Origin of the sequence: Autumnicola lenta (assembly GCF_031846515.1) — a bacterium.
In the GTDB taxonomy this organism is placed as follows: domain Bacteria; phylum Bacteroidota; class Bacteroidia; order Flavobacteriales; family Flavobacteriaceae; genus Autumnicola; species Autumnicola lenta.
In genome coordinates this window covers 1-57,364 of the sequence record NZ_JAVRHO010000023.1, presented here as the reverse complement: position 1 = coordinate 57,364, position 57,364 = coordinate 1, and the positions used below count along the sequence as shown (strand labels likewise).

Annotated in this window: 53 protein-coding genes; 41 read left to right on the top strand and 12 right to left on the bottom strand. The window is 38.8% G+C overall.

Annotated features, from left to right (window positions below):
* The first annotated feature begins 84 nt into the window (after window positions 1-84).
* From RM545_RS14580 to tsaB, 26 genes are all read left to right on the top strand, one after another.
* Window positions 85-1,413: a cytochrome P450 gene (locus tag RM545_RS14580; protein WP_311496023.1), complete on the top strand. Its 1,329-nt coding sequence runs from the start codon at window positions 85-87 to the stop codon at window positions 1,411-1,413.
* Window positions 1,414-1,415: 2 nt separating this feature from the next.
* The gene (queG, locus tag RM545_RS14575) at window positions 1,416-2,339 is read left to right on the top strand and encodes a tRNA epoxyqueuosine(34) reductase QueG (RefSeq protein WP_311496022.1); all 924 of its coding nucleotides are present in this window, start codon (window positions 1,416-1,418) and stop codon (window positions 2,337-2,339) included.
* Between the two features lie 219 nt (window positions 2,340-2,558).
* Entirely contained in the window at window positions 2,559-3,050 is a 492-nt protein-coding gene (locus RM545_RS14570) for an RNA polymerase sigma factor (RefSeq protein WP_311496021.1), read from the top strand.
* Window positions 3,034-3,642 (top strand): hypothetical protein, encoded by a 609-nt coding sequence (locus tag RM545_RS14565; RefSeq protein WP_311496020.1) that lies wholly within the window; start codon window positions 3,034-3,036, stop codon window positions 3,640-3,642. Before RM545_RS14570 ends, RM545_RS14565 begins: the two co-directional genes overlap by 17 nt.
* A gap of 102 nt (window positions 3,643-3,744) precedes the next feature.
* Window positions 3,745-6,030, top strand: coding sequence for an NADP-dependent malic enzyme (locus RM545_RS14560; RefSeq protein WP_311496019.1), 2,286 nt, complete (start codon window positions 3,745-3,747; stop codon window positions 6,028-6,030).
* A 78-nt stretch (window positions 6,031-6,108) separates the two neighbouring features.
* Window positions 6,109-6,690, top strand: coding sequence for a Holliday junction branch migration protein RuvA (gene ruvA, locus RM545_RS14555; RefSeq protein ID WP_311496018.1), 582 nt, complete (start codon window positions 6,109-6,111; stop codon window positions 6,688-6,690).
* Between the two features lie 20 nt (window positions 6,691-6,710).
* On the top strand, window positions 6,711-13,868 hold the full coding sequence (gene sov / locus RM545_RS14550) for a T9SS outer membrane translocon Sov/SprA (protein WP_489752651.1): 7,158 nt from the start codon (window positions 6,711-6,713) through the stop codon (window positions 13,866-13,868).
* Between the two features lie 62 nt (window positions 13,869-13,930).
* Complete coding sequence (gene gcvH / locus RM545_RS14545) at window positions 13,931-14,311, top strand: glycine cleavage system protein GcvH (RefSeq protein WP_311496016.1); 381 nt, start codon at window positions 13,931-13,933, stop codon at window positions 14,309-14,311.
* A complete protein-coding gene (locus RM545_RS14540; protein WP_311496015.1) occupies window positions 14,301-14,696 on the top strand; it encodes a VanZ family protein in 396 nt (131 codons plus the stop codon). The genes gcvH and RM545_RS14540 overlap by 11 nt, the downstream gene beginning before the upstream one ends.
* A 194-nt stretch (window positions 14,697-14,890) precedes the next feature.
* A complete protein-coding gene (locus RM545_RS14535) occupies window positions 14,891-15,613 on the top strand; it encodes an energy transducer TonB (protein WP_311496014.1) in 723 nt (240 codons plus the stop codon).
* Between the two features lie 120 nt (window positions 15,614-15,733).
* A complete protein-coding gene (locus tag RM545_RS14530; RefSeq protein ID WP_311496013.1) occupies window positions 15,734-17,875 on the top strand; it encodes an energy transducer TonB in 2,142 nt (713 codons plus the stop codon).
* An 87-nt stretch (window positions 17,876-17,962) separates the two neighbouring features.
* Window positions 17,963-18,865 (top strand): heme o synthase, encoded by a 903-nt coding sequence (cyoE, locus tag RM545_RS14525; RefSeq protein WP_311496012.1) that lies wholly within the window; start codon window positions 17,963-17,965, stop codon window positions 18,863-18,865.
* Window positions 18,856-19,437, top strand: coding sequence for a cytochrome c oxidase subunit 3 (locus RM545_RS14520; protein ID WP_311496011.1), 582 nt, complete (start codon window positions 18,856-18,858; stop codon window positions 19,435-19,437). Before cyoE ends, RM545_RS14520 begins: the two co-directional genes overlap by 10 nt.
* Window positions 19,438-19,482: 45 nt before the next feature.
* Entirely contained in the window at window positions 19,483-20,463 is a 981-nt protein-coding gene (locus RM545_RS14515) for a cytochrome c oxidase subunit 3 (RefSeq protein ID WP_311496010.1), read from the top strand.
* 20 nt (window positions 20,464-20,483) lie between these two features.
* Window positions 20,484-20,846, top strand: a complete 363-nt coding sequence (locus RM545_RS14510; RefSeq protein ID WP_311496009.1) for a cytochrome C oxidase subunit IV family protein — start codon at window positions 20,484-20,486, stop codon at window positions 20,844-20,846.
* Between the two features lie 78 nt (window positions 20,847-20,924).
* Window positions 20,925-21,575, top strand: a complete 651-nt coding sequence (locus tag RM545_RS14505) for a hypothetical protein (RefSeq protein ID WP_311496008.1) — start codon at window positions 20,925-20,927, stop codon at window positions 21,573-21,575.
* Window positions 21,576-21,617: 42 nt separating this feature from the next.
* Complete coding sequence (locus RM545_RS14500; protein ID WP_311496007.1) at window positions 21,618-22,349, top strand: SCO family protein; 732 nt, start codon at window positions 21,618-21,620, stop codon at window positions 22,347-22,349.
* Window positions 22,346-22,885 (top strand): DUF420 domain-containing protein, encoded by a 540-nt coding sequence (locus RM545_RS14495; RefSeq protein WP_311496006.1) that lies wholly within the window; start codon window positions 22,346-22,348, stop codon window positions 22,883-22,885. The genes RM545_RS14500 and RM545_RS14495 overlap by 4 nt, the downstream gene beginning before the upstream one ends.
* Window positions 22,886-22,958: 73 nt before the next feature.
* A complete protein-coding gene (locus tag RM545_RS14490; RefSeq protein WP_311496005.1) occupies window positions 22,959-23,183 on the top strand; it encodes a hypothetical protein in 225 nt (74 codons plus the stop codon).
* 261 nt (window positions 23,184-23,444) lie between these two features.
* Window positions 23,445-24,146, top strand: a complete 702-nt coding sequence (locus RM545_RS14485; protein WP_311496004.1) for an ABC transporter ATP-binding protein — start codon at window positions 23,445-23,447, stop codon at window positions 24,144-24,146.
* Window positions 24,139-25,386, top strand: coding sequence for an ABC transporter permease (locus tag RM545_RS14480; protein WP_311496003.1), 1,248 nt, complete (start codon window positions 24,139-24,141; stop codon window positions 25,384-25,386). Before RM545_RS14485 ends, RM545_RS14480 begins: the two co-directional genes overlap by 8 nt.
* 1 nt (window position 25,387) lies before the next feature.
* Window positions 25,388-26,653: an ABC transporter permease gene (locus tag RM545_RS14475; RefSeq protein WP_311496002.1), complete on the top strand. Its 1,266-nt coding sequence runs from the start codon at window positions 25,388-25,390 to the stop codon at window positions 26,651-26,653.
* Between the two features lie 24 nt (window positions 26,654-26,677).
* The gene (locus RM545_RS14470; RefSeq protein ID WP_311496001.1) at window positions 26,678-27,796 is read left to right on the top strand and encodes an efflux RND transporter periplasmic adaptor subunit; all 1,119 of its coding nucleotides are present in this window, start codon (window positions 26,678-26,680) and stop codon (window positions 27,794-27,796) included.
* 59 nt (window positions 27,797-27,855) lie between these two features.
* Window positions 27,856-29,292, top strand: a complete 1,437-nt coding sequence (locus RM545_RS14465) for a TolC family protein (RefSeq protein WP_311496000.1) — start codon at window positions 27,856-27,858, stop codon at window positions 29,290-29,292.
* Window positions 29,293-29,295: 3 nt separating this feature from the next.
* Complete coding sequence (locus tag RM545_RS14460; protein ID WP_311495999.1) at window positions 29,296-30,567, top strand: efflux RND transporter periplasmic adaptor subunit; 1,272 nt, start codon at window positions 29,296-29,298, stop codon at window positions 30,565-30,567.
* Between the two features lie 12 nt (window positions 30,568-30,579).
* The gene (gene tsaB / locus RM545_RS14455) at window positions 30,580-31,239 is read left to right on the top strand and encodes a tRNA (adenosine(37)-N6)-threonylcarbamoyltransferase complex dimerization subunit type 1 TsaB (RefSeq protein WP_311495998.1); all 660 of its coding nucleotides are present in this window, start codon (window positions 30,580-30,582) and stop codon (window positions 31,237-31,239) included.
* A 23-nt stretch (window positions 31,240-31,262) separates the two neighbouring features.
* Here the strand turns inward: tsaB and RM545_RS14450 are convergent, their stop codons facing one another.
* Together RM545_RS14450 and RM545_RS14445 are read right to left on the bottom strand one after the other, a co-directional pair.
* On the bottom strand, window positions 31,263-32,138 hold the full coding sequence (locus RM545_RS14450) for a mechanosensitive ion channel family protein (protein ID WP_311495997.1): 876 nt from the start codon (window positions 32,136-32,138) through the stop codon (window positions 31,263-31,265).
* A 292-nt stretch (window positions 32,139-32,430) separates the two neighbouring features.
* Window positions 32,431-32,631 carry a dodecin family protein gene (locus RM545_RS14445; protein WP_311495996.1) on the bottom strand — a complete coding sequence of 67 codons (201 nt, stop codon included), beginning with the start codon at window positions 32,629-32,631 and terminating at the stop codon, window positions 32,431-32,433.
* A gap of 141 nt (window positions 32,632-32,772) precedes the next feature.
* Between RM545_RS14445 and RM545_RS14440 the strand changes: the two genes are divergently transcribed.
* A complete protein-coding gene (locus RM545_RS14440; protein WP_311495995.1) occupies window positions 32,773-35,040 on the top strand; it encodes an inorganic phosphate transporter in 2,268 nt (755 codons plus the stop codon).
* A gap of 19 nt (window positions 35,041-35,059) precedes the next feature.
* Here RM545_RS14440 and RM545_RS14435 read toward each other — a convergent pair whose 3' ends face one another.
* The gene (locus RM545_RS14435) at window positions 35,060-35,977 is read right to left on the bottom strand and encodes a NifU family protein (RefSeq protein WP_311495994.1); all 918 of its coding nucleotides are present in this window, start codon (window positions 35,975-35,977) and stop codon (window positions 35,060-35,062) included.
* A 130-nt stretch (window positions 35,978-36,107) separates the two neighbouring features.
* Between RM545_RS14435 and RM545_RS14430 the strand changes: the two genes are divergently transcribed.
* Window positions 36,108-37,094, top strand: a complete 987-nt coding sequence (locus RM545_RS14430; protein ID WP_311495993.1) for a PorP/SprF family type IX secretion system membrane protein — start codon at window positions 36,108-36,110, stop codon at window positions 37,092-37,094.
* Here RM545_RS14430 and murI read toward each other — a convergent pair.
* From murI to RM545_RS14390, 8 genes are all read right to left on the bottom strand, one after another.
* Window positions 37,091-37,879 carry a glutamate racemase gene (gene murI / locus RM545_RS14425; RefSeq protein ID WP_311495992.1) on the bottom strand — a complete coding sequence of 263 codons (789 nt, stop codon included), beginning with the start codon at window positions 37,877-37,879 and terminating at the stop codon, window positions 37,091-37,093. The genes RM545_RS14430 and murI overlap by 4 nt on opposite strands.
* 66 nt (window positions 37,880-37,945) lie before the next feature.
* Window positions 37,946-38,455, bottom strand: coding sequence for an OmpH/Skp family outer membrane protein (locus tag RM545_RS14420; RefSeq protein ID WP_311495991.1), 510 nt, complete (start codon window positions 38,453-38,455; stop codon window positions 37,946-37,948).
* A gap of 39 nt (window positions 38,456-38,494) precedes the next feature.
* Window positions 38,495-39,301: an OmpH/Skp family outer membrane protein gene (locus tag RM545_RS14415; protein WP_311495990.1), complete on the bottom strand. Its 807-nt coding sequence runs from the start codon at window positions 39,299-39,301 to the stop codon at window positions 38,495-38,497.
* Between the two features lie 31 nt (window positions 39,302-39,332).
* Window positions 39,333-42,038, bottom strand: coding sequence for a BamA/OMP85 family outer membrane protein (locus RM545_RS14410; RefSeq protein ID WP_311495989.1), 2,706 nt, complete (start codon window positions 42,036-42,038; stop codon window positions 39,333-39,335).
* The gene (gene uppS / locus RM545_RS14405) at window positions 41,971-42,711 is read right to left on the bottom strand and encodes an undecaprenyl pyrophosphate synthase (protein WP_311495988.1); all 741 of its coding nucleotides are present in this window, start codon (window positions 42,709-42,711) and stop codon (window positions 41,971-41,973) included. The genes RM545_RS14410 and uppS overlap by 68 nt, the downstream gene beginning before the upstream one ends.
* Window position 42,712: 1 nt before the next feature.
* Window positions 42,713-43,414 carry a type IX secretion system protein PorG gene (porG, locus tag RM545_RS14400; protein WP_311495987.1) on the bottom strand — a complete coding sequence of 234 codons (702 nt, stop codon included), beginning with the start codon at window positions 43,412-43,414 and terminating at the stop codon, window positions 42,713-42,715.
* A gap of 100 nt (window positions 43,415-43,514) precedes the next feature.
* Entirely contained in the window at window positions 43,515-44,399 is an 885-nt protein-coding gene (locus tag RM545_RS14395; RefSeq protein WP_311495986.1) for an NAD kinase, read from the bottom strand.
* Window positions 44,400-44,447: 48 nt separating this feature from the next.
* Complete coding sequence (locus RM545_RS14390; protein WP_311495985.1) at window positions 44,448-45,104, bottom strand: CBS domain-containing protein; 657 nt, start codon at window positions 45,102-45,104, stop codon at window positions 44,448-44,450.
* An 88-nt stretch (window positions 45,105-45,192) separates the two neighbouring features.
* On the opposite strand from RM545_RS14390, the gene RM545_RS14385 reads away from it, so the two are divergent.
* From RM545_RS14385 to RM545_RS14325, 13 genes are all read left to right on the top strand, one after another.
* Window positions 45,193-45,906, top strand: coding sequence for a pyridoxine 5'-phosphate synthase (locus RM545_RS14385; protein WP_311495984.1), 714 nt, complete (start codon window positions 45,193-45,195; stop codon window positions 45,904-45,906).
* A gap of 1 nt (window position 45,907) precedes the next feature.
* The gene (locus tag RM545_RS14380; RefSeq protein ID WP_311495983.1) at window positions 45,908-46,669 is read left to right on the top strand and encodes an alpha/beta fold hydrolase; all 762 of its coding nucleotides are present in this window, start codon (window positions 45,908-45,910) and stop codon (window positions 46,667-46,669) included.
* A 121-nt stretch (window positions 46,670-46,790) separates the two neighbouring features.
* Entirely contained in the window at window positions 46,791-48,047 is a 1,257-nt protein-coding gene (locus RM545_RS14375) for an OmpP1/FadL family transporter (RefSeq protein WP_311495982.1), read from the top strand.
* Window positions 48,048-48,057: 10 nt separating this feature from the next.
* A complete protein-coding gene (locus RM545_RS14370) occupies window positions 48,058-49,632 on the top strand; it encodes an SGNH/GDSL hydrolase family protein (protein WP_311495981.1) in 1,575 nt (524 codons plus the stop codon).
* Between the two features lie 80 nt (window positions 49,633-49,712).
* A complete protein-coding gene (locus RM545_RS14365; RefSeq protein WP_311495980.1) occupies window positions 49,713-50,054 on the top strand; it encodes a phage holin family protein in 342 nt (113 codons plus the stop codon).
* Between the two features lie 86 nt (window positions 50,055-50,140).
* The gene (gene tig / locus RM545_RS14360; RefSeq protein WP_311495979.1) at window positions 50,141-51,463 is read left to right on the top strand and encodes a trigger factor; all 1,323 of its coding nucleotides are present in this window, start codon (window positions 50,141-50,143) and stop codon (window positions 51,461-51,463) included.
* A gap of 170 nt (window positions 51,464-51,633) precedes the next feature.
* The gene (gene clpP / locus RM545_RS14355) at window positions 51,634-52,314 is read left to right on the top strand and encodes an ATP-dependent Clp endopeptidase proteolytic subunit ClpP (protein ID WP_311495978.1); all 681 of its coding nucleotides are present in this window, start codon (window positions 51,634-51,636) and stop codon (window positions 52,312-52,314) included.
* 66 nt (window positions 52,315-52,380) lie between these two features.
* On the top strand, window positions 52,381-53,613 hold the full coding sequence (gene clpX / locus RM545_RS14350) for an ATP-dependent Clp protease ATP-binding subunit ClpX (RefSeq protein ID WP_311495977.1): 1,233 nt from the start codon (window positions 52,381-52,383) through the stop codon (window positions 53,611-53,613).
* 116 nt (window positions 53,614-53,729) lie between these two features.
* The gene (locus RM545_RS14345; protein WP_311495976.1) at window positions 53,730-54,059 is read left to right on the top strand and encodes an ArsR/SmtB family transcription factor; all 330 of its coding nucleotides are present in this window, start codon (window positions 53,730-53,732) and stop codon (window positions 54,057-54,059) included.
* Window positions 54,060-54,108: 49 nt separating this feature from the next.
* Window positions 54,109-54,579 (top strand): DUF6428 family protein, encoded by a 471-nt coding sequence (locus RM545_RS14340; RefSeq protein WP_311495975.1) that lies wholly within the window; start codon window positions 54,109-54,111, stop codon window positions 54,577-54,579.
* 25 nt (window positions 54,580-54,604) lie between these two features.
* Window positions 54,605-55,237: a low molecular weight phosphatase family protein gene (locus RM545_RS14335; protein WP_311495974.1), complete on the top strand. Its 633-nt coding sequence runs from the start codon at window positions 54,605-54,607 to the stop codon at window positions 55,235-55,237.
* A gap of 10 nt (window positions 55,238-55,247) precedes the next feature.
* On the top strand, window positions 55,248-56,282 hold the full coding sequence (arsB, locus tag RM545_RS14330; protein WP_311495973.1) for an ACR3 family arsenite efflux transporter: 1,035 nt from the start codon (window positions 55,248-55,250) through the stop codon (window positions 56,280-56,282).
* Between the two features lie 48 nt (window positions 56,283-56,330).
* On the top strand, window positions 56,331-56,546 hold the full coding sequence (locus RM545_RS14325) for a VF530 family protein (RefSeq protein WP_311495972.1): 216 nt from the start codon (window positions 56,331-56,333) through the stop codon (window positions 56,544-56,546).
* A gap of 1 nt (window position 56,547) precedes the next feature.
* On the opposite strand, the gene RM545_RS14320 is transcribed toward RM545_RS14325, so the two are convergent.
* On the bottom strand, window positions 56,548-57,364 hold an 817-nt coding region (locus RM545_RS14320), incomplete at its 5' end, for a sulfotransferase domain-containing protein (protein ID WP_311495971.1).

The window sequence follows — 57,364 nt, the reverse complement described above, 5'->3', positions numbered from 1 at the left end:
AAAAACAATGTTTAACTGACAAATTTGAATCCCTAAGCCGCAACTTGCGTTATTTGAGACTTTAATTCTGAAACACCTTCAAAAATGGCAAATATCGATATACCTACAGTTTCCTCCTTCCGGTTCCTGAAAAATGCCAATCTTATTCTTCGGAATCCGCTGCCGTTTCATCGGGAGAATTTCGAAAAGCTTGGGGATATTTTCCAGGTGGATCTGGGCTTTAGGAAAAATGTTATTTTTTGCAGGGATGCCAATTTTGCTGAATATGTACTGAAAAAGAACCACAAGAATTATCATAAATCAACCATCCAGACAGAAGATATGGCCAAATATCTTGGTCACGGACTTCTAACCACAGACGGCGAACAGTGGAGGAAGCAAAGGCGAATGGTCCAGCCTGCTTTTCATAAAAAACAGCTTGCCCAATTGTTGGACAGCGTAGATGCGGCCATCAAAACTGAAATTGATCGGGTGGAAACTGGAAAAGTCATGGATATTTTTCCAATTTTTAATGACCTGGCTTTCCAAACGGTGGTGAAATCCCTTTTTAGCAGTGCGGCAGGGCAGGAGGAAATTAACAGATTACAGTATATTACAGAGGCTGCTCAAAAAATGTTGGTCAAAGAATTGCGGCAACCTTTTAAAGGCTGGTGGTTTAAACTGAGTGGTAAAATTAAGCACCACCTGGAACTCACGCAGGAAGCCAGGGAAATTCTAAAGAAAATAGTTGCTGAGCGCAGGCAAAGCGGCCAAAGGCAGGACGATCTGTTGGATATGTTGCTGGATGCCCGCTATGAAGATGGCGAAGCAATGAGTGAAAAGCAGCTAATAGATGAAATCCTGATCCTGTTTACAGCAGGTCACGAAACCACTTCAAACGCGCTGACTTTTACGGCCAAGTTGCTCGCAAACCATCCTGAAGTTCAGGATAAAATCGCTGCTGAAGTAAAAGAAGCAAGGGCAAATTCAGAAAATCATTTTGAATTTCTGAAAAATTGCACCTACACTTCCCAGGTCGTTGAAGAATCCATGCGGCTGTATCCGCCGGTTTATTTTATAGATCGGGTCAATCTGGAAGATGATGAGTTTAACGGAATTCATATTCCGAAGAATTCCAGTTTGTTATTTTCTTTATATGAAATCCACAGAGATGAGGAGCACTGGAAAAATCCTGAGAAATTTGATCCCGATAGATTTGAAGGAGGTGGAAATAAACATGAGCCGTATTATTTTCCGTTTGGTGCGGGGCCAAGAAAATGTATTGGCAACAATTTTGCAATGTACGAGATGATTATGACGGTTGCAGAATTGGTTTCGCGTTTTAAAATTTCGGCTCCTTCAGCAGAAATTGAAATTCAGCCGTTAATCACCTTAAAGCCGAAAAATGCCATTTTGGAGTTCACACCGAGATAAAAATGAGTAACAAGACAAAATATTCAGAAATGATTAAAGCCGAAGCCAAACGTCTCGGTTTCCTGTCTTGCGGTATTTCTAAAGCAGAATTTCTTGAAAAAGAAGCTCCCAGGCTGGAAAATTTTCTTCAGAATAACATGCACGGGGAGATGCGGTGGCTGGAAAATCATTTTGATAAGCGGCTGGATCCTACAAAACTCGTGGAGGGGTCGAAAAGTGTGATTTCCGTGTTGCTAAATTACTATCCGCACGATTTTCAGAAGGAGAACACTTATAAAATTAGCAAATATGCTTACGGTCAGGATTATCATTTTGTGATAAAAGACAAACTGAAGCAGTTGCTTCATTATATGCAGGACGAAATTGGTGAAATTGAAGGCCGGGCTTTTGTAGATTCTGCACCGGTCCTGGATAAAGCCTGGGCAGCCAAAAGCGGACTCGGCTGGATTGGAAAACATTCAAATCTCCTTTCGAAACAAACCGGCTCCTTCTATTTTATTGCCGAATTAATTGTGGACCTGGAGTTGGATTATGATGCTCCCGTCACCGATCACTGCGGAAGCTGTACCGCCTGCATCGACGCCTGCCCGACAGATGCTATTGTGGAACCTTATAAAGTTGATGGCAGTAAATGCATTTCTTACTTCACGATTGAACTGAAGGACGAATTGCCAAATTCTTACAAGGATAAATTTGACGACTGGATGTTTGGGTGCGATGTGTGCCAGGATGTGTGCCCGTGGAACCGGTTTTCTAAACCTCATAACGAGCCACTTTTTAATCCGCATCCACAACTACTGGAAAACGATAAAAAGGACTGGGAGGAGATCACCAAAGATACTTTCAATGAAATTTTCAGGAAATCTGCCGTAAAAAGAACAAAATTTGAAGGTTTAAAGCGCAATATGAAGTTTCTTCAGAAGTAATTCAGTTTTTTCGGCTAAAACATCTAATAGAGACCAGTCAGGTTTTAAAAACCTGACAGGTCTTTTACCTCCAGAAAGAACCTATCCCAAAAATTGGCAATTATCGACCTTTTAATGTCGGTTTGGCTTTGATTCATGCTTCAGTTCTTCAAAATTTAAGTTTTTTTACCAGTCCTGTAATAAATCAGGTATTTCATCACTAAACAGGTAAAGACAATTTTGAGCAAGGATTTCTACACCCAATTTATTCTGCCGTATGCAGGCATTATCATCAAAATCTGCAGGGCATATACCGATACCGAGGAGGATTTTCAGGATTATTACCAGGAGGTTTGCCTTCAAGTATGGAATAGCCGAAACAGTTTTAGAGAAGAATCTAAATGGTCTACCTGGATTTACAGGATTTCCCTGAATGTTTGTATGAGTTTATTGAGAAAAAGCAAAAAGAAGCAGGTTCGAGTTTCAGATTATATTGAGGTTCAGAATGTGCCAGATGAGGAGAATGCTTTTCAGGATGAATCTTTAAAACTACTATACAAGGCAATCCGTCAACTTTCAGAATTAGATCGCGCTATAATTTTGCTTTACCTGGAAGAAAATTCTTATAAAGAAATCGCAGACATTATTGGAACCACACCAAATAATATTGGGGTGAGAATTACACGGATTAAAAAACAACTAAAAAATTTACTTGATGGAAAGATCTATTGAAAATATATGGAAAAAAGGATTTGAAGCTGAAGAGAAACTTTCAGTTCCGGTAGTGTCGAATCTTTACGAACGCAAATCTACCTTGCTTATTGAACAGATAAAAAGGACGACCAGAAAAGACAATTTCAGCTTAATTCCGGTTGGAGTGGTGATTTTTTTTATTCTGGTTTTCATGGGGAAAGTTGTATTAGGTTTTTATGTGGCTGCTCTAATTACAGCACTCTATTTTTTAAACAAAAAGAAGCTGAAAGAATTGGAAACGCTTGATGTTAAAAACAGTACATATGATTATCTCCTTGATTATAGAAACCAGGTTAAAAGTATAGTGAAATTTTCTACATGGCTCATGGGTGTTGGTTTTCCTTTAGTGGCTATTCCTGCTTACTGGATATTTTTTAGAGGAAGCGAAATAATGAGCAATTTTGAACAACTTGACTTAGCTTTGGAACTTTTAATTGTTGCCGGAATGGCTGTATTGCTTTTCATACTAGGAATTTTAGCTTATCGGATAAGTACAGCAGTTATCTACGGAAAATTGCTGGTTAGATTAGAAAGTACCATTGAAGATATGGAGGAATTGATGAAGGCATAAAGAGATGCTACATTTTTTCAGGTGGAGGTATTAATAAGCTTTTGCTTCAGTTTTCTAAAGAAACCTTGTTATATTTGTTAGTAAGGCAAAAAAAAGAATTTTATGAGTAATAAAGCAAGGAAGAGACGGGAAGCATTGGTTTATCATGCTAAACCTAAACCGGGGAAAATAGAAGTTGTTCCAACCAAGAAATATGCTACACAACGAGATCTGTCCCTGGCTTATTCCCCCGGTGTTGCAGAGCCTTGTTTGGAGATTGAAAAAGATAAAGATAACGCCTATAAATATACAGCTAAAGGGAATCTGGTAGCGGTAATTTCTAACGGAACGGCAGTTCTTGGCCTTGGTGATATAGGTCCTGAAGCTTCCAAACCAGTTATGGAAGGGAAAGGACTCTTATTTAAAATCTTTGCAGATATAGACGTTTTTGATATCGAAGTGGATACCAAAGATGTAGATAAGTTTATTGAAACAGTCAAAAATATCGCTCCTACTTTCGGAGGAATTAACCTTGAAGATATTAAAGCTCCCGAGGCTTTTGAAATTGAAAAACGCCTAAAGGCAGAGCTGGATATTCCCGTAATGCACGATGATCAGCACGGGACCGCTATAATTTCTGCAGCAGCATTGTTAAATGCTCTGGAACTGACGAAAAAGAAAATCGATAAAGTAAAAATAGTAGTGAGCGGTGCCGGTGCGGCTGCTGTTTCCTGTACCAAACTTTACAAAGCTTTTGGTGCAAAAGCTGAAAACATTGTAATGCTGGATAGCAAAGGAGTGATTAGAAAAGATCGTCCGGGGCTTTCAGAAGAAAAACTGGAATTTGCTACCGACAGGAAAATCGACACTCTAGATGAAGCTATGAAGAATGCCGACGTCTTTATAGGACTTTCCATTGCCGATATTGTTTCTCCGGAAATGCTCACCAGCATGGCTAAAAAGCCAATTGTTTTTGCTATGGCAAATCCAAATCCTGAAATTGATTATCAATTGGCTATGGATACACGTAAAGACATCATCATGGCTACGGGCAGAAGTGACCATCCTAACCAGGTTAATAATGTACTTGGTTTCCCATTCATCTTTAGAGGAGCACTGGATGTCCGTGCAACCAAGATCAATGAAGAAATGAAAATGGCCGCGGTCAAAGCCCTTGCAGAGCTCACAAAAGAAGCTGTGCCAGAGCAGGTGAATATTGCATATGGTGAAACCCGCCTGAATTTTGGTCCTGAATATATTATTCCGAAGCCATTTGATCCAAGATTAATTGCAAAAGTACCGCCGGCAGTGGCAAAAGCTGCTATGGAAAGTGGTGTTGCAAAAGAACCTATCCACGACTGGCAGAAATATGAAGATGAGCTGCTGGAGCGCATGGGTAACGACAATAAAGTTACCCGCCTCTTAATGAACCGTGCCAAAACAAATCCGAAACGGATTGTTTATGCCGAAGCAGATCACCTTGATGTACTTAAAGCTGCTCAAATCGCAAATGATGAAGGAATAGCAATTCCTATCCTTCTCGGGCGCAAAGAAGTGATCCAGGAACTCATGGCAGAAATTGATTTTGATGGCGATGTAGAAATCATCGATCCGAAGGCTGACGAGCAGGAAGAGAAGCGTAACGCTTATGCCCACGTATACTGGAAAACCAGGAATAGGAACGGCGTAACGCTATATGACGCTCAAAAGCTAATGAGGGAGCGAAATTATTTTGCCGCAATGATGGTGAACGAAGGTGATGCAGACGCACTACTTTCCGGTTATTCCAGAGCTTATCCTGCAGTGGTAAAGCCTATGTTGGAGCTTATAGGTATGGCAAAAGGAGTGACAAGGGTTGCAGCAACCAATCTTATGAATACTGCACGTGGTCCTCTTTTTATTAGTGATACTTCTATAAATATTGATCCTACGGCGAAAGATCTTGCAAAAATTGCCCAGATGACGGCGAAAACAGTTCAGCTTTTTGGAATGGAACCAGTTATAGCTATGATTTCTTATGCCAATTTTGGCTCCTCCAATGATCCGCGGGCGAAGAAAGTAAAAGAAGCCGTTTCCTACCTTCATCGTTTTCATCCGGAATTAAAAGTGGATGGGGAGTTGCAGAGTGATTTTGCGCTTAATAAGGAAATGCTGCAGAGCAAATTTCCATTTTCTAAACTGGCGGGTAAAAAGGTGAACACCTTGATTTATCCCAATCTGGATTCGGCTAACAGTGCTTATAAGCTTATAAAAGAACTTAATAATGTAGACTCTATAGGTCCTATTATGATGGGGATGAAAAAACCGGTTCATATCCTGCAGCTGGGCGCAAGTGTAGAAGAGATGGTTAACATGTCTGCCGTTGCGGTGGTAGATGCGCAGGAGAAATCAAAGAAGCCGAAAAAGTAGTTTTCGCCATAGTTTTGAGCAGATTTTAGCCTTAGCTTAATTTTACTACATTTGAGCCCTACATTTTTCTGTTAAATTATGATTCATCATTTAAAGGGGCAGCTCATTGAGAAGAACCCGACTTTTGTTGTTATTGAATGTGGGGGCGTTGGATATTTTGTTCATATTTCCCTCCACACCTTTTCACTCATTTCTGCTTCTGAAGCCATTAGCCTCTATACCCATTTACAGGTAAAAGAAGATTCACATACCCTTTTCGGTTTTAAGGAGAAGTCTGAAAGAGAAATTTTCAGACTTCTTATATCAGTTTCAGGAGTTGGAGCAAGTACCGCACGTACTATGCTTTCTTCCCTGGAGCCTAATCAGATAAAAGAAGCAATTGCATCTGGGGACGCGGCAACTATTCAAAGTATAAAAGGAATAGGATCCAAAACTGCACAAAGGGTAATTTTAGACCTTAAAGATAAGATCCTGAAAGTTTTTGGTGCCGACGAAGTTTTTGTCTCCTCAAACAATACTATTAAAGAGGAAGCGTTATCAGCTTTAGAAACTCTTGGCTTTGCCAGGAAACAGGCTGAAAAAGTTATTGACAAAATCTTAAAGGAAACTCCAGATCCAAGCGTGGAGTCCCTGATAAAGCAGGCGCTTAAAAATCTATAATTAGTTTGAGGAACAATTACTTGAAATTGTCAACATCGGGACGGTTTACGTTAGTGTTGCTACTAGTAATTACGTTTAAACTCTCGGCACAGGAAGAAGAAACGCAACAGGACACCACCGGTACAGGTTATGTTCTCGGGGAAATATCTTTGCCTGATCCCGATAGTATTGTCACAAAGTATGAATACGATCCTGTTTTAGACCGCTACATTTATCGCCAAAGTCTTGGTGAAATAAATTTATCCCTTCCTCTTGTTTTAACTCCTGAAGAATACGAAGAACTCGTGCTGCAGGAGGAAATGCGCAATTATTTTAAACTGAAGAACGACGCGCTCTCAGGAAATAAGGAAGGAGCAGAAGAAATTCAGCGTGATCTGCTTCCGGATTTTTATGTAAACAATAACTTTTTTGAAAGTGTCTTTGGCGGGACCGAAATTAATATTGTTCCGCAGGGTACAGTAGAGATGGATCTTGGTTTGCTTTACACCAAACAGGACAATCCGGCATTTTCACCCAGGAACAGGAGTAATTTAACCTTTGATTTCGATCAGCGTATCAGTCTGAGCCTCATGGGGCAAGTGGGAAAAAGATTAGGCGTGATTGCAAATTATGACACAGAATCTACTTTTGATTTTCAGAACCAGCTAAAGTTGGAATATACGCCTACAGAGGACGATATTGTGAGAAAAATAGAGGTGGGTAATGTGAATATGCCACTAAATTCGGCGCTTATTCAGGGTGCGCAGAGCCTGTTCGGGTTTAAGACGGAACTTCAGTTTGGGAAAACAAGAATTACAGGAGTTTTTTCAGAACAAAAGTCAGAGCGACGTACAGTAAACGTTGAAGGAGGTGCAACAGTAGAGGATTTTGATCGGTTTATCCTGGATTATGACCAGGATCGCCATTTCTTCCTCGCGCACTACTTTCGGGATCATTACAATGAGGCTTTAGCGAATTACCCTTTTATAAACTCAAACATCCAGGTAAAAAGAATCCAGGTATGGATTACCAACAGGACCAATAATGTCCAAAATTTGCAGGACACCAGGAATATTGTTGGGATTCAGGATCTGGGGGAGACTAATGTCCCCGGGAATATCGGACTTCCAAGTGTGCCGGCTGGATTTTTTAATCAGCCGCCGGGAGCTTTTCCAGATAATGCGAACAACGATTTTAATCCCTTCGGAATAAATGCCGCGCCACAATCTGTTTTAACCCCTGCAATAAGAGATGTTTCTACAGTAGAAAGAGGTTTTGGCGGAGTGCAGGTGTCTGAAGGCACAGATTATGTTAAACTGGAAAATGCACGGCAGTTAAATCCTTCCGAATTTACTTTAAATACTCAGCTCGGGTATATTTCTCTTAATCAACGGTTAAGCAATGATGAAGTTTTGGCGGTGGCTTTTCAATTTACCGTTAATGGTGAAGTATACCAGGTAGGGGAGTTTGCAAACGACGGTGTTAATGCCACGGGTGATATAAGCATAAACGATGATCCTGAGGCTAATCCCCGCTCAAATAGAAATCTGGTTGTGAAAATGCTGAAAAGCACTATTACAAATGTAAATGAGCCGGTTTGGGACCTTATGATGAAAAATATTTATAGTCTTGGTGCCTATCAGTTGGAGCGACAGGATTTCCGGATGAATATTTTGTATACAGATCCACAACCTCTGAACTACATCAAGCCTGCCGAAAATGCTTCTGTACCTTTGCCCGAAGATGTCGAAGAAACGCCTTTACTCAGGGTGTTCAGGATGGACAAACTGAACAACAATAATGATCCCATAAACGGCGGAGACGGCTTTTTTGATTATGTTCCGGGAATTACTATTGATCCGGTAAACGGCAATATCATTTTTACTACCGTTGAACCTTTTGGAGAGTATCTTTTTGAGAAACTGGATTTGAATCCCAATGATGGTCAGGAAATTTACAATCAGCCTTCGACCTGGAATGAAAACCAGGAAAAATATGTTTTCCGTTCGTTATATCGAACGACGAAAACCCAGGCGGAACAGGAGGATGCGGATAAGAATAAATTTCAGCTAAGCGGAAGGTATAAATCTGCAGAAGTTGAAGGTATACCAATTGGCTTTAACCTGCCCCAGGGTTCGGTTACTGTTACTGCGGGCGGGCGGCTCCTTCAGGAGGGAGTGGACTACGTGGTGAATTATGAACTGGGAAGAGTGCAAATCCTGGATGAAGCTTTGCTTGCTTCAGATATACCAATTCAGGTCAATACAGAGAACAACGCCTTGTTTGGTCAGCAGACAAAACGCTTTACCGGAATTAATGTGGAGCACCTTTTCAACGAAAACTTCTTAGTCGGCGGTACTTTTCTTAATTTGAAGGAGCGACCCCTTACACAAAAAGCTAATTATAGTTATGAGCCTATAAATAATTCAATTTTCGGGCTTAATCTTAATTATTCTACTGAAGTTCCCTTTCTCACAAGACTGGTCAATAAATTGCCAAATATCGACACAGATGTAAAATCGAACCTCTCCATACGTGGTGAATTTGCATATCTTCTTCCGGGAGCACCTAATGCCAGTGATTTTGATGGCAGGGTGACAAGTTATGTGGACGATTTTGAGGCTGCGCAAACTTCCATAGATATAAATAGTCCCCTTTCCTGGGAGCTGTCAAGTGTACCGCTGGGGTTTGGGGGAGAATTAGCGAACGGAGACCTGGCTTATGGCTACAGAAGAGCAAAAATGTCCTGGTATACAATAGATCCTATATTTTATAGTAATGGGAGGCCAGATGGGATATCAGATTCAGACCTTTCAAATTTTAGGACCCGCCGTGTGGCACTGAGTGAAATTTTTCCAAATACAGATGTGGTACAGGGACAGCCGCAGGTGCTTTACACCATGGATGTTTCCTACAATCCAGCAGAGCGTGGGCCTTATAATTTCAATCCGGCTGCTGCAGGAACCAATACTTTGCCAAATCCGGAAGACAATTTTGGTGGTATAATGCGGGGGATAAATACCACAAATTTTGAACAGTCCAATGTTGAGTTCATTGAATTCTGGGTAATGGATCCTTATATATATCCTGAAAACCAGGGTGCCTCCGGAGGAGATATTGTTTTTAACCTGGGGAATATTTCTGAAGATGTTTTAAAGGATGGGCGCAAACAATATGAAAATGGGCTTCCCACCGATGGTGGTTCCATGAACGCGGTGACTACAGATTTTGGTCTTGTTCCTGCAGATCAATCCCTGGTATATGCTTTTGATTCTGAAGGAGAGGCGCGGATTAATCAGGATGCCGGTTATGACGGTCTTCTGGATGCGGAAGAGGCGTTATTTTTTCCTCAATTTGCTGAATTGCCAGATCCTTCACAAGATAATTTTGAATATTTCCTGAATACCTCTGGCGATATCGTTAACAGGTATAGTAATTATAATGGCTCACAGGGAAATTCTCCTACAGATGTGGGTGCTACTAACCGCGGTAATACGACCCTGCCAACTACAGAGGATATTAACCGGGATAATACAATGAATACTATTAACAGTTATTTTGAGTATGAAGTTCCTTTTTTTCCGGGGATGAATATTGATAACAACCAGTTTATAACCGACGTTCGCGAGTTAACCACCACCCTTAGAAACGGTCAGGAGCTGCCGGTAAGATGGATTCAATTTAAAGTTCCAATATATGAGCCTACCAATTCCCGTGGCGGAATTGGCGATTTTCGGTCGATCCGTTTTATGCGAATGTTCCTGAAAGGTTTTGAAGAACAAGTGCATTTGCGTTTTGGGACTATGGACCTGGTGAGGGGAGATTACAGGAGATATACTCAAAGCCTGAATACTGAAAGTCCGTTACCGGCAAACTCAGGAACACTATTTGAAGTTGCAGCCGTAAACATTGAAGAAAACGAAAACAGGCAACCGATTCCTTACGTTCTGCCTCCGGGGGTTATTCGGGAAGAATTATTTGAGAGTAATACCAATATAAGGCAGAACGAGCAATCACTTTCGATAAGGGTCTGTGATCTGGAGCCCCAGGATGCAAGGGCAGTATATAAAAATTTTCAGATAGACATGCGTCAATACGAAAATCTGGAAATGTTTTTACATGCCGAATCCCTGGTTAACAGAACACCTTTAAAAGATGACCAGTTGGTTGCTTTTATAAGAATGGGAACAGATTTTAAAGAGAACTACTACCAGATAGAAATTCCTTTATCCCCCACAGCATTTGGCGCTGCTACCGCACAGGAAATCTGGCCGGAAGCAAACAGGCTTAACCTCTCCCTGGACTTGCTTCAGAAGGTGAAAACTGCCGTTTTAGGTGATCCGTCTTTAAATTCTTCAGAAGTAAATTTTTTTACTGAAAATTTGCAGCTTATAGATGAACAAGCCGGGTATGACACAGGGAGGCTTAGAATAGGAGTAAAAGGAAATCCGAGTTTTGGAAATATCAGGATACTCATGCTGGGGGTTAAGAATGGAACAAGAAGGGACGGAGTGCAGGATCTTTGTGGGGAAGTCTGGTTTAATGAGTTGCGTCTTTCAGGTCTTAAAAATGAAGGAGGCTGGGCAGGAATCGTGAATATGGATACGAACCTTGCAGATTTTGCCACTTTATCTGCAACCGGGAGAAGAAGTACTGTTGGCTTCGGTTCTATTGAGCAGGGACCCAACCAACGCAGCCGCGAAGATTTACAGCAATACGATGTGGTGAGTAATGTAAACGTGGGGCAATTGCTGCCTGTGCAGTGGGGAGTGAGAATTCCATTTAATTATAGCAGGGGAGAAGAACTAATAACGCCTAAGTACGATCAGGAATTTTTAGACATAGAGTTAGACACACGGCTGGACGCCATTGTAGACCCTGTGGAAAGGGAGCGGATAAAGGAACAGTCGCAATCATATACCAGGAGGCAAAGTATAAATGTTATTGGGTTGAGAAAGGAAAGGATGGGAAAGGCGAAACCAATGCCTTACGATGTCGAAAATTTTGCCTTTTCTACTTCCTATAATGAAATTAACCACAGAGATTTTGAAATTGAAGAGGCTTTAGATCAAAATGTACGTGTGGGATCTACTTATGAATTTAACTTTGCCCCGAAAGTGATTGAGCCTTTTAAAAATGTTTCGGTTCTGGACAGTAGTGAATATTTTACTCCTTTAAAGGATTTTAACCTGAATGCTTTACCAACTAATATTAATGCCAGTGCTAACATCTTAAGGCAATATAATGAGCAGAAGTTCAGGTCATTGGATCTTTCAGAAAATGATATTGGTATTCCAACCTTGTATCAGCGGAACTATCTGTTCGACTGGCAGTACGGAATCAATTACAACCTCACTAAATCCCTTAGCTTTAATTTTAATGCTTCCAATAACCGGATTGTAAGAAACTACATAGATGAAGATGGTTTTGCAAATAATGCTATTGGCCTGTGGGATGATTTTTTCAATATTGGCGAGCCCAATCTGCATTATCAAAGTTTACAGGTAAATTACGATTTGCCCCTGGATAAGATCCCTGTTCTTAGATTTATAAAGGCAACGTATTCTTACACAGGAGATTTTCAGTGGCAACGCGGCTCTAAAATATATGAAGATCTGGAAGGAATTCCGGATATTGGGAACAGCATTCAAAATTCAAATTCGCATCAAATTAATGCAAGCCTTAATATGCAAAATCTTTATGATTATGTAGGTTTGGTAGAAAAGAAGAAGATGCCTCAGCGGCGCAGTATTAGGGAAAGGAGTGCTGGAGTTCCAACACCAGACGCTGCAAGTAATCCATTGCGGGAAAAACCAGAGGCTCAGGCTCAGGAAACTGCTTCAGGGAATAAGCTATATAATTCCTTTATAACTATTGCAACCGCTGTAAAGACTATTCAGGTAAATTATAGAGAGAACAGAGGGATTTTCATGCCGGGATATACAGAGAGTATTGGTTTTATGGGAACTATAAAGCCAACAACAGGATTTACTTTTGGCCTTCAAAATGATATAAGAACTATTGCTGCAAGAAACGGATGGCTAACTTTGTTTCAAAATTTTAATCAGCAGTATTCCGCAGTAGAAAATGAGCAGCTGGATATTCAGTCTTCCGTAAGACTACTGCCAGATCTTACTATAGACATTAGTGCGCGAAGAACTTATGCTGAAACTTATACCGAAAATTACAAGATAGATCCCAATTCCAGGCAGTACCAGTCGCTAACTCCCTACACTTATGGAAACTTCAGTATTTCCACCTTGTTGATTAAAACTGCATTTAATCAGAGTTCTGAGCAATCTTCAGAAACCTTTGAAACCTTTAGACGAAACAGACTTGAAGTAGCACAAAGGCTGGCACTTGAGCAGGGCCTGGATCCGAATGAAACCGATGAAGAGGGTTTTCCTCTAGGTTTGGGAAAAACAAATCAAGCCGTACTTTTACCGGCATTTATAGCAGCTTATTCTGGAAATGATGTAGGGGATATTAAACTGGGAGCATTTAGAAATGTGCCCCTGCCTAACTGGGATGTGAAATATACCGGTTTTATGAGGTTGAAATGGTTCAAGGACAAATTCAGACGATTTTCAATGAGCCATGGGTATAAGAGTGATTACACTATTAATCAATTTCAGACTAATCTGGATTACGATCCTTCTAATAGAGAAGAAACAAATCAGGCGGGAGATTTTAAGAATCCGGTGTTATTTTCAAATATCGTTTTATCAGAACTCTTTACTCCACTGTTGCGGATAGATCTGGAAACTGAGAATGCAATTCAAATTTTGGCGGAGATCAGGAAAGACAGGGCGCTTTCTTTAAGTTTTGATAATAACCTGTTGACGGAATTTAAAGGAAACGAATATACTTTAGGACTTGGATACCGCATTAGGGATTTAAAAATCGCAACTAAAATTGCAGGGAGAAATCGTATCCTGAGCAGTGACCTTAACTTCAAAGGTGATCTAACGCTAAGGCAAAACAAGACCATTATCAGGTATCTTGATCTGGAGGATAGCCAGGTAGTTGCAGGGCAGGATATCTGGGCTATAGGTTTTACTGCAGATTATGCGCTAAGCCGAAACCTCACAGCTCTTTTTTATTATGAACACAACTTCTCTGAGTATGCAGTCTCTACAGCCTTTCCACAAACAACGATACGATCTGGTATAACTTTAAGATATAATTTCGGAAATTAAGAGTTTGGCGGTTTGAACAATTGTTTTAAAAAAGTAACTTTGCCGCACTTAAAATTAATCTTATGAATATTCCACAAGAATTAAAGTACACCAAAGATCACGAATGGGTGAAGATAGATGGAGACATCGCAACGGTGGGGATCACAGAATTTGCCCAGGGTGAGCTTGGGGATATTGTTTATGTTGAGGTTGAGACGGTAGATGAAACCCTGGAGCGGGAAGAGGTTTTTGGAACAGTAGAAGCCGTAAAAACCGTTTCGGACTTATTTGCGCCATTATCAGGAAAAATAATAGAATTTAATGAAAGTCTAGAAGATGAGCCCGAAAAGGTGAACAACGATCCTTTTGGTGATGGATGGATGGTAAAGATTCAACTTGCCAATCCGTCTGAAGTGGATGATTTATTAACTGCTGAAGCATATAAAGATATAGTTGGTAACTAAAATTGCTGCAATAGCTGCCCTTCTTTATACGATATTACTAACTTATTTATCTCTGGTTCAGCTGGGGAAGATAAGTGTAGGTACCTTTAGTCCCACAGATAAGATGATGCATGCCGGGGCGTACCTGCTGCTGGTAGGGGTTTGGATGGTTTTCTTTATTCTTAAATCCCGCAGAGATGAAGACTACAAAATTAATTTATTAAAAATTTCTGCTTTAAGTATACTGTTTGGTATGTTAATTGAAGTTTTACAGGGAACTCTCACCAGATACAGGGATCCCGATTGGTATGATATATTAGCCAACACTACTGGTGTTTTACTTGCTGTTTTTCTCTTTTTGGTGCTTGAAAAGTTTTTAAAAAGATTGAAGAGTAAGATGATTTGAAATAGGCGGTTTATGTATAGCAGCAAGGCTGCTCCTCTGCCTTTTTGTTTTTTTCTGGAGGATTGTAGGGTGCAAATGAGAATTTGTAATATATTAATCCTGAATAGAATGCTATTAAAGTTGTATATTCTTGCAGATTAGTTCAGTTTTTTAGAAAAAATATTTATTTTAGCAACTCTTATTAATTAATAACCATGGAACCTAAGAAAAATCCGAAAGCAGATTTAACTAGAAGGAGCGTACTCTTTCTTCAATTAGGGCTGATATTAGTTCTTTTTATTACCTGGCAGGCCATAGAATGGAAAACGTATGACAGGGAAGATATTGATGTAGGTCAGGTAAATATGGACGCCTTAGATGATGAGGAAGTGCCAATTACTGAAATTATGAACACACCACCACCACCGCCACCGCCACCGCCGGCACCCGAAATTATAGAGGTTGTGGAGGATGAGGAAGAAGTAGAAGAGGATGAAATCCAATCTACTGAAACCAACCTTGATGAAATCGTAGAAGTAGAGGAGGTTGTGGAAGCTCCTGTTGAAGAGGAAGTAGCAGACGTTCCTTTTGCAGTTATTGAAGACGTGCCAATTTTCCCAGGTTGTGAAAATTTAAGTAACAATAATGAGCGTAAGCAATGTATGAGTGAGAAAATCAGTCAGCACGTTAACCGCAACTTTAATAAGGACTTAGGTGGAGAACTTGGACTTTCGGGTATTAACCGTGTAATTGTTCAGTTTAAGATAGATAAGAGCGGGAAAATTACAGAGGTACGTTCCCGTGCTCCTCACCCAAGGTTAGAGCAGGAAGCAGCCAGGGTAATTAATAAATTGCCAAGCATGCAGCCCGGTAAGCAACGGGGAAAAGCTGTTGGAGTAATGTATTCCTTACCAATTGTTTTCCAGGTGCAGGACTAATTTCCGATATATAAAATTTTTGAAGATCCCGGCCTTTGCCGGGATTTTTTATTTTAAAAAGTCAGACTCTTGGAAAAAATGTATATTTCGCGTGTGTAATCAAATTTCCCCCTCAAATTTATGAAGTATACGCTACTTCTTTCGGTTCTACTTTTAACAAGCTTTACCTACAGTCAGGAGAAACTTAATAATTCTGAAATTCCTCCGGTTTTTCCCGAGTGCGAAGCGGTGGATTTTCAGCAACGTTCCGCTTGTTTTCGGGAGACTTTAAAAAATTTCATAGTCGAAAACTTAAAAATTCCTCAGGTTGTTGAGGAAAATAACTTTGAGGGTACTGTGGTAGTGCTCTTTGAAGTTACCAGAGAAGGAGGCTTTGAAGTAATCTATGTAGATGCTGCGTATGATGAACTTAAAGATGAGGTCGTCAGAACATTTGAGACGCTTCCGCAGATAAAACCCGCAACTTATAATGGGAAGCCTACCTATATACAGTTTCGAATGGCTGTAAAAATCCCTTTGCGGCTAAATGAGGAAGTTAATGTTGTAAGACGTGGTGCTACTGAAATTAAAGTTGAGCAGGATGATACGGGTGAGGAATATTATTCAGAAGTTCAGGCGGGTAATGTGACAACTGAGTATGACCTTATACAGCCCGAAGAATTCACCAGGCCTCATTTGGAAAGTAAATTAAATATTCCTTTTTCACATGAAATGTATAGTAGGTTTGATGCCGAACTAAATAGAATTGGAACTAACACCCACACGTCTACTAAACCTTTTTTATATTCTGAAGTAGCAAAGTATTATGATTTTAAAGCAGAACAGGAAAAAATTTTACAGGATAGGTCAACCTGGTTAGGTAGAAAGATCTGGAATGAACACCTTGTTCAGTTTCAAACTGAAGATTACTGGTTTACTATAGATTTTGGATTGGATCTTCAATTAGGGAAAGATTTTCAGCAGAAAGATTATGAGTTTACTTATAATAATACCAGAATGGCCATTCTTAATGGTGGATTGGGCGATAACTTGAATTTTTATGCAGTCGCTTACGAGAATCAGGGACGTTTTGCGGAATATTATAATGATTACGCTGAGTCTATAAGGCCAGATGGTGGCGACCCGGCAATTGTTCCCGGGCGGGGCATTGCAAAACCATTTATGGACGGGGGTTATGATTATCCTGTTGCAGAAGGTTACCTTTCCTATTCTCCCGGTAAATATTTCAACATCCAGTTAGGCCACGGGAAAAATTTTATTGGGGATGGATATCGCTCTTTGTTAATGAGCGATATTGCTTCTCCATATCCATACCTTAAGCTTAGTACTACTTTCTGGAAGTTAAAATATACCAATACCTGGATGTCACTAAGGGATGTCAGGCCGGAAGTCACGGCAGATGGTTCCTTCAGAACAAAATTTATGGCTAACCATTATCTAAGTCTCAATCTAACCAAGAGGCTCAATATTGGCCTTTTTGAATCTGTCATCTGGCAGAATGATAATAACCGGGGTTTTGATGTAAACTACCTTAATCCCGTGATCTTCTACCGCGCTATAGAATTTGCTACCGGCGCGCGTGGGGGAAATGCCCTTTTAGGGTTGACGGCAAAGTACAAATGGACAGACAAGATTAATACCTATGGCCAGTGGGTTATAGATGAATTTTCTACGGGAGATATTTTTGGAGGATCCCAAAGCTGGAAAAATAAGCTTGGTTATCAATTAGGCATAAAATATTTTGATGCATTTAATATTCCTGATCTGCTTCTGCAGGCTGAATATAATCAGGTGCGGCCTTATACTTATTCCCATAACTCTGAGGTGGTGCTTAATTATGGACATAACAATCAGTCTATGGCGCATTTGTGGGGGGCTAACTTCCGGGAAATCCTAGCTATTGCCCGCTATAAAAATGAGAGACTGTACGGCCATGCAAAGTTAATCTACGGTAAAAGAGGTTTTGATTTTAAGAATGGGATAGATAACGCTGCTTATGGAGGCGATATATATAGAAATTACAATGAGAGACCTTTTGATGATGGAGTGGAGATTGGCCAGGGAAATACAACCACTTCCTTCTTTACAGAAGTTGAGGGAGGTTATATTATTAACCCTGCGACTAATTTGAAGTTGTATGGAAAATTTATTTACAGAAATTTTGATACACAGTTAAAAACACCTGCTCATTCTGATAATTCTACCACCTGGATCAACTTTGGATTAAGAACAGATATCTTCAATTGGTACTATGATTATTAGGTAAGGTGGGGTCTTAAAATTAACAATTTTCGCCCCTTGTTAAAACCTAATTAAGGAGTATCTTTGCGGCAATTTAAAGAGGGCTTTTTGAGCGACACGCAAACACATACTTTCTCTACTTCAGTCTTATCCGATTTTAAGGAAATAACCAAGATGCGACTGGCGATCAGCGTGGTATTTTCCTCTGTGGCCGGATACTTTCTGGGAGCAGAAACCATAGACTTTATTACTGTACTTTTGCTCGCAGTAGGTGGGTATTTCATGGTTGGAGCATCTAATGCGTACAACCAGATTATTGAGCGCGATCTGGATGCTTTAATGGATCGTACCAAAAACAGACCTGTTCCTGCAGGGCGCATGTCGGTTTCTACAGCTTTTACCATAGCCAGTGTCTTTACTATCCTGGGATTAATTGTCTTATATGTGATTAATCCAAGAACAGCAATGTTCGGTGCTATTAGTATTTTTCTCTACGTAAGTGTTTATACCCCATTAAAAACTAAAACTCCTCTTTCGGTTTTCGTGGGAGCATTTCCCGGGGCTATTCCTTTTATGTTGGGCTGGGTTGCTGCTACTGGAAGTTTTAGTATAGAGCCCGGGACCTTGTTTATGATTCAGTTTTTTTGGCAGTTTCCACATTTTTGGGCGATAGGCTGGTGGCTCTATGAGGATTATAAAAAAGGTGGATTCTTTATGCTTCCGACAGGTAAGAGAGATAAAGGTACGGCTATGCAGGTGGTGCTTTATACAATCTGGACCGTTTTAGTTTCTTTAATTCCTGCTTTTGGGGTAACGGGAAGACTATATCTTACTCCGGTCGCAGCGGTGATTATCTTCCTGCTCGGAATGGGAATGCTTTACTACGCTTTAAGATTGTATAAAGAAAGAACTGCAGAAGCAGCTAAGAAATTGATGTTTGCCAGTGTGTCTTACATTACTTTACTGCAGATAATATACGTTTTGGATAAATTTATACGACAATGGATTTAACAGAAGGATCAGAAAAGATCAAACACGACAGGGCCAAGAAAATGATGCTCTGGTTTGGAATAATAAGCATGATTATGACCTTCGCCGGTCTTACCAGTGCTTATGTGGTAAGCAAAACGCGGCCGGATTGGCTCACAGAGTTTGAGTTACCTAACTCTTTTTTCTGGAGCACAATTGTTATAATCTTTAGTAGCGTGACGTTTGTGCTGGCAAAAAAGAACATTGCTGCAGAGAATCGTAAAAATGGAGCGGCTTTATTAATAGGGACACTGGTGTTGGCAATCCTTTTTGTTGTATTGCAATTCCGGGGGTTTTCTGAAATTTTTGAGCAGGGATATTACTTTACAGGAAGTGAGAGTTCAGTCACCACATCCTTTATATATATCGTTGTTCTGGCCCATCTGGTCCACCTCGCGGCGGGCTTTATTGTTCTTTTAGTGGTAATTTATAATCATTTTAAACAACGCTACCAAAAGGGACAAATGCTTGGTATTGAGTTGGGTGCGACTTTCTGGCATTTCGTAGATTTTCTATGGATTTACCTGTTTTTGTTTTTATATTTCTTTAAATAATAAAATTGCGTATTTTTGCGCATCACTTAAATTTAAATTTATTTTATGGAAGCTTCTGTTGTGAGAACAGGCACCGAAGGTAAAACTTGGGGCGGTGGCAACCAGCCATTAGACGCTAGTTACGGAAAGATGATGATGTGGTTTTTCATCACTTCCGATGCCCTCACCTTTTCGGGTTTTTTGGCGGCCTACGGTTTTTCCCGTTTTAAATATGCCGATATTTGGCCTATTGCAGATGAGGTGTTTAACCACTTTCCATTTCTTCATGGCGTAGATGCTCCTATGTATTACGTGGCCTTAATGACTTTTATTCTTATTTTTTCTTCTGTGACTATGGTTTTGGCTGTAGATGCAGGGCACCAGTTAAAGAAAGCTAAGGTTACTTTTTATATGTTTTTGACCATCATTGGAGGTATTATTTTCCTTGGCTCTCAGGCCTGGGAGTGGTCGAACTTTATTAGCGGTGAATATGGTGCTGTTACTACTACCGGAGGAAATATTCTTCAGTTTGTAGATAATGAAGGTCATAGAGTGGCTTTAAGTGATTTTGCAGAGAAAAGATCTTCAGATAGGATAATGCATGAAGAAAATGAAGGTATTTGGTTTGAATCTGGCGTGGCACTTCCTTCTTATTCTATTGATGAGGTGATGACTGGCTTTGCTGCAAATGAAGATCTTTATGTAAGGACAGGGGTTTTGAATGAAGAGGGAGAAAAGACCATTCTATCCAGAGAGGAATCCTTGCAAAAACTTGAAACCGAAGGCTTGGGCGTGGTTGAAGGTGCTAACCTCACCCAAAATGAATATGGGCCTCCACTTTTTGCCGATTTCTTTTTCTTTATAACTGGATTTCACGGATTCCACGTGCTTTCTGGTGTTATAATTAACATAATTATCTTCTTTAATGTTATCGTAGGAACTTACGAGCGCCGTGGTAGTTATGAAATGGTAGAAAAAGTTGGTCTTTACTGGCACTTCGTAGATTTAGTTTGGGTATTTGTATTTACCTTCTTTTACCTGGTTTAATTCTGAAGAAATAAAACATTATGGCACACGATACTGCACATCATCACGAATCGAATACCAAAAGAATTTGGTCTGTTTTTATAATTTTATCTGTAGTGACAATTGTAGAAGTTGTTCTGGGTATCATTAAACCTGAATTCTTAACAGATACGGATCTGGTAAACATGTCACTGCTCAACTGGATTTTTATCCTTCTTACCCTCTATAAAGCTTACCTTATAGGGTGGGCTTTTATGCACCTTGAAGCAGAAAATAAGTGGTTACGCCGGGTTATCGTTTGGACAGCTATTTTTCTTATCCTTTATCTGGTATTTATTCTTCTTAATGAAGGGTTTTATATTTATGAAGTCTATAAGGAAGGATATGTATCCTGGGATTTTTAGAAAGTTAAATACATAGGAAAAGACGGTTTTATAAACCGTCTTTTTTATTTTTGCACTCCTTTTGTCTTATAGTTCAGTATGAAAAAGATTTTTATAGTAGGAGTGCTTTTTGCTTTGCCAATAGTAGCCTACCTTTTCTTTTCTTCAGGTAAAAATAATTTTGCCCGATTACCGGTTTTGACGCCAGAGGTACAGAACATTTCTAATTTTGAAAGTTTAACTGGAAATAAGGTTTCTCTGGAGAACAAGATTACCATTCTCGCTTTTTTTGGGAGTGATCTTCAAAACACAAGGGGAAACACTTTTAATCTAGATCAGGAAATTCTGGATAAATATTATGAATTCGAAGATTTTCAATTCGTGATTCTTCTTCCGGAAGAAAGTCGGGAGGAGGCTGCTGAATTTACACAGGAATTTGCAGCTATAAGCCAATCGGAAAGATGGAAATTTGTTTTTGCATCCCCGGAAAAGATTCAGGAGGTCTTTAATAGTCTTGATTCTCCTTACCGTCTGAATGATGATAGTTATTCGCCTTACGTTTTTATCGTAGATAAAAAGGCTGCCCTCCGTGGACGAAAGGAAAATGAGGATGATGAAGTTTTGTATGGTTATGACTCCAGGTCTGTAGCTGAATTGAGCAACAAAATGAATGATGACGTAAAAATTATACTTGCAGAGTACAGGCTGGAACTTAAAAAGTATAAAAATCAAGTGGAGTTTGAAGAATAAATAAGAAGAAGGGATTCATCTTTAAAAAAGAAACTTTATTAAATGAAGAATTATTCTTACATAGGCATATCATTGGTTGTCCTGATTTTCGGGATCATTTTCGTGCCCAAAATCATAGACCGGGTTAGTGATAAAGAGACAGTTTCTTCGGACCGGCTAAGTAAGAAAGTAGACGGTTCAGAAAAAAAGTCCGGGGAGGAATTATCCTTTATTTTCATTAATGGAAAAAAAAGAAAGGCACCGGAATTTGAGTTAATTAATCAGAATGGTGATACTATTTCCAATGAAGATTACAGAGGTAAGGTCTACGTCGCAGAATTCTTCTTCACAACCTGTCCTACAATTTGCCCTGTGATGAATAAAAATTTAATTGAAGTTCAACAGGAATTTGGAGAGAATGAATTTGGAATAGCTTCTTTTACTATAGATCCCGATCATGATAATCCGCAGGTGCTTAAAGCATATGCTGAAAATTATGAAATAACAGATCCAGATTGGCATTTTCTAACCGGGGATAAAGAAAAGATCTATAACCTGGCCAATGGTGGATTTAATATTTATGCCGGAGTAGATGAAGCTGTTCCTGGTGGTTTTGCCCATTCAGGTCTTTTTGCACTGGTAGATCAGGAAGGTTATATAAGATCGAGAATTGACAAATTTGGCAATCCACTTATTTACTACAGAGGTTCTGTTGAAAGAAATAAATCGATTACGGAGGGTGAAGAAAAACCCCAAATAGAAATTCTTATTGAAGATATAAAGAAACTATTGTGAGAAGAACGCTTTCAAGACAGGATAAGGTTGCTGTTCCCGTAATTATCGGGCTATCGATCCTGGTGCCATTACTGGTGCTGGTACTTATGTTCTTACCTGAACGTTTTAACTTTTTTGGAATACAATCAGGTAGTTTTCCTCTTTTTCATGCTGTTTTGAATGGCTCCACAGCAGTTCTGTTGATGATGGGTTATTTTTTCATCAGCATACGGGAATATAAGCTTCATCGTAACGTAATGATTGTAGCTTTCTTTCTTTCTGCTATCTTTTTGGTGAGCTATGTCTTATCAAAAATTAGTAATGACCCTGTTCCATACGGCGGAGATGGTTTTCTTAGAATATTGTATTTTTTTATTCTTATAAGTCATATCGCATTATCGGCAATTATCGTCCCACTGGTACTATTTACCATGTATCGTGGTCTTACGGGGGAATATAAAAAGCATGCAAGGATTGCGCGGTGGACCTTTCCTATATGGTTTTATGTTGCGGTCACCGGAGTGTTGGTTTATATTTTTATGTTGCCCTACTACTAGTATCTATTGTTGATAATTGCTTTTTTAGAGGTGAAGTTGTAATTTTATTATTTACATATTGATGCGAGACACAATGAGGTATAGACGATTTTTAATTATTGCGATTTTGATGCTTTTGCCTTTTATTGCTGAAGCTCAATGTTCTATGTGCCGGGCGGTGCTGGAAAGTGAGGCAGATCAAAGTGCAGCAGAGGGAATTAACAATGGTATTGTTTATCTTATGGTATTTCCATATCTTCTAATAGGTGGAATAGGGTATTATATTTATCGCTCCAGAAAAAAGGATAAATCTTTATAATTTATAGGTTAAATCTTATTTGCTTCCTCCTTGTATTCTCTCCCTTACAGATGTCGTTAAACTGCAGCACTTTATAGCAGTATTTGATTCGGTTCTTTTTGAGGTTTTTTATAGGTCATCAGGAGTAGTGAAAATCTGAATTTTCATGTAGTGTCTAATTCTCGAGATTTTTCGTGCTTGCACTGTAACTTTTCAAGATATAAATAGTCTTATATCGTAAAGCCGGTCATGACCTGCTTTTAATTTTCATTTCTCGGTATTATGATTGAAATTAAAGACTTGCATAAATCCTACAAAATGGGGAGCAATTCTCTTCATGTATTAAAGGGTATTAACTTTAGTGTGCAGGAAGGAGAACTTGTTTCTATTATGGGGTCTTCAGGTTCAGGAAAATCTACGCTACTTAATATCCTGGGAATGCTTGATGAGGCAGATAGCGGCTCCTATACACTAGATGGTCTGCCTATTAAAAATCTAAATGAAAAAATAGCCGCCCGCTACCGGAACAAATTTTTAGGTTTTATTTTTCAGTCATTCAATCTTATTTCCTACAAAAGTGCTTTAGACAATGTAGCGCTCCCACTTTATTATCAGGGCGTAAAACGCAGTGAACGGATAGATATAGCGATGGCTTATCTGGAGAAAGTAGGTCTTGCTAAATGGTCCGGACATTTACCAAACGAACTTTCGGGAGGTCAAAAACAGCGCGTGGCTATTGCCCGGGCGTTGGCATCCAATCCAAAAGTATTACTTGCCGATGAACCTACCGGAGCATTGGATACTAAAACTTCCTATGAGGTAATGGACCTTATCCAGGGGATAAATGATGAGGGTAGGACAATACTTGTGGTAACACATGAACATGATATTGCTCAAATGACCAAGCGTATTGTGAATTTGAAGGATGGTTTAATTATAGACGATACCAGGGTAGACCAGATAAGAGCGCTGAGCAATGTTTGATATAGAACGATGGCAGGAGATTTTTGAAACGATCAGTAAAAATAAGCTGAGGACGTTTCTTACCGGTATATCTGTAGCTTCCGGGATTTTTATTCTCGTCGTTTTATTGGGTATAGGACAGGGAATGCAAAACGGGATCTCCAGTGAATTTAAGGGCGATGCTGAAAATATCCTTTACATCTGGACCGGGGTAACTACAAAGGAACATAAGGGTCTTAATCCAGGCCGGAATATAATCATGCGAAATGAGGATTTTAACTATACTGTTGCGGCACATGAAGATGAGCTGGAATATAAATCTTCTATTTACAGAATTTGGAATGGAATTGTAAATTTTGGTAATGAATCTGGCTCCTATAGAGTTGAAGGTGTTATGCCCGATTATCAGTTTCTGGAAAATGAGGCCATGTTACAGGGAAGATACATTAATGAACAGGACCTTAAAAATTTCGAAAAATATGTGGTAATTGGGAGGAAGGTAAGAGATGATCTCTTTAAAGATGGTAAGGATCCAATCGGGGAATATGTTCAGATTTCAGGAATTAATTTTAAAGTCATAGGTGTTTTTTCAGATCCGGCAGGGGAGCGGGAAGAGTCCCGGGTTTTTCTCCCGCTTGGTACGGCACAACGTGTGTTTGGCGGTTATGATGAAATAAGGAATTTGTCCTTTACCCTGAAAGAGGAAAAAAACTTTGAAGCAGCCCTTGCTTCATCAGAACGTTTTTCAGCAGAACTTGAAGCTTATTTAAAGGAGAAGCATACTATTGCTCCCGATGATAACAGTGCGGTGAGTATAAATAATTCCCTAGAGAATGCTAAACGATTTTATGATCTTATGGATATGATTCGGTTTTTCTTTTGGGGAGTAGGAATTTGTACAATTATAGCCGGGATAGTAGGGGTGAGCAACATTATGCTTATTATCGTAAAAGAAAGAACAAAAGAAATTGGGGTAAGGAAAGCTCTTGGAGCTCAACCACTTTCCATTATTGGTATGGTTTTACACGAATCTATTTTTGTTACGACTATTGCAGGTTTTGCGGGATTGATTTTTAGCCTGGCACTATTGGAATTTGTGGGGCCTCTTATCGAAACCCAATATATCTCAAACCCTTCGGTAAATTTTAATGTAGCTATTTCTACCGTTTTTATTTTGATAGTTGCTGGTGCCCTCGCAGGATTTTTTCCTGCCAGACGTGCTGCTAAAATCAAACCAATTGTTGCCTTAAGAGACGAATAATATGTTTAGCAGGGATAAATGGAGTGAAATAATCGAAGCTTTAAGTTCTAACTGGTTTAGGACGTTACTAACTGCTTTTGGAGTTTTATGGGGAATATTTATTCTGGTAATTCTTCTGGCTGCAGGCAGAGGGCTGGAAAATGGAGTGAAACAGGGTTTTGGTGGTATTGCAACCAACAGTATGTTTATGTGGACCAGGACAACTTCCAAATCTTATAAAGGTATGCCTAAAGGGAGAAGGTATGATTTTAAACTGGATGATGTCACCTCATTAAAGCAGAATATTCCGCAGCTAAGGTTTGTATCACCGCGCAATCAATTGGGCGGTTTTGGAGGAGCTAATAATGTGGTAAGGGGTTTAAATGCAGGGGCTTATAATGTTTACGGCGATTATCCTGAAATTATTCAACAGGAGCCCATGGACATCACTTCCGGGAGATTTATAAACTATAATGATATTAATAGTAATAGAAAAGTTGCTGTTATTGGAGAAGGGGTGAAAAAAGGATTGTATGAAATTGGGGAAGAAGTTATCGGCACTTATATAAAAGTTAGTGGAGTAAACTTCATGGTTGTTGGCACCTATAAGAAAAAAGGAAATGGGGGAGGTAATGCCGAAGAAGGACAGAAAGAAATATTTGTTCCTTTTACTGCATTTTCACAGGCGTTTAATATGGGGGAAACTGTTGGCTGGATGGCATTAACTGCAGAAGATGGTTCTTCTATTACAAATCTCAAGTCAAAGGTTTTTGACCTTATGAAGGAAAGGCATTCTCTGCATCCTGAAGAAGAACAGGCAATAGGAAATTTTGATCTTTATGAAGAATTCAGCAAAGTGAATGGATTATTTATAGCTTTAAAAGGAGTCGCATATTTTGTGGGAATCCTGGTATTACTTTCAGGGGTAATTGGAATAAGCAACATAATGCTAATTGTGGTGAAAGAGCGAACCAACGAGATAGGAGTAAGACGTGCCCTTGGTGCGACTCCATGGTCTATAAGAGGGCAAATTTTAATGGAATCCATTTTTCTCACTGTAATTTCAGGTATGGCAGGGATTGCAATGGCAACAGGGATAATAGTGCTGGTAAATTTAAAAATGGAAGGTATGGATACTTCAGAAATGATGTTTGCCAATCCCAGCGTAGATTTAGGAGTAATTTTCACTGCGCTTACAATTTTAATAATTTCAGGTTTACTCGCAGGTTTAATTCCGGCTCAGAATGCCATAAAAATTCATCCGGTTGATGCATTAAGAACAGAATAAAATAAGAAATAACACAATCAAGAAATGAAAAAAGTTTTCACCATCATCATTTTAGTACTAATAGCAGTAACTTTCTTCGGCGCTCTTTATTACTTGTATCAGAAAAATCAGGAAGATCCTGTGACCTATGAAACAGAGCAACCTTCAGAACAAACCATTATTAAGAAAACAGTGGCTACAGGAAGTATTGTGCCTAAGGAGGAAGTGCTTATTAAACCAAATATCTCAGGTATAATAGACGAAATTTATATAGAAGCTGGAGAGAAGATAAAATCTGGTGATCTTATTGCAAGAATAAGGGTTATTCCCAATGTTTCTTCTTTACAGAGTGCTAAAGATGGCGTGGCTACTGCAAGAATAAACTTTGATAACGAACAGCAAAACTATAATCGTCAAAAGGCTTTATATGATAAAGGAGTGATTTCGGCTAATGACTTTCAAGAGGCGGAAGTAGCTTATAAAAGAGCGCAGCAGTCATATAAATCTGCGCAGCAAAATTTTGAAATTATTCAAACAGGTACAACCAGTGGAATTGGAACTGCTGCCAATACATTAATTCGCTCAACAATAGACGGGATGGTGCTGGATGTCCCTGTAAAAACAGGAAACCAGGTTATCGAAAGTAACAACTTTAACGATGGTACTACCATTGCTACTTTGGCAGATGTGAACAAAATGATCTTTGAAGGAAAAGTTGACGAGAGTGAAGTCGGAAAAATTAAGGAAGATCTTCCACTTCAAATAAGCGTGGGTGCGATAGAAAATAAAACTTTTAACGCGATTCTGGATTACATTGCGCCTAAAGGTGTTGAAGAGAACGGTGCTATTCAATTTGATATTAAGGGAACGCTGGAAAAAGCAGATACTACATTTATACGTGCAGGCTTAAGCGCAAATGCATCTATTATTCTTGCGAAAGTGGACAATGTTTTGGCTATAAAGGAAGCGCTTGTGCAATTTGATACAGAAACACAACAACCTTATGTTGAGGTGGCAACCGGGGATCAGCAGTTTGAGCGTAAGGATTTGGAACTTGGAGTAAGTGATGGGATATATGTGGAGGTGAAGAGCGGAATTACTAAAGATTCAAAAATAAAAGTATGGAATCAGCTGAAGCCAGCTGAATCTTTCACATCTAATTAGTCCTAATTAGAATGTAACATCTTCTAACTATTACAGACATATCTTTCACAACCATAATTATGAATAAATTTAGCTTTTTAGCCATCTTGTTTTTTACAGGTCTTTTGGCTAACGCCCAGGAAAAAGAGTGGACCTTACAGGAGTGTGTAAACCGTGCCCTGGAAAATAATATCTCAATTAAACAGTCGCAACTGGATCTTGAAGTAGCCGATATTGAGAGGCTGGACGCGCTTGGTAACTTTATTCCCAGCGTAAATGCTTCAGCAAGTAATTCCTGGAATACAGGTTTAACAACAAATGTTACTACAGGAGTCCTTCAAACCCAAACCACCAGGAACTTTTCAGCAGGAGTTACTGCCGGTCTTACATTATTTGATGGACTTCGTAATTTTAAGCAATTACAGAGGGCCAGAATATCCAGACTTGCAGCGGAATATTCCCTGGAACAGATGGAAAATGACATTACACTTTTTGTTGTTGATTCTTATCTTCAGGTTTTATTCAATAAACAAAATCTGGAAGTACTGAGATCCCAAAATTTAGTCACTCAGGAACAGATGGAGAGAACGCAGGAACTTGTAGATGCAGGAAGCCTTCCGGAAGGGGATCTGTTGGAAATTATGGCCTCTAATGCCGATGAAAGGCAGCGCATTATTATTGCTAAAAACAATGTGAAGATTTCGCTTATTAATCTTGCCCAGATTCTTTTAATAAAGGATTATGACAGCTTTGATATTGTGGAGAGAGATTACGATATATTGGGTGCCGAGGTTCTTGAAAATTCTGTAAGTAGTATTATTGAAAAAGCTAAAGCAGAGAGAACGGAAATAAAAATAGCTGAAACAAATATGGAGCTGGCAGAAATGGATGTGGAAATGGCCCGTGCGGCATATTTGCCCAGTCTTGGAGCTTTTTTTAACTATAACACCAGGGAATCTGGTGCCGGAAGAATTATTGGTTTTGAAACTGATCCCGATGAGCCAACCCGGCAGATTGGAGTCGTTGAAAATACCAATGAAATAGTGGTTACTCCAAATACTGTGAGTACACTTGGCAATCCTTTGCCATTTTTTGAACAGTTACAAAGGAATGATGGAGTGAGTTACGGTGTGCAGCTAAATATTCCAATTTTCAATGGCTGGGCTACACGTAACCAGGTTAAGAGAAGTGAAATTAACGTGCAAAGAGCAGAATATCAGCTCGAACAAGCAGCACTGGATCTTGAAGCAGATGTTTACCAGGCTTATGTGGATGCAGAAGGAGCATATGAAGCTTACGAAGCAGCGATTGTTGCCGCAAATGCTCAGGAGTTGGCGTATGAGTATGCAAATCAGCGTTTTGAAGTAGGTTTAACCAATGCCTTTGACTTTAGCCAGGCAAAAGTTAGATATGAAAACGCTCAAAGGGAGGTTTTACGGGCGAAATTCGATTATATTTTTAATATTAAAGTTATAGAATTGTATTTTGGAATGCCTGTGACTGAATTAAAATTTTAAGAAATGAAAAAGAAAACTATTTATATAATTATTGGGGTTGTTATAGTTCTTATTGTATTGCTTATTGTTGGAAAGAAAGAAGGATGGTACGGCAAAAGTGGTAATTATAAGCAAGTAGAAGTGTCTGAAGTACATCCTATTAGTCTGACCGAAACAGTTTCAGCAACAGGGAAAATTCAGCCAGAGGTGGAGGTTAAATTATCATCAGAAGTTTCAGGAGAAATTATAGAGTTGCCGGTAGTTGAAGGACAAATGGTCGAAAAAGGTGATCTTCTTGTACGGGTAAATCCTGATATTTACCAATCCAGCGTACAGCGGGCAGAGGCTGGTCTTCAGAATATGAGAGCGAATTACGCCCAGACCGAGGCAAGTTTAAAACAAGCAACTGCAAATTATGAAAGAAACAAACAGCTTTTTGAGAAAGGGGTGATTTCTAAGGCAGAATGGGATCAGATCGTTTCTAATTATGAAGTGGCTGAAGCGAGCAAAGAATCGGCGTTTTACAATATGCAGAGTTCGGCAGCTTCTGTTACTGAAGCAAGAGATAATCTTAGCAGAACAAATATCTACGCTCCTATGACGGGTACAATTTCTAAACTCGATGCGGAACTTGGAGAAAGGGTAGTAGGGACTCAACAAATGGCAGGAACTGAAATTATGAGAGTAGCTGATCTTTCAAACATGGAAGTTGAAGTTGACGTAAATGAGAATGATATAGTAAAAGTTTCTGTTGGTGATTCCACCATTGTAGAAGTTGATGCATACCTTGGGAAAGAATTTGGGGGATTGGTTACGGAAATATCGAATTCTGCCGATTCCGAATTGACCTCAGATCAGGTAACGAATTTTAAAGTAAAAGTGCGCATCCTCGAGGAATCATATCAGGAGCTAATTGAAGGGAAACCAGAGAACTTTTCTCCTTTTCGTCCGGGAATGACCGCAACTGTCGATATCATTACCAACAGTCGAAATAGTGTTTTGGGTGTTCCTATAAGTGCAATTGTTATTAAAAGTGATACTATATCAAGTAAAACAGGATCTCAGAATGCAGCCGCTTCAGGGGAGCGTTTTGAGGCAGTGTTTTTAAAAGAAGGGGATGAAGCCCGGCTTCAGGTAGTTAAGACCGGAATACAGGATGATTCACAGATCGAAATCACTGAAGGGCTTACAGAGGGGGACGTAGTTATTACAGGTCCATACAATACGGTGACCAAAGGCCTTGAGGCCGGCGATAAAATTGAAGTTGCGGGAGATATAAATCCTTCTCAGGAATAAAAAAAGAAAACATTGGCAATTATACTCTGTATTGAAACCGCCACAACAAACTGCTCTGTAGCTATAGCTAAAGAAGGAGTGGTTTTGGCATTAAAGGAAGATAATAGTGATAAGTACTCGCATGCAGAAAAGTTGCATGTTTTTATCGAGGAAATTCTTAAAGAAAACGGGTTAGAGAACAAAGACCTTGATGCTGTGGCTATTAGTAAAGGACCAGGCTCATATACTGGTTTAAGAATAGGTGTATCTGCTGCTAAAGGGCTATGCTTTTCCCTTGACATTCCGCTTATTTCTGTTCCTACTTTAACTTCGCTTGCACATCAGGTTAAAACAAACGAAGGGTTAATTATTCCTTTGTTAGATGCCAGAAGAATGGAAGTTTATTCTGCAGTTTTTAACAAAAATTATGAGCAGATAAGGGAAACAAAGGCAGAAATATTAGATGAGGATTCTTACCGGTCATACCTCGAAACCCAGAAGATATATTTTATTGGTAACGGAGTGGAAAAATTTCAGAAGATATGTGCTCATCCTAATGCGGTTTTTATAGATGGCAAATTACCCTCGGCTAGGGAAATTACTTCTTTAGCAAATTATAAATTCAAAATAATCGACATGGAAGATGTCGCTTATTTTGAACCTTACTACTTAAAAGACTTTATAGCCGGTTAATAGAATGACATTATTTTCTATTTCTATGATTCTATCGTGGGTTTAGATTCTTTTTCAACAGTTCCGTTCATTTTTGTCTGATCGTAAATGTAAACATCACGTTGCGGGTAAGGTATAGTCATTCCGGCTGCTTCCAATCGTATTTTACCTTCTTCTATCATATACCAGTGAATATCCCAAAAAACGCTGTTAGGGGCAAAGTATCTAACCAAGAGATTAACAGAATTATCTCCAAGTTCTCCTACTAAAATTTGCGGAGCCGGATCTTCAACGATATCTTTTTGTTCGTTTACCAGGTTTTGAAGAACTTCTTTAGCTTTCTTTATATCATTGTCATAGGAAATTCCGAAGGTTAAATTTTCCCTTCTTGTTTCATTATGACTATAGTTGGTAATATTATCATTGCTAAGCTCGCCATTGGGAATCACTACCCTTTGATTTCCAAAAGTATTAAGTTTAGTATAGAAAAGAGAAATTTCTACCACACTTCCCGAAACACCCTGAGCCTCAATCCAGTCCCCAAGTTTAAATGGTTTCAGCATTATAATAAGTACTCCACCTGCAAAATTGGATAAAGAACCCTGTAAGGCAAGACCAATAGCCAGTCCGGCGGCACCTATAGCAGCAACAAGGGAAGTGGTTTCAATTCCCAACTGAGAAATGACTACTACAAACAATAAGATTTTCAGCCCCCAATTTATAAGGCTTACAATAAAATTTTCGAGAGCAGGATCGTATCCTCTGGAATCAGCTATTTTTCGAATGTATTTTACAATAATCCGAATAATCCACAATCCAATTAGCAGCATAAAGATTGCCGCTAATAGGTCTGGTAAAAAATCTATGAATTTTTGGGTGTATTCTTTAGCATACATTTCCCAATCCTGAATTTGCTCCATTATTTAAAATTTTGTGCAAATTTATATTTTACCCAAAGAAAAAGGAATTTTAAGTGTTTAATTTTTGTTAAAACGTTTCATCACATAAGCAGAATTCTCGACACACGTTAAATTTTGGTATTTATTTTGAGAAAATTTAAAAGTGCCGATCTCCGGCATTCAATCCTGGACACTTTCGGTTTTTATTTTCTTTAAAGTTGCGATTTAAGAACTGGAGAGATCTTTTATAAAACTTTATCAAAAAAAACTCCCTATGAGTGGGAGTTTGGTTTCTAAAAAATTTCTGGACTATCTAGTCGACTTCAAAAGTGATTTTTACATTTACCCGATAATCTATAAGGTTCTCGCCTTCTACATCTGCCGTCTGCTCTTTAATATAGACGGACTTGATGTTTTTTATAGATTTTGCTGCGTGCTTAACAGCATTTTTAGCGGCATCTTCCCAGCTTTTATTGGAATTTGCCATTACTTCTATTACTTTTAAAACAGCCATAATAATTAATTTTAGTGGTTAATAAATTGCTTATTCTTAAGATACGAAATAGGTAGGCGCATATTGTTAAACTTTTAATAACCTTTGCAGGTGAGCTTTTTAATAAAAAAGCTTCACATTTGCTGGTTGAAATTCAGTTATATGGAGGATGTTTATATTGTGATGTTAGTAGTTCTGCTAGCTCTGGCTGTTACAGATTTAGTGGTTGGAGTAAGTAACGATGCCATAAATTTTCTGAATTCTGCAATAGGTTCCAAGGCAGTTTCCATGAGAACAATACTCATAGTTGCAAGTCTTGGAGTTGCCGTTGGTGCTATTTTTTCCAGTGGGTTAATGGAAGTCGCCAGAAAAGGAATTTTCATGCCTGGACAATTTTATTTTGAAGAGATAATGATCATCTTTATGGCAGTGATGATTACAGATGTTCTACTTCTGGATTTTTTCAATTCTTTAGGCCTTCCAACTTCAACTACTGTTTCTATTGTGTTTGAATTATTAGGCGCTGCAGTTTGTATGGCAGTTATAAAAATTTATGCAGATACAGGTGATCTTAGTGAATTGACCTCTTATATAAATACCTCCAAAGCGACAGAAATTATTTTTGGAATATTCCTGGCTGTTTTTATTGCTTTTATAGTGGGTGCAGTTATACAATATGTTTCACGACTAATTTTTTCCTTTCAATATGAGAAGAAGATAAAATATGTAGGAGCGCTCTTTGGGGGAGTATCTTTAACAGCAATTCTGTTTTTTATTCTTATTAAAGGATTAAAAAGTGTTTCTTTTATTTCTGATGGTACTTTGGAATTCGTTAATTCCAATACAGTTACTATCATAGTTGGGGGATTTGTTTTTTTTACGCTGCTCTCACAATTTATAATGAGTGTTTTAAAACTGAATATTCTCAGAATTATTATTGTAATAGGCACTTTTGCGCTTGCGCTTGCTTTTGCAGGAAATGACCTGGTAAATTTTATTGGAGTGCCTATAGCAGCATGGCAATCATTTGAGATATGGCAATCTGCATATCAGTCCTCAGGAGTTTTACCTTCAGAATTGCTAATGACGGGCCTATCTGGAGAAGTTGCCACTCCTGAATTTCTTTTAGTCCTCGCCGGAGCGGTTATGGTCATTACAATCTGGTTTTCCAAAAAAGCGAGGTCGGTGGTAGATACCGGTGTAAATCTGGCGAGACAGGGAGATGGAGTTGAGCGTTTCGAGCCTAATTTTCTCTCTCGTAGTATTGTGAGATATTCGGTGCTTTTTGGAAATGCAGTTTCTGTAGTTCTTCCATCGCCTCTAAAAAGGCGAATAGATGATAAATTTAATAAACCTACATCTTCTCATATTAGAAGTAAAAGAATAAATGCTCCTGCATTTGATATGGTGAGGGCCTCTGTAAACCTGGTTGTAGCGAGTGTCTTAATATCTATAGGGACCAGTCTAAAATTACCATTATCGACCACATACGTAACTTTTATGGTTGCAATGGGTACTTCTTTATCAGATCGTGCATGGGATCGTGAAAGTGCTGTATATCGTGTGGCTGGAGTTTTAAACGTTATCGGAGGCTGGTTTGTGACTGCCCTGGTTGCTTTTACTGCAGCAGCAATCTTCGCTGCTATTATATTTTATGGCGGAACTATTGCTCTTGCTTTGTTGATTATTATTGCTGCTGCCCTGGTGGTTCGGAGCACTATTTTACATTCAAAAAAATCTAAAGAAGAAGAAAATAAAAAGCGTTACAACCGTGCAGATATAATTACTATAAATGAAATAACTTCAGAAACTTCAGAGAATATCTCGAGTGTTATTGGCGGAGTCAATAAAATGTACACTAAAACAGTTGATAATCTCGGGTATCATGATTTGGGTAAACTTAAAAAGAACAATAAAGCAATTAAAAAACTGGAGAAGGAAGTTGATGAGTTAAAAGGTAATATATTCTATTTCATAAAATCTCTGGATGAAGATTCTGTAGAGGCAAGTAAATTTTACATTTTAATCCTGGACTATTTGCAGGATATGGTGCAGTCTATAAGTTTTATTACACGTAATAGTTATAATCATGTTCATAATAACCATAAAAACTTAAAATTTAATCAAATAAGAGATCTGAAAAAGATTGATGAAAAAATGCAGGTGCTTTTCGATGATATCAAGAACCTTTTTGATAATCACGAATTTGGAGATATAGAGCGGATTCTTTCAGAAAAGCAGGAGCTTCTGGATTCTGTTTCTGACCTAATTCAAAAACAGATAGATAGAATTCGGACGTCCGAAACAAGTCCTAAAAATTCAAAGTTATACTTCGGACTGTTGCTTGAAACAAAAGATCTTGTAAGTTCTACGATGAGTTTGTTACAGCTTTTTCAGGAGTTTTATAAAGAAGCTAAAAGCACGTTGTAATCCCTCAAAAGCCATAACGTTATCCGTTAATGGCTTCTACAGTATCTACTTTATCTCTGAGCATGTCCCTGAGCATGGTTTCTATCCCGTTCTTTAAAGTCATCGTGGAAGAGGGACAACCACTACAGGCTCCCTGTAAAATTACTTTTACTGTCTTTGTATCTGCGTCATAAGATTCAAACAGTATATTTCCTCCATCACTAGCTACTGCAGGTTTAATATATTCGTCCAGGATGGCTATCACCTGTTTGGCAGTATCATCTAAGCCATTTACGTCTACTTTTGTTGCTTCAGAATTGTATTTTTCTTCTTTTTGCTTAGCCGAAGCAGCTTCAGCAGTGATCACCTCATTTCCTTCCTGAAGAAAACCAGTTATAAATTCCCTTATTTCTACGGTAATATCGTTCCATTCAGCAACTTCATATTTATTAATTGAGACGTAGTTTTCATCAATAAAAATTTCCTTTACAAAAGGAAAATGAAAAAGCTTTTGCGCTAAAGGTGCGTCTTTTGCGTCGTCTATATTTTTAAACTCGGTCGCATTAATAACCAGCTTTTTATTGGCCACAAATTTCATGACAGCAGGGTTCGGGGTGCTTTCGGCATAAATGGTAACTGGAATATTTTTTGGATTTTCCTCTTTCGCTTTAACTATGGGGCTTCCGGAATTCAGGTAGTCTTCAATTTGTTCAGCTACTTCCTCTTCTACATCTTTCCAGTCGACAATATCATATTTCTCGAGAGCAACAAAATTTTGGGCAATATATACAGTTTTTACGAAAGGTAGATAAAACAATTGCTGGGCCAGAGGTGAGGCAGAGGCTTCATCTATGTTCTTAAATTCGAAGCTTTCATGCTGTGTGAGAAACTTATTTGTCTCAAATTTCACAATTCCCGGCTTATTGGTATGCTGAATATTTATTTTGAAGTTGTCCATATTAAATTTTATTACAAAAGTACTAAAGAAAAGTCATGTAATCTATATATTTACTGCACTTATGGGGACTCACAATTTATTACAACACCGGCTGTTAGTCTGGTTTTTCTCTTCTAATAGAGGGGGCAGAATGGGAAAACTTATACTTATTTTATTTTTATTTACTCTTCAAGTAAAGGCTCAGGAGGTCATTCCGACCTACTCAGATTATCTCACCGACAACCTTTTTTTATTACATCCTTCTATGGCTGGTGCAGCAAATATGAACCAGATAAGATTAACGGCGAGGCAACAATGGTTTGACGTAGAGGATGCGCCCAGCTTACAAACTTTAAGTATTAATGGTAGAGTTGGAGAAAAAGTTGGGCTTGGAGGAATATTGTTTAATGATTCTAATGGTAATTTTTCTAAGAGTGGGGCGTATGCAACTTTTGCTTATCACTTAATGTTCTCAAGAAGTAATGCAGATCTTAATCAATTATCTTTTGGAGTAAGCGCGGGAATTATTCAGCACAGGCTTGATCAAAGCGGTTTTACAGAGTTCGATCCTGCTCTTGAAGGGAATGAGTCGGATATTTATGCTAATATGGATTTTGGAGTTTCTTATTACTATAGAGACTTTTATAGTCATTTTGCTGCAAAGAATATATTATCTATTAAAAGGGATTTGTTCTATTCAGATGCAGTTCCAAGCAATCAAAGAAAATATTTTGTTTCAGCAGGATATGTTTTTGAAGATGTTACAGATTCATTTAGCCTGGAGCCTTCCGTTCTATTTCAGTTGCGGGAAGCCACCAATGAAAAGGCTATAGACCTTAACCTTAAGGCATACAGAGAGGTTGATTTTGGTCAGGTTTGGGGTGGTGTGTCTTATAGAAATACTTTTGAAGGTGCCGAATACTCCGGGGAGGGAGAAGAATTGAGAAGTCAGTATTTAAGCTATATTACACCTTTTGTGGGTGTGAATTACAGGAATTTTCTGGTAGGCTATACTTTTACTTATCAACTAAATTCTCTGGTATTAAGCAACAATGGCTTTCATCAGATTACCCTTGGATATAACTTCGGTAAAAGCAGGAAACGTTATGACTGCAAATGTCCGGCGGTAAACTATTAAAAGTCGAAATAAGAAACAGAAAATCCATTTTCTTCAGCATTAATCAGGTCGGCCAAAATCACGGGATTTTTGTTGCTTAAAAATTCCGGCCTTGCGAATGAAGTAGAGGTGTTTAAGAGGTCGTGTTGTGTTAAAACACTCTTTGTTTGCCTGGCAACAGCTTCACCGGAATCAATGATTTGGACATCCTCAGGAAGGATTTTTTTTAAAGTAGGGATGAGGTAAGGATAATGACTACAGCCTAAGACCAGGTAATCGATTTTTTGAAGCAACATAGGTTGCAGGAGCTGCTTTAATAAGCTTTCCATTTCGGGAGAATCTTTTTTTCCACTTTCAATAAGTTCTACTAAACCGTTACCTTCTACTTCGATTACCTTGATGTTCTGAGTATGTAATTCTGAAGTTTTAGAGAAAAGGGCGCTACTAAGGGTTCCTTTAGTAGCGAGAATCCCTATTGCCTTAGTTTGAGATTTGAGGGCAGCCGGTTTAATGGCAGGCTCTATGCCTATAAATGGAATAGAATAGAGGTATCTTAATTCATTTATGGCATTAGTGGTGGCCGTATTACAGGCTACTACTATTATTTTACAGCCCATGGAGAGCAGCTTATCGGTGTTTTTTTTGCTGAGTTCTACAATATCTTTTACAGATTTTTCTCCATATGGAGCATTCCTGCTATCTGCGAGGTAAATGGTCTTTTCGAACGGCATTAAACTGTGGATTTCTTTCCAGATGGAAGTGCCGCCTACTCCAGAATCAAAAATGCCAATAGGTTTAGAGCTCATGAGTACAAAAATAAAAACTGCGCAGGATTACTGCGCAGTTTTTCAATTTATTATTAAAGAAAGGAATTACATTCCCAACTCCTTTTTTACGTCTGGCATAAGATTGTATCCGTCAGCAAGTATAACTCCTGTTCCTGTAGTGGAGTCAAGGACATAATCGTAACCTTTAGCTCGGGCTACCTTTTGAATAGCAACACGTGCTTTTTCTATTACCGGAGCGATGAGTTCATTCTGTTTTTTTTGCAGCTCCTGTCTTGCTTTTTGGCTATGTTCCTGGATTCTCCTTTGAGTCATCTGCATTTCTTGAGAACGCTTTTGATTCTCTTCGTCAGTTACTGTTTCAACTTCAGCCTGGTAGCGTTGCATAGTACTTTGAGCCTCTGTCAACATATCATTAATTTCAGCATCGTAAGTTTTTTCCAGCTTTTCCAGTTGTGTCATTGCACTGCTATAGGCTGGCATTGTTTCTACCAGTTCCTGGGTTGCAATGTGAGCAACTTTTGATTGTGCATTCGTGAAAGCTGTAGCTCCTAGGGTCAATGCTAAAGCTATAAAAAGTGTTCTGAATTGTTTCATTTTAATCGTTATTAGTGTTAAAGTATTTAAAGTTTAAAGTTAATTAATTGTATCTTTTTGTTGCCTCAATTCTCGTATTGAATCCATTCGACGCTGACGTTCTTCAATTATTCTGGCGCGTCTTTCTTCAAGTTCCTTTTGTTTGGCAGCTTTTATAGAATCTCTCTGTCGCTGTCTCTCAGCCAGAATAGCTTCTCTTGCATTCTGTTTATTCTCATTCATTTCTGCCTTTTCAGCAATTTTATTATCCTGTTCTACAGTTCTTTCTTCTGCTGTTTCCAGTTCCCGGCGATCCTGCCGTGAATCAACCTGCCTTCTGTTTGCCGCCCGGTTTATACTTCTAAGAACCTGGTCGCTAATGTCATGCTCCTCTGCGGCATATAACATTCCGGTATCTGCAGTCCTGTCAAAAACCATGTCTAAGTTTCTGTTTTCTGAAATTTCTCTAACAGCTGTAAAAACCTGATCCTGAATTGGTCGTACAAGTTGTTTTTTCTGTATTAAATAATCTCCATTAGGACCAAATCTTTTTTGCTGATAATCCAGTGCCTGCTCTTCCTGATATGCTATTTCTTCTTCTCTTTCTTCTATCAATTCCCTCGTAAGAAGAGCTCTTTCATTATTGAGCCGGGATTTCATTTCGTCAATTTCCCGTTTCTTTTCTTCAATTTCAGATTTCCATTCCTGAACCTTTGCGTCTAGTTGAGACGAAGCTTCCTGATATTGAGGAACATTTTGCAGAATATATTCCATGTCAACATAACCAATCCGGAAGGTTTTTTGTGCCTGCAAACTTAACCCGGAAAAAATAGTTAATAATGTCAAACCGAAAATTCTCCCTTTCATATTTTGGAATATAGAAAATACCGTGCCAAATTTAAAACTGCTGGTTAAGAATAAAATGAGTCTCCCAACCATGCGGTCCCTGTTCGCCCACAACCTGGTCAAATCCATACCCGAAATCAATTCCCAATAAACCAAACATCGGCATAAAAATCCGGATACCGGCTCCCGCGGATCTGTTTAACTGGAACGGGTTGAAATCCCGAAAATTGTCATAAGAAGCACCTCCTTCAAGGAAAGTCAGGGCGTATATAGATGCCGATTGTTTCAAAGTGATAGGGAAACGCATCTCCAATGAATATTTATTGTAAATCGTTGCGCCGTCATCTGTTGCTCCCGTGGCGCGATCTAAAGGAACGACAGACTGGTTCGCATAACCTCTTAATTGTATGGTTTCTCTTCCGTCAAGACTATAAGCTCCTAATCCGTCACCGCCCAGGTAGAAACGCTCGAAGGGTGGAATTCCTCTTTCATTATTATAAGCTCCAAGGAAACCATATTCAGCATTTGTTCGTAAAACAAGATTTTTATTGGTTCCAAAATTGGCTAAAGTCGTATACCACGTACCGTTAAATTTAACCTTGTAAAATTCCAGCCACTTAAATTTTTCCTGGTCTACTTTTCTTTGGTCTGGAATCGCATTTTCTGGTGCCACTCTCTGCCCGTTAGCGCCAATAAAATTACCCTCGCCATCTTTTAATTGAAATTCCTCCTGCTCGCCAAGATTTGCATAATCTACTCCATTCCATAGAGAATATGGAGGGGTGAATTTTGCTGTTAATCTAAACTGTGATCCCCCAACCGGAAATACGGGGTTGGTGTAGGTGTTATCCCTTGTTAATCCAAATGTGTAAGTGAGGTTGTTCGAATATCCATCACCAAATGTAAAGAGGCCGGTGTTATAATTGTTAAGGTCGTATCTCTGGAAACCTACCGCATGAGAAACGGTCATGAATCTGTCTGGAACACTTAATCGTTTTGCTAATCCAACACTCACGCCAAGAATATCAAAACTTCTGGTTTTGTCTGCCCTTCTGCTTAGGTAATCAAACAAAAATTGTCGTGTGTAACTGAAAGAAGTAGAAAAACTCACTGGCTTTACACCTCCCAACCACGGCTCACGAAAGGAAAGACTATATGTTTGATAAAAAGTACTCGCCTGGGCTCTAAGGGAGAGGCTTTGCCCGTCACCCATTGGTACAGGTTTATAAGCTTCTTTATCGAAGATGCTTCCAAGAGAGAAATTGTTAAAGGAAAGACCTAACGTTCCAATGAAACCTCCACCACCATAACCTCCCTGTAATTCGATTTGGCTGGCTCCTGATTCTACAACAGAATATTCCAGATCCAAAGTTCCTGTATTGGGATTAGGATCTATGAGATTAGGACTTAATTGTTCAGCATCAAAGAAACCAAGTTGTCCCAATTCACGTAGCGTACCCATTATGTTGGCTTTGCTATATTTTTGTCCCGGCTTGGTTAAAAGTTCTCTATAAATTACATTGTCTTTTGTTCTGTCGTTGCCTGTTACCCGAATTTTATTGAAGTACGCTTCTTTTCCTTCGGAAATTCTCACTTCAAAATCTATGGTGTCATTTTCAACACTGGTTTCCACCAGGTTGATATTAGAAAAAAGATATCCGTTGTTTTGGTACAGATTTGTTAGATCCTGGGCATCGGGTTTGGTGTTATCTGCTATTCTTTTATCCAGTAAAACGCCGTTGTAAACATCTCCTTTCTGAATTCCGAAAACTCTTGAAAGTTGTTCATCTGTATACACACTGTTTCCAACAAAATCTATTTCTCCAATATAGTAGCGGTCGCCTTCCTCAATTTTTAGTTGAAGCGCAATGGTTTCATCATCTATGCGGACTAGAGAATCAGAAACGATCCTGGCATTTCTAAAGCCGTTTTCTTTGTATTTGTCCACTACGGCAACTTTGTCTTCCTGATAGTCACTGCGAACAAATTTTGATCTTTTCCAGAAGCGGAAGATATTTTTCTCTTTTGTATTTTTCATGTTTCGCCTTAGCTTGGCGTCGGAAAAGACTTCGTTTCCAATAAACTCAATGTCTTCAATCTTGACACGATCTCCCCGGTCCACATTTACAACCATATTTACACGGTTGGCCTGAGAGGTGGCAGTATCTTCTATAGGGATTGTATTTATAGCTACTTTGGTGTTAAAGTAACCTTCTTTTTTGTACTTATTTTCAATATAGTTCTTTGTAGTGGTGATAAGGTTTTCAGTAACCTTTGTTCCGGGTGTTAAGCTATTTTCCTCAATCAGCTCCTCTTTTTCTCTTTTCTTTTTTACTCCCTGGATGCGTGCCTGGGCCAGCTGAGGTACTTCCTGAATTTCTAGTTCCAAATCTGCCACGTTTCCTTCTACATTAGTAATGTAAAAATTGATGTCACTGAAACTACCGATGTCCCAAAGTTTCTGAACAATCTTACTTAAACGTTCTCCGGGAATGTAAATCTCTTCACCCTCTTTTAAACCGGTGTAGGCGATTACTGTTTGCTCATTAAAGCTTACTGTACCGGTAACTGTAATGTCTCCAATAATATACTTTTCTCCGTTGGCAAGAGGGAGATCCTGAGCTTTTGTGGATGTACTAAAGGTAATTATGAATGCTAAGACTGCTAAAAGTCTCCCTGTTGTGAATGCATTAATCGAGTTGCTCACTAATTTTTCCAAATCTTCGTTCTCTGTTTTGATAATTGTAAATGGCTTCAAAAAGATCTTCTTTTCTGAAATCGGGCCATAAAATTTTTGTAAAATATAATTCGGCGTATGCTATCTGCCATAGCAGGAAATTACTTATTCGCTGCTCGCCGCTGGTCCTGATTAAAAGGTCTACGTCCGGTAGATTGTGGGTGTAAAGATGCTTATTTATAATCGATTCGTCAATAGCATCAATAGATAAATCATTATTTTTAACCTCTTTGCTTATTTTTTTAATGCAGTTGGTTAATTCTTCCCTGGAACCATAACTTAATGCAAGGGTAAGCACCATCTTTTTATTAGAGCTGGTTTTATCAATAACTTCTAATAGTTCCTTACGTGCTTTTTTAGGAAGGCTTTGAATGTTCCCTATTGCCTTTAGCTGGATGTTGTTGTCTTGGAGAGTTTTAATTTCTTTTTTAAGAGAAGAAACTAATAGCTTCATAAGTAAATCTACTTCAAGTTTTGGCCGGTTCCAGTTTTCAGTAGAAAAGGCATAGAGGGTAAGGTTGTTTACTCCAATCTCGGCACATCCTTCTACCACGTCTCTTACAGCAGTAGTTCCTTCTTCGTGCCCTGCAGCCCTTAAGAAGCCTTTTTTCTGTGCCCACCGTCCATTGCCATCCATAATAACCGCAATATGCAGAGGTAGTTTCTTAAGGTTTATTTCGTCTCTAAAAATCATATTAAAAGCGGCTATAGCATGGTTTTCTTCCGAAGGTAAAAGTAAAACTTATCCCAGTAAATACATACCAGTCTGAAGTATTTCTGTTTCCAAATTCAATAGGTGGATCCCTTCTCCCCAGAAGTTCAGAAGGCCAGCTACCATCCAGATTGTCTGAAAATGTATAACGAGCGCCTATTTCCAGACCTCCAATAATATGTTCTGTAATAGTTTCTTTATATCCCAGGACCATGGGAATTGCAAATTCCCAATTGGTACCTTCATTTTCCAGATTTCCACCTCTTCCATTTCGGAGGTAAACATGATCTGCTCTAAAAAAAGTTAATCCTGTGTAAAGGTAAGGCGTACTTTGAGGGACACCTTCATGTAAATCATAACTCCAGAAATTGAATTCGACACCCAAAGAAGCTTCGGCAACAGTGTTGCTGAAGGAATACCCTCGCTGCTGTCTTCTTGTCTCATTGGATTCCGCGTCATCTGCAGCAATTTCTGCATAAAGCAGGGACAGGCGAAAAGCATGCCGGGGACTTCTATTCCATTTGGCTATCGCTCCAGCTACTAATGTATTTGGATAAATAAAATTAGATTTGCCTACATCTCCAATGTAATTGGCTCCACCAATAAAAGGCCCTACTTCAAAGGTCTGGGAGTAGGAAAGCGTGGTGTAAATAACCAAAATGGCAAAAGCAAGTAGGTGCTTCATAGGTTTTTAAAAGTCTGCAAATATAACAATTATGTTTGCTCCACAATAATTTGAACATTTTTGTATACAGTTATAAACAGATTTGCAAAACTTTTATTGCCTAGTTGCGCTTATCTTCTCCCCAAAGCAGCTTCTTTCGGAGTGTTTTTAAAAAACTGTCGCCGTGCAATTCTACAATTTTAATGACAAAGGGAGCCTTTTCTATAGTAATTTCTGTGTTGTTTTCCAGAGTGGCAATTCGGGAATCCATAGAAACAAGGTAAGAGCTTTCCCTCCCGGAAACCCTGAGTCGGATTTTTGTATTATCTGTAATTACCAAAGGTCGGGCATTAAGATTGTGAGGTGCAATAGGAGTAATAATAAGGGAATTTACATTTGGCGTGATAACGGGTCCTCCGCAACTTAGGGAGTATCCTGTTGATCCTGTGGGGGTAGAGATAATCACTCCGTCTGCCCAGTAAGAAGTAAGGTACTGGTCATCCAGCCAGGTATCTACTGTAATCATAGAGGTGGTGTTCCTTCGGCTAACAGCAATTTCGTTAAGGGCTACATGTTTAAAAACAACATCAGGACTTTCAGGATTTGTAGCTATTTTAAGGACGGTTCTTTCTGAAATGCTGTAATTTTTCTGAAGAATATTATGAATAGTAGCTTTGATCTCCTCTTTTTGAATTGTAGCCAAAAAACCGAGTCTGCCGGTGTTAATACCTAAAATTGGAATATCAAGATCACGGATATAATTAATAGATTTCAGAATAGTTCCATCTCCTCCAATACAGAAAAAAAGGTCGTAAGAATTATCCAGTTCTTCAAAAGTCCTGAAATGGTTGTATTCTTTGTTGATAGTCTCATTCTGGTTAATTAGATCAAGAAAATTTTCTTCTATTATAACTTCAACATTTTCCCTGTCGAGCAGTTCCAGTAACTGTCCGATATATTTTCCTGCATTCGTGTGATAAAATTGTCCGTAAATCCCTATTTTCATTCATATAAGTATTAAAAAAGAATTCCTGCTTTTCAGAAGTAAGATAATTTAGATGTTGAGGTACTTATCCAGATATTTAGACCTGTCTTTCATATTCTTTTTAAAAGTATCTTCCTGGTGTTCAGAAATAATATTGTAGCCATAACGTCTAAAAGCCTGGATAATAGCAGTCATGGCTGTCGGACTTGTTTTAATGGTGATTTGAGCAACATCATTTTCTATCTTAGAAACAAAGGCACCTAAAATATGCCCATTATTGGTCTCTATTATTTGGCTTACTTCACTAATGGAATAGTCTTTAAAATTTTTTTCGACCACAAGGATGTTTCCTGATTCATTTAAAAAAGGTGTCTCATTGAAAAGACCTATCATATCGTTTACTTCGAAATAGCCCTGATATATATTGCCTTCATCTAAAACCGGAAGCAAATTGGTGTCATTTTGAGCAAAAGATTCAAGTATATCCAGCCAATAACCATTTTCCCTTACAAAAAAACCTTCCAAAGCATATTGATAGTCCTCCAGAGTCTTTTCTGCATCAAAGCAGCGGATATCATTTTCTGAAATACATCCAATGTAGGTTCCGCTTTTTTCTACCGGCAGATGTGTATAGGTTAGATTGTTAAATAAATCCTGGGTTTCTCCAATCCTGTCAGAGAGTTTGAGAATTTTTACGTCATTTAATATGTATTCCTCCATGCTCATAACCTTGCTCCTTTTTCTGCAAATTAATCAAAATAATATTCAATGAAGCAGGGGCAACTTTGTATTTTTGTTATATAAAGTGGAAAATATGACCAAATTAAGTGTAAATATTAATAAAATAGCTACTCTGCGAAATGCCCGTGGCGGAAATATTCCCAATGTTGTTCAGGTAGCGCTAGACATAGAATCTTTTGGAGCAGAGGGCATAACTGTACATCCAAGACCTGATGAGCGGCATATTACCTATCAGGATGTTCTTGATCTTAGCGGTGTCCTTACTACAGAATTTAATATTGAAGGAAATCCTATTACTAAGTTTGTCAATCTTGTGTTGCAGGTAAAACCAGCGCAGGTGACGCTTGTTCCAGATAAAGAAGATGCTATTACCTCTAATGCGGGATGGGACACTGTAAAAAATAAAACTTATTTAAAGGAAGTGATATCAGTTTTTAAAGAACACAATATCAGAACTTCTGTTTTTGTAGACCCCGATCCTGCAATGGTAAGGGCGGCAGCGGAAACAGGAGCAGATAGAATTGAATTATATACGGAAGCTTATGCGGTATCTTATGCAAATGGGAAGAAAGGAGATGTGGGCTCGTATGCTGAATGTGCTAAAATTGCTCATGAGTTGGGGTTGGAGGTAAATGCAGGCCATGATCTTTCTTTAGAAAATATCGGATATTTTAAAGAGAAGGTCGCTCATTTAGAAGAAGTTTCTATTGGTCATGCCCTTATTGCAGAATCGTTATATATGGGTCTGGAAAAAACAATACAAAATTATTTAAAGCTGTTAAAATAAGATGAAATTACATTCAACTATACTAGGAGAAGGTACACCTTTCCTGATTTTGCATGGATTCCTGGGAATGAGTGATAACTGGAAAACACTGGGAAATTCTTTTTCAGAAAATGGATATGAGGTTCATCTTATAGATCAGCGTAACCATGGAAAAAGTCCGCATAGTGACGACTTTAATTATAATCTTCTTGCTGAAGATATTAAAGATTACTGCAAAGAGAAAAACCTGGAGAAAATTATTCTTCTTGGTCATTCCATGGGTGGTAAAACCGCAATGTTAACAGCTTTCCTTAATTCCGAATTAGTAGAGAAATTAATAGTGGTAGATATTGCACCAAAATATTACGCACCGCACCACCAGGAAATTTTGAATGGTTTAACAGCTTTAGATGAAGCTACAATAACCTCGAGAGGAGATGCTGAAGACTTTTTAGGAGAGTTTGTCCCAGATAAACCAACGCGCCTATTCCTGCTTAAAAATCTTTACTGGAAAACTAAAGAAAAACTTGCTTTAAAGCTTAATTTGAGAGTTTTAAAAGATAATATAGAGGATTTGGGAGCTGCACTTCCTGTACAATATACCTACGATAAGGCGACGCTTTTTATTAAAGGAGGGAATTCCGGATATATTAAAGAAGAAGATTGGAAAACAATTAAAGAACAATTTAGTAAAGCAGAACTTGTGACGATACCCGGTGCCGGCCATTGGGTTCATGCAGAAAAGAGAAAAGATTTCTTGAAGGCCGTAATGGAATTTCTCTAGTGAATGTTAAATATGTTATGTATGCATAATAAAATTACTACATTGGTTGTTTAGTTTTTATTTTATTCTAATATTTAGCATCATTATGCTAAACAATATTGAATTTAACCATTAGTAATTTATGAAAAAAATATTTTTGCTCGTTTTATGCGGGCTAGCTTCTGCCGCTATTTATGCCGGTGGGTATCGGGTGAGCCTTCAGGGGCAGCGTTCTCTCGCGATGGGACATACAGGGGTAGCTATGGTAAACAATGCAGAGCTTGCCTTTTTTAATCCTGCGGGATTGGTATATCTGGAGAACAAAATTAATGTTGCCGTTGGGGCAAGTGCTGTATTTTCTAATGTAATCTGGCAAAACGAAGAATTTGGGCAGATGGCCGAGACTGATAGTCCGGTGGGAACTCCTTTCTATGCTTATTTCTCATACAGGGCAAATGAATGGTTAACATTAGGTTTAAGTGCCTATACTCCTTATGGTAGTTCTGTAGAGTGGCCTGATGATTGGGCTGGTTCTCACCTGGTTAATAACATCGACTTGCAGGCGATTTACATCCAACCGTTAGCATCTGTTAAAATTTCAGAGAAGTTAAGTCTTGGTGGTGGTCCTATTTACGTAAATGGTTCCGTTAATTTCAATAGAAACCTTGACAGAACCCTTGCTGATGTGGAAGGAAACAGGGCAAATGTCACTGTTGATGCTTCGGGCGTTAGTGCATGGGGATGGTCACTTGGAGGCATGTACAGTCCTACCGAGAATTTGCGTTTTGGTGTAAATTACCGTTCAGAAATAATTATGGAAGCTGAAGGTGGCGATGCAGATTTTGAAAATATTCCAAATTCACCCGCGACCCCTTTCGCAGATACTCAGTTTGATGCTGCCTTGCCTCTACCTGCAGAACTTACAGTGGGTGCCTCTTACCGCTTTGACAAGTGGACGGTGGCGGTAGATTATAATAGAAATTACTGGGATGTCTATAATTCGTTGGATATAGATTTCGCAGATGCAGGCATTCCTGATTCAGACAATCCAAGGAATTACAAGAACTCGTCTATTTACAGGTTCGGACTTCAATATTGGGCAAATGAAACTTTTACGCTTCGTGCTGGTTATTATTTTGACGAATCGCCGGTTCAGTCCGGGTATTTTGCTCCTGAAACCCCTCGTAATGATTCCAGTAACTTCACAGGGGGGCTTTCAATAAATATCAACGATCGTTTTGCCATAGATGCCTCTTTCCTTTACAGCAGGTTTGACGAAATCGAGGAAACTTATAATCCTGATCCGGAAACATTCCCTGATTATGAAGGTGTGCCTTTTAGAGGGACTTTTAAATCCAGTGCTTTTGTGCCTGGACTTGGATTAACAATTAAAATTTAATAGGAACCACATGAAAAATTATTTTAGATATATAGCAGTTCTGGCTTTAGGTATTGTTTCCTGTGAACCGGAATTTGAGGATCCCATAGATGAAGAAGGTTTTTACAATAATGGAGAAGCAGATTTTTCAAATTATGTAGCTTTGGGGAATTCGTTAACCGCGGGATATGCAAACAATGCATTGTATATTTCCGGACAGGAAAACTCTTATCCAAACATTCTTGCACAGCAATTTGCAGTAGTTCAGGATACTGAAGGTTTTAGGCAGCCTTTGGTAAACGACAATACGGGAGGGCTGGTTTTAGGAGGGCAGACTATTCCTGGATTTGATACAAGGCTAGTGCTTTCTTTTGATGCAGATGGCAGTAATCCAAGTCCCCAAAATTACCGTGGAGCACAACCAATTACAGATGTAAGTACAAAACTGGAAGGTAGTTTTAATAATATGGGTGTTCCCGGCGCTAAAAGTTATCAGCTGGCGTTCCCGGGCTATGGAGATTTATCTGGACTAACAACTCAACCTGTTACAGCAAACCCATATTTTGTGAGATTTGCTTCCTCGCCACAAACTACGGTTGTCCAGGATGCTTTAGCGCAGGAGCCTACTTTCTTTTCGTTGTGGATTGGGAATAACGATGTGTTAGGATTTGCTGCTTCAGGAGGGGTAGGCGTGGACCAAACAGGAACATTTGCTGGTGCTAATCCAATGGAATATTTTGGTACGTACGGTCCAAATGACATTACAGATCCAAATGCTTTTGCAGCAGTTTACGGGCAGATGGTACAGGCTCTGTCTGCGTCCACATCTGGCGGAGTTTTAATCAATATTCCTGATGTTGCTTCTGTACCTTATTTTACTACTGTTCCTGTCAACGCCATTCCGTTGGATTCACAAACTGCGACTGCTTTAAATGCTCAATTTGCTGCGTACAATGATCAGATCCTTCCGGGACTTATGGGGCTTGGCTTATTATCTGCGGAAGAAGTGCAGGCAAGAAGAATTACTTTTACTGAAGGACAAAATTTTGTGACGCTTACAGATGAAAGTTTAATAGATATAAGCCAGATAATCCAGGGAGCTCCTTTTAATCTTGACGCGCAAACTGCAGGCCTGTTAGGGCAATTAAGACAGGCGACTGTTGGGGATCTTATCCCGTTAACCTCTTCCGGTTTCCTTGGTACTACCGTGGGCGGAGACCCTATGATGGTAAATGGTGTTTCTGTTCCTCTTGGGGATCAGCATGTATTAACCACAAGTGAGCAGGAAATGATTGCTACGGCAACTCAAAGATATAACGAAACCATTGCGGCACTTGCAGAGGCTAACGGTCTTGGCCTGGTAGATGCAAATGCAACCTTGACACGATTGGCAAGCGAAGGTATTTCTTTTGATGCCGGTACGGTTACTGCAGACTTTGTGACAGGAGGTGCTTTCTCCTTAGATGGTATTCATTTAACCCCCAGAGGTTACGCTATTATTGCCAATGGTATTATTGATGAAATTAATGAAACTTATAATTCAGAAGTCCCTAAAGTAAACATAGGGAACTATGGGACGGTCACATTAAGTAACGATATTCAATAGTATTAAAATTCACATAAAACTTTAGCGCCGGAATTTACTCCGGCGTTTTTTTTGCACATTTGTCAGCAAATATTATTTATATGAAGTTTATTATACGCATCCTCTTATCGGCAATAGCGGTTTTTATTTTAGCCGAATTACTGCCCCGCGTTAGTGTAGACAACTATATTACCGCAGTTATTGTGGCCCTTGTTTTGGCAATTCTTAACCTTATTGTTAAACCAATTCTTGTATTGTTTACGTTGCCTGTTACCATAATTACCTTTGGCTTATTTCTATTAATCATTAATGCAATAATAATTCTTTTGGCAGATGCCTTTGTAGGCGGTTTTGTGGTAGATGGACTGTTAATGGCTATAATTTTCAGTTTGTTACTATCATTTTTCCAATCGCTCTTATTTTCCATTTTAGATTCAGATTAGAACCCTGCTGAAATTCAGTAAATTGAAACTTTGATGGCTTACGAAAAAAGTGTAATTTTGCACTCCAAATTTTATAACAAGTCAAGATGAATATTACCAGAGAGAATATTGATGAACTAAATGCGATTGTAAAAGTAGATATCGCAAAAGAGGACTATTCGGGAAAAGTAGATAAAATTTTAAAAGATTATCGCAAAAACGCCAATATACCAGGATTCAGGAAGGGACATGTGCCTATGGGAATGGTGAAGAAGCAATATGGTAAAGCCGTTTTGGTAGACGAAGTAAATAAATTACTTCAGGAAGGATTGAACAACTACCTTAAAGAGGAGAAGCTTGATGTGCTTGGCAATCCACTCCCTAAAGAACAGGAAAATTTTGACTGGGATAAAGATAATTACAGCTTCGAGTTTGAACTTGGGCTTTCTCCGGAGTTTAACGTAGATCTTGATGTTAAGGAACCTATCACTCATTACAAGATTGTAGCTGATGAGGAGATGGTTGATAACCAGATCAAAAATATGCAGAAGCAATACGGAAAACTCGTTTCTAAAGAAAAGGCTGAAGAAGGTGATATCGTAGCCGGTACTTTTAAGAATGAAGAGGAAGGGATTGAGAATTCAACTTCTGTAGAGCTAGAGAAAATAAAAGGTAAAGAAAATCTTGAAAAATTTATTGGGGCTAAAGCAGGTGATACTATCAGCTTGAACACAAAAGATCTTTTTGAAGATGATCATGATTTAATTCAGCACCTTAAGATCGAGCATGATAAAGCGCACGATTTGAATATTGATATAGAGTTTACCGTTTCTGAAGTTAATAAACAGGAGCTTGCAGATCTTGACCAGGAATTATTTGATAAACTTTTTGGTAAGGATGAGGTGAAAACTGTGACAGACCTTAAAGAGAAAATAAAAGAAGATGCTGCAAAGCAGTTTCAGCAACAAAGCGATCAGCAGTTAATGAACGATGTTACTGAAGCTTTAATAGAGAATACTAAGTTTGATCTTCCAAAAGAGTTCCTTCAGAAATGGATCCAGACTGTAGGGGAGGAGCCAATGACAGAGGAAGAAGCTGCAGAAGAATACGAAAAGAGTGAGAAAGGGCTTCGTTATCAGTTAATCGAAGGTAAAGTGATGAAAGAGAATGATCTTGAAATTAATTTTGAAGATCTTAAGGCTTTTGCAATTGATAAAATTAAAGTTCAGATGGCTCAATTCGGCCAGATGGATCCTTCAGAAAAAGAACTGGACGATATTGCTGCGAGAATTCTGTCTAATCAGGATGAAGCTAAACGTTTGTCTGAGCAGGTGATGAATGAAAAACTATTGGAATTTTATAAGGAAAATATGAGTTTCAATGAGAAAGAGGTTACCTACGAAGAATTTGTGAAAGAAATATATGAATAAGCTTTTTCTATAATTTATACTTATCTTTAAGGTGTTAAACCGAATCGGTCTAACACCTTTTTTAGTAAAAATTATCCGCTTTGGATACGAATAAAGCCAATTTGACGTAAAAGTTTAATTGGCTGAATTTTTGACTGTCATAAAGCAGAAAAATAAAAAACACAAAATTGATGGACTACGGAAAAGAATTCGAAAAATACGCTACCAAACATCACGGGATCAATAGTAATTACTACGATAAGTTGGTGAGTGCGGTAACTCCACCAGTGGGAATGACTCCTAACATTATAGAGGAACGCCAGATGAATGCTGTTGCGATGGACGTTTTTTCACGTTTAATGATGGACCGGATTATTTTTATGGGTACAGGTATAAGCGACCAGATCGCCAATATCATTCAGGCGCAGTTACTTTTTCTTGAAAGTACAGATGCCTCAAAGGACATTCAGATTTACATTAACTCCCCGGGAGGTAGTGTATATGCTGGTCTGGGAATCTACGATACCATGCAGTTTATAAAACCAGATGTGGCGACAATATGTACAGGAATGGCAGCTTCTATGGGTGCTGTTTTGCTTTGTGCCGGCGAAAAAGGTAAAAGAAGCGGACTTCCACATTCCAGGGTGATGATTCATCAGCCTTTAGGTGGAGCCCAGGGTCAGGCTAGTGATATTGAAATTACTGCGAGGGAAATCATCACTTTGAAGGAAGAATTGTACAAAATTATCTCTAAGCATTCCGGTCAGGATTATGAGAAGGTACATGAAGATAGTGACCGTGATTACTGGATGAAGGCAGATAAGGCGAAGGAGTATGGTATGATCGATGAAGTATTAAAAAGAGAAGCATAAATTGGAATTCAGGAATCATTTTTTATATTATATAATACCTGAAGTATTAATTGGAAAACCGAAATAATGGGTAAAGAAGATTTAGAATGTTCATTTTGTGGAAGAAAGAAGCCGGAGACCAGCTTATTAATAGCCGGCCTGGATGCTCATATTTGTGACAGATGTATTGAACAGGCTCATGGTATAGTTCTGGAAGAATCCCGGCAGGGTGAAGCCAAAGAACTTTCTTCAGATTTAATGCTGAGTAAACCAAAAGCTATAAAATCTTTTTTGGATGAGTATGTAATTGGCCAGGAAGACACAAAAAAAGTGATGTCTGTCGCAGTTTATAATCACTATAAGAGATTATTGCAGCCGGGTTCAGATGACGATGTGGAGATCCAGAAAAGTAACATAATTATGGTTGGGGAAACCGGTACCGGTAAAACCCTTATTGCAAAAACTATAGCAAAGATGCTTAATGTACCTCTGGCTATCGTGGATGCTACTGTTTTAACTGAAGCTGGTTACGTTGGTGAAGATGTAGAAGGAATTCTTACACGCCTCCTGCAGGCAGCCGATTATAATACCGAAAAAGCCCAACGTGGGATTGTTTTTATTGATGAAATTGATAAAATTGCCCGTAAAAGTGATAATCCTTCTATTACGAGAGACGTTTCGGGAGAAGGTGTTCAGCAGGCGCTGTTGAAGTTGCTGGAAGGAACTACGGTAAATGTTCCGCCTAAGGGAGGAAGAAAACACCCAGATCAAAAGTTTATTGAAGTCGATACAGAGAATATTCTGTTTATTGCCGGTGGCGCCTTCGATGGGATAGAAAGAAACATCAGCAAGAGACTTAATATGCAGGCGGTGGGCTTTAGTGCATCCAAAAGTGATGACAAAATAGAGCGAACTAACCTGTTAAAGTACATTATTCCGAAGGATTTAAAAGATTTTGGGTTAATTCCTGAAATTATAGGACGTCTTCCCGCGCTAACTTATATGAATCCGCTGGATAAAGAAACACTTAGACAGATCCTTACCGAACCTAAAAATGCGATTATCAAACAATATCAGAAGCTCTTCGAGATGGACGATATCAAGTTTGAAATTACAGAAGATGCTTTGGATTATATTGTTGAAAAAGCGGGGGAGTATAAACTTGGTGCCCGTGGATTGCGTTCACTTTGTGAAGCAATTCTTACAGATGCCATGTTTGAAATGCCGGAAAGTAAGGAAACTAAACTTGTTGTTGATGCAGAGTATGCCGAGAATAAGTTAAACAAGTCTACAATTAATAAACTCAAAGCAGTTTCTTAAAGCTTGATAAAATATTTTTTTAAGCCACTTCTATCGGAAGTGGCTTTTTTTATAATTTTTATTTTGAGAATTGAAACATCTATCGTAATATTACAATTAATTAATTCTGAAGAAAAGTGGGCGTTACAAAATCTGAAATATTTTCCGATTACCAGAATAAGCTGGCACTGGCTGCAAGGGTCCTGGGACATCCTGCCCGTATTGCCATTCTTCAGCATTTGTTTAAAACCGATTCCTGTGTTTGCGGAGATCTTGTTGGAGTCATAGGTTTGGCTCAGCCAACAATTTCTCAACATCTTAAAGAGCTTAAGAATCTTGGAATCATAAAAGGAAATATTGACGGTACAAGGGTTTGTTACTGCATCGATACCCAAAAGTGGGAGGAATTAAAAGAACTTTTTGCAGGTTTTCTTGACCAGACAGCTTCAGATAAAAGCTGTTGCTAAAAAAATTTAATTTTAATCATCGCTTTATTGCGATAAAACAATAGTAATTATGAAATTATCAGAAATTAAAAAGCACCTGGATGAGCTGGAGCAGATTGCTTTTGAATTGCCAGATGGTACTTTGGTTCCGCGTCATTTTCACGTCACCGAAATCGGAAAAGTCAGCAAGAAATTTATCGATTGCGGAGGAACTTTAAGAAACGAAGAAGTTGTTAATTTCCAGCTGTGGGAAGCACAGGATTATGACCATCGTCTGCATCCGGAAAAATTAATGTCGATAATAAAACTATCTGAAAGACTTCTTGAACTGAAGGATTCGGAAATTGAGGTAGAGTATCAGGGAAATACAATAGGCAAATATGATCTTGGTTTCGACGGGAAACATTTTCTGCTGTTAAATAAACAAACCGCCTGTCTTGCCATGGATCAATGTGGCGTGAAGGAAAACTCAAGGCCGAAAATTGCCAAATTTGAGGCATCATCTTCAGCGGCCTGTGAACCTGGTAGTGGATGCTGCTAATAAATTTAATTTGACATATAAAAGGATGAAAAAAACAAGTTTACTGCCTTCAGTACAGCAAAAAATAGCTTCTTTTGATATAGATTCTGTTTCAGAAACGCGAAAAGAGGTTTTAAAACCGCTAATTCAATATATAAAGAGCAAATTGGACGATAATAAGCCAATAAAGCTTCATTTTATCTGTACTCATAACTCAAGAAGAAGTCAGTTTTCCCAAATTTGGGCTCAGGCGATAGCCGCTTACAGCAATATTCAAATTTCCGCATTTTCCGGCGGAGTCGAGGTTACAGCCTTTAACGGGAATGCTGTGTCTGCTATTAAATATGCCGGTTTTGAGGTATCATCTGAAGGTACTGAAAATCCGGTTTATTCAGTTAATTATGCTGAAGATACACCTGCTTTAAAGATGTATTCCAAAAAATTCGACGATAGGGCCAATCCGCAACGTGATTTTGCAGCGATAATGACCTGCTCTCATGCCGATGAAACCTGCCCCTTTATTCCCGGTGCAGAAAAGCGTATTCCGGTGAAATACGAAGATCCCAAAGCTTTTGACGGTACCCCGCAACAGGATGAAAAATATCAGGGGCGTAGTGACGAAATAGCAACAGAAATGTTATACGTATTCTCTACTGTTCAAAAGCAGAAATCTTCTTAAGACCTATTCAATGGCTGAAAATAAAAAACTTGGATTTCTCAACACGTATCTTACGCTGTGGATTTTTATTGCTATGGGAATTGGCGTAGCTTTGGGATATCTTTTTCCATCATTTCCACAGCAGATAGATTCCTATAGTAGCGGTACCACCAACTGGCCCATTGCCGTTGGGCTTATTCTTATGATGTATCCGCCGTTGGCGAAAGTCAATTACCGGCTTTTGCCCAGGGTGTTTCGTAATGTAAAGATACTTTCCATCTCCTTACTTCTCAATTGGATTATTGGGCCAATTTTAATGTTTGCCCTGGCCATGATTTTTCTACAGGATCACCCCGAATATATGGTCGGTCTTATCTTAATAGGCCTGGCGCGTTGCATCGCCATGGTTCTGGTCTGGAACGATCTGGCAGAGGGAAGCAGCGAATATGGTGCAGGCCTGGTAGCGCTAAACAGTATTTTCCAGGTGTTTGCTTATAGTTTTTACGCCTGGCTGTTTATTACAGTATTACCACCGATGTTTGGGTTCGATGGGGCGGTAGTAGATATTTCTATTGCAACTATTGCAGAAAGTGTGGCAATTTACCTGGGGATTCCCTTTGTCCTGGGAATCCTGAGCAGATACTTCCTGGTTAAAATAAAGGGGAGCGATTGGTACGATAACAAGTTTATCCCTGCAATTTCGCCTATTACACTTACCGCCTTGCTTTTCACCATTGTACTTATGTTTTCACTCAAGGGCGAACTCATAGTTGAAATTCCTATGGATGTGGTGGTGATCGCGGTACCGCTGTTGATTTATTTTACGCTAATGTTTATTATCGGCTTTTTTATCAGCAAAGCAATGGGGGCAACCTACGATAAAAACGCTGCTATTGCTTTTACGGCAGCAGGGAATAATTTTGAACTGGCTATTGCGGTTGCGATAGCTGTCTTCGGATTAAATTCCGGGCAGGCATTTGCGGGAGTGATAGGTCCTTTAATAGAAGTTCCTGCACTTATTCTTCTGGTACGTGTCTCCTTTTGGCTGAAAAAGAAGTATTATTGAATTCTCATTTTTCTGAAGCAGACTTTTCAGAAATTGAATAAACCAAATATGGATCAACAGCAAAAAAATAATCCTTTACACGGAGTAAAACTGGTGGACATACTCAACGTTCTTGTAGAAAAGTACGGCTGGGAAGAACTGGGAAGGAGAATAAACATCCGCTGTTTTACACATGATCCTTCTATAAAGTCCAGCTTAAAATTTCTTCGGAAAACGCCATGGGCACGCGAAAAAGTGGAGCAATTATATCTGAAAAGTATTTAGTTTAAAGGCTGTTGCTGTTGTACAATTCGTACCAGGAAATATCCCGAAGCATTTCTTTCAGTTTATTTTGCGGAATATCACCGGTAAGCGAAGGTAGTTTTCCGTGTCCTTCTGCTGTTTCCAAAGGATAGTTGAGGTGCTGCATTAAACCTCCGGCTTTTTCTATGGCAAGTTCTTTTTGTTCTTTGCTCAATTGCTCCACCCATTTCCCGAATTTTCCTTTGTTGAGGTGCTTTGGGCTTTTATTTTTCATATTAGAGAAAGTCACGGCTTCTTCAATTTCCTTCTGCTCTTCTTCAGATAAAGAAACTTGGAGGTAATCTAGTAAAGATTTCAATTCTTCAGGGAAATCGTGCAACAATCGTTCATAGAAAACAAAATGAATATCCAGTTCTTCTTTATGAAGTAGATAATTGCCATAAAACCATACCCACCGTTCCAGCAGGTTAGAATATTCATTTTCCATAAACTCTTCCGGAGAAGAATAAGGTGAAGGATAATGCTTTTGCATATACGGAGTAAAAGCAAATTTTGCGGCAGATAGAGCCCTGTCTCTTGGATCCCGAACGATGCAAATTCTTTTTGTGAAAAGAGGAAGAATATTAAAACTCGTGGTGCATAAGGTAGAATGTGTCCAGGCAAGGCTTGTAGCATCTGCATATAGCGCAGGATCTGATATTTTTTCTCTAAAAACCGAACTAATCCTGTAATAGCAACCGTCTTCTTCAATATCCATCATATCTACCTCAGCCTGGCCTTTAAAGCTAAGCTCCATATTTTTTGCCTGCTGGTAGATTTCCTGTTGCTGGATAAAAGAC

What these genes read in the sequence shown, in the direction of transcription:
- RM545_RS14580 (WP_311496023.1), top strand. Translation starts at nt 85, where the DNA reads ATGGCAAATATCGATATACCTACAGTTTCCTCCTTCCGGTTCCTGAAA.
- queG (WP_311496022.1), top strand. Translation starts at nt 1,416, where the DNA reads ATGAGTAACAAGACAAAATATTCAGAAATGATTAAAGCCGAAGCCAAA.
- RM545_RS14565 (WP_311496020.1), top strand. Translation starts at nt 3,034, where the DNA reads ATGGAAAGATCTATTGAAAATATATGGAAAAAAGGATTTGAAGCTGAA.
- RM545_RS14560 (WP_311496019.1), top strand. Translation starts at nt 3,745, where the DNA reads ATGAGTAATAAAGCAAGGAAGAGACGGGAAGCATTGGTTTATCATGCT.
- ruvA (WP_311496018.1), top strand. Translation starts at nt 6,109, where the DNA reads ATGATTCATCATTTAAAGGGGCAGCTCATTGAGAAGAACCCGACTTTT.
- gcvH (WP_311496016.1), top strand. Translation starts at nt 13,931, where the DNA reads ATGAATATTCCACAAGAATTAAAGTACACCAAAGATCACGAATGGGTG.
- RM545_RS14535 (WP_311496014.1), top strand. Translation starts at nt 14,891, where the DNA reads ATGGAACCTAAGAAAAATCCGAAAGCAGATTTAACTAGAAGGAGCGTA.
- RM545_RS14530 (WP_311496013.1), top strand. Translation starts at nt 15,734, where the DNA reads ATGAAGTATACGCTACTTCTTTCGGTTCTACTTTTAACAAGCTTTACC.
- RM545_RS14520 (WP_311496011.1), top strand. Translation starts at nt 18,856, where the DNA reads ATGGATTTAACAGAAGGATCAGAAAAGATCAAACACGACAGGGCCAAG.
- RM545_RS14515 (WP_311496010.1), top strand. Translation starts at nt 19,483, where the DNA reads ATGGAAGCTTCTGTTGTGAGAACAGGCACCGAAGGTAAAACTTGGGGC.
- RM545_RS14510 (WP_311496009.1), top strand. Translation starts at nt 20,484, where the DNA reads ATGGCACACGATACTGCACATCATCACGAATCGAATACCAAAAGAATT.
- RM545_RS14505 (WP_311496008.1), top strand. Translation starts at nt 20,925, where the DNA reads ATGAAAAAGATTTTTATAGTAGGAGTGCTTTTTGCTTTGCCAATAGTA.
- RM545_RS14500 (WP_311496007.1), top strand. Translation starts at nt 21,618, where the DNA reads ATGAAGAATTATTCTTACATAGGCATATCATTGGTTGTCCTGATTTTC.
- RM545_RS14490 (WP_311496005.1), top strand. Translation starts at nt 22,959, where the DNA reads ATGAGGTATAGACGATTTTTAATTATTGCGATTTTGATGCTTTTGCCT.
- RM545_RS14485 (WP_311496004.1), top strand. Translation starts at nt 23,445, where the DNA reads ATGATTGAAATTAAAGACTTGCATAAATCCTACAAAATGGGGAGCAAT.
- RM545_RS14480 (WP_311496003.1), top strand. Translation starts at nt 24,139, where the DNA reads ATGTTTGATATAGAACGATGGCAGGAGATTTTTGAAACGATCAGTAAA.
- RM545_RS14475 (WP_311496002.1), top strand. Translation starts at nt 25,388, where the DNA reads ATGTTTAGCAGGGATAAATGGAGTGAAATAATCGAAGCTTTAAGTTCT.
- RM545_RS14470 (WP_311496001.1), top strand. Translation starts at nt 26,678, where the DNA reads ATGAAAAAAGTTTTCACCATCATCATTTTAGTACTAATAGCAGTAACT.
- RM545_RS14465 (WP_311496000.1), top strand. Translation starts at nt 27,856, where the DNA reads ATGAATAAATTTAGCTTTTTAGCCATCTTGTTTTTTACAGGTCTTTTG.
- RM545_RS14460 (WP_311495999.1), top strand. Translation starts at nt 29,296, where the DNA reads ATGAAAAAGAAAACTATTTATATAATTATTGGGGTTGTTATAGTTCTT.
- RM545_RS14450 (WP_311495997.1), bottom strand. Translation starts at nt 32,138, where the DNA reads ATGGAGCAAATTCAGGATTGGGAAATGTATGCTAAAGAATACACCCAA.
- RM545_RS14445 (WP_311495996.1), bottom strand. Translation starts at nt 32,631, where the DNA reads ATGGCTGTTTTAAAAGTAATAGAAGTAATGGCAAATTCCAATAAAAGC.
- RM545_RS14440 (WP_311495995.1), top strand. Translation starts at nt 32,773, where the DNA reads ATGGAGGATGTTTATATTGTGATGTTAGTAGTTCTGCTAGCTCTGGCT.
- RM545_RS14435 (WP_311495994.1), bottom strand. Translation starts at nt 35,977, where the DNA reads ATGGACAACTTCAAAATAAATATTCAGCATACCAATAAGCCGGGAATT.
- RM545_RS14430 (WP_311495993.1), top strand. Translation starts at nt 36,108, where the DNA reads ATGGGAAAACTTATACTTATTTTATTTTTATTTACTCTTCAAGTAAAG.
- murI (WP_311495992.1), bottom strand. Translation starts at nt 37,879, where the DNA reads ATGAGCTCTAAACCTATTGGCATTTTTGATTCTGGAGTAGGCGGCACT.
- RM545_RS14420 (WP_311495991.1), bottom strand. Translation starts at nt 38,455, where the DNA reads ATGAAACAATTCAGAACACTTTTTATAGCTTTAGCATTGACCCTAGGA.
- RM545_RS14415 (WP_311495990.1), bottom strand. Translation starts at nt 39,301, where the DNA reads ATGAAAGGGAGAATTTTCGGTTTGACATTATTAACTATTTTTTCCGGG.
- uppS (WP_311495988.1), bottom strand. Translation starts at nt 42,711, where the DNA reads ATGATTTTTAGAGACGAAATAAACCTTAAGAAACTACCTCTGCATATT.
- porG (WP_311495987.1), bottom strand. Translation starts at nt 43,414, where the DNA reads ATGAAGCACCTACTTGCTTTTGCCATTTTGGTTATTTACACCACGCTT.
- RM545_RS14395 (WP_311495986.1), bottom strand. Translation starts at nt 44,399, where the DNA reads ATGAAAATAGGGATTTACGGACAATTTTATCACACGAATGCAGGAAAA.
- RM545_RS14390 (WP_311495985.1), bottom strand. Translation starts at nt 45,104, where the DNA reads ATGAGCATGGAGGAATACATATTAAATGACGTAAAAATTCTCAAACTC.
- RM545_RS14385 (WP_311495984.1), top strand. Translation starts at nt 45,193, where the DNA reads ATGACCAAATTAAGTGTAAATATTAATAAAATAGCTACTCTGCGAAAT.
- RM545_RS14380 (WP_311495983.1), top strand. Translation starts at nt 45,908, where the DNA reads ATGAAATTACATTCAACTATACTAGGAGAAGGTACACCTTTCCTGATT.
- RM545_RS14375 (WP_311495982.1), top strand. Translation starts at nt 46,791, where the DNA reads ATGAAAAAAATATTTTTGCTCGTTTTATGCGGGCTAGCTTCTGCCGCT.
- RM545_RS14370 (WP_311495981.1), top strand. Translation starts at nt 48,058, where the DNA reads ATGAAAAATTATTTTAGATATATAGCAGTTCTGGCTTTAGGTATTGTT.
- RM545_RS14365 (WP_311495980.1), top strand. Translation starts at nt 49,713, where the DNA reads ATGAAGTTTATTATACGCATCCTCTTATCGGCAATAGCGGTTTTTATT.
- tig (WP_311495979.1), top strand. Translation starts at nt 50,141, where the DNA reads ATGAATATTACCAGAGAGAATATTGATGAACTAAATGCGATTGTAAAA.
- clpP (WP_311495978.1), top strand. Translation starts at nt 51,634, where the DNA reads ATGGACTACGGAAAAGAATTCGAAAAATACGCTACCAAACATCACGGG.
- clpX (WP_311495977.1), top strand. Translation starts at nt 52,381, where the DNA reads ATGGGTAAAGAAGATTTAGAATGTTCATTTTGTGGAAGAAAGAAGCCG.
- RM545_RS14340 (WP_311495975.1), top strand. Translation starts at nt 54,109, where the DNA reads ATGAAATTATCAGAAATTAAAAAGCACCTGGATGAGCTGGAGCAGATT.
- RM545_RS14335 (WP_311495974.1), top strand. Translation starts at nt 54,605, where the DNA reads ATGAAAAAAACAAGTTTACTGCCTTCAGTACAGCAAAAAATAGCTTCT.
- arsB (WP_311495973.1), top strand. Translation starts at nt 55,248, where the DNA reads ATGGCTGAAAATAAAAAACTTGGATTTCTCAACACGTATCTTACGCTG.
- RM545_RS14325 (WP_311495972.1), top strand. Translation starts at nt 56,331, where the DNA reads ATGGATCAACAGCAAAAAAATAATCCTTTACACGGAGTAAAACTGGTG.